Here is a 55,460-nt window from a genome sequence, read left to right as displayed (position 1 = left end):
TCACCACATCATTGGTGAAACGGCGGCCCAGTTCGGTCGGGCGGACCTGGCCATCGGCCGTCTCCAGCCAGCCGCGCTGCACGGCCTCGGCCAGCGGTGCGTCGAGCACGCTGCGCGGCAGGCCGGTGCGCGATTCAAAATCACGCAGGCTGAAGCCCTCGTGCAGGCGCAGCAGGTTGAGCATGTACTCGAACGGAAGCCGCGCGGGCGTGATCACGTCATCGCCACCGAACGACGCCGGGGTGCCAGCGCTGTTCAGGTAGGCCTGCGGATGCTTGAGCTTCCAGCGCCGCAGCACGTGCTCTTCGGCGCCGGAACTGATCTTGCCGTGTGCACCGGCGCCGATGCCCAGGTAATCGCCGAAGCGCCAGTAGTTCAGATTGTGCGCGCTCTGCCGGCCGGGGCGCGCGTAGGCGCTGACCTCGTACTGGCCGAAGCCGGCCTGCGCCAGCAGCGCCTGGCAGTGTTCCTGCATGTCCCAGGCGTTGTCTTCATCGGGAATGCCCTGCGGCGGGCGCGCGAAGAACACCGTGTTCGGTTCCAGGGTCAGCTGGTAGTGCGAGATGTGCGCCGGCTGCAGTGCAAAGGCGCGCTCGAGGTCCGATTCAGCACCGGCCAGCGTCTGCTCGGGCAGTGCGTACATCAGGTCAATGTTGAAATTGTCGTACCCCGCATCCTGGGCCATCTTCACCGCACGCTCGGCTTCGCCACTGTCGTGGATGCGGCCCAGCCGCTTCAGCGCTTCGTCGTCGAAGCTCTGGATGCCGAAGCTCAGGCGGTTCACGCCAGCCGCGCGGTAGCGGTCGAAGCGGCCATGCTCGGCGGTGCCGGGATTGGTTTCCAGCGTGATCTCGGCGTTCGGCGCGAAGCGCAGGCGGGCGCTGGCCTGCTGCAGGAAGCGATCGATCGCCTCCGGCGGGAACAGGCTGGGCGTGCCACCACCGAAGAACACGCTGTGCACCACCCGGCCCCAGACCAGCGGCAGGTCCTGGTCCAGGTCGCGCAGCAGTGCATCGATGTAGGCCTCGAACGGCAGCTCGCCCTTGGCCTGGTGCGAGTTGAAATCGCAGTACGGGCATTTGCGCACGCACCACGGCAGGTGCACGTACAACGACAGCGGCGGTGGCACCAGTCGCGGTGGGCTGTCGTGGTCAGCGGAGCAGGCTTCGCCGGGCAGGTGGTTGCAGTGGTCGTGGGCGTGCGGCATGGGCTTCATCGGTAGTGCCGGCCGCTGGCCGGCTTCCCTGGTTCGATCGGATGGCTTCAGTACAGCGTCGCCAGCTGCTGCTTGAGCTGCTGCAGGGCAATGGCACGGTGGCTGATGGCGTTCTTCAGGGCCGGCTCCATTTCCGCAGCAGTCAGGCCGTGGGTGGTGTCCAGGAATACCGGGTTGTAGCCAAAACCGTTCGTGCCACGCAGTTCGCGGATGATCTGCCCTTCCCAGCGGCCCTCGCAGATCAGCGGCTGCGGGTCGGTGGCGTGGCGCAGGAGCACGATCACCGCATAGAAGCGGGCGCTGCGCTGGCCATCGGGGATGTCGGCCATCGCGTCCAGCAGCTTGGCGTTGTTGGCGGCGGCATTGGTCGGGTGGCCGGCATAGCGCGCGCTGTACAGGCCGGGTGCGCCGCCGAGCGCATCGACGATCAGCCCCGAATCATCCGCCAGCGCCGGCAGGCCGGTCGCTTCGCAGGCCGCGCGCGCCTTCAGCAGCGCGTTCTCGACGAAGGTCAGGCCGGTCTCGTCGACGTCGCCCAGGCCCAGTTCGGCGGCCGAGGTGATCTGCAGCGGCAGGTCGGCAAGGATCTCCTGCATCTCCACCAGCTTGCCGGCGTTGTGGCTGGCCAGTACCAGTTTCTTCATTGACGGGGCTCCAGCAGGTCCCAGGTGTTGCCATACAGATCGCGGAACACCGCGACCGTTGCATAGGGTTCTTCGCGCGGCGATTCCAGGAACTCCACCCCGGCGGCCAGCATCGCCGCATGGTCGCGGTGGAAGTCGTCGGTGTTGAGGAAGAACGCAACGCGCCCACCGGTCTGGTTGCCGATGCGGCTGCGCTGTTCCTCGTCACTGGCGCGCGCCAGCAGCAGGGCGGCGGCGCTGCCGTCGGTCGGTCCGACCACGACCCATCGCTTGTGGCCCTGGTCGATGTCCTCCAGCAGTGCGAAGCCGAGCTTGCCGGTATACCAGGCGATGGCCTCGTCATAGTCGGCCACCACCAGGGTGGTCAGGGCAAGGCGCCGGTTCATGCCGACAGCGCCGCCTGCTGTGCGGCCAGCAGTTCGTTCACGCCCTTTTCGGCCAGTCCCAGCAGCGCGTCCAGTTCATCGCGGCGGAAGGCATGGCCTTCGGCAGTGCCCTGCAGCTCGATGAAGCCACCGCCATCGTTCATCACCACGTTCATGTCGGTGTCGCAGTCGCTGTCTTCGGCGTAGTCCAGGTCCAGCACCGGAGTGCCGCGGTAAACGCCCACCGACACCGCTGCCACCGCACCCAGGATCGGGTTGCGCTTGATCTCGCCGCGCTTGATCAGCACGTTCACGGCGTCGACCAGGGCCACGTAGGCGCCGGTGATGGCCGCGGTGCGGGTGCCGCCGTCGGCCTGCAGCACGTCGCAGTCCAGGGTGATGGTGCGTTCGCCGAGGGCATTGCGGTCCACGCAGGCGCGCAGGCTGCGGCCGATCAGGCGCTGGATCTCCAGCGTGCGGCCGCCCTGCTTGCCACGCGCCGCTTCACGGTCGCTGCGGGTGTGGGTGGCGCGCGGCAGCATGCCGTACTCGGCGGTCACCCAGCCTTCGCCCTTGCCGCGCAGGAAGCCCGGAACCCGGTTCTCGACGCTGGCCGTGCACAGCACGCGGGTTTCACCGAAGCACACCAGTACCGAGCCTTCGGCGTGGCGGGTGAAGCCGCGTTGGATGACGACCGGGCGGAGCTGGTCGGGCTGGCGGCCACTGGGGCGGGAATCGGACATGATGCGGGTTCCGTAAGGGCGGGGAGTACGCCGCCATGCCCGCGACCTTCACGGGGCGGGCAGGAGGGCTCTGGTGAGAGCGCTAGGGTACCATTCCCCCTTTGCACGCACCGGACACATTCCATGATTCGAAGCATGACCGCCTACGCGGGTGGCGAGCGGGTCACCCCGTGGGGCACGCTGGGCTGCGAGCTGCGCTCGGTCAACCACCGCTTCCTGGAGGTCGGCACCCGCCTGCCTGAAGAACTGCGGGCATTGGAGCCGCAGCTGCGCGAGCGCATCGCCGCGCGCCTGAGCCGCGGCAAGCTGGATCTGGTGCTGCGACTGCGTGCGCCGGACGCGGCGGGGAATCTGCAGGTCGATGAGGCCCTGCTGGGCCAGCTCGGGCATCTGGCCCACCGCCTGACGTCGGATTTTCCCAACCTGCAGGTGAGCTTCACCGATCTGCTGCAGCTGCCGGGTGTGACCCGAGGCGAGGCCACCGATGCGGCGGCCCTGCAGGTCGAGGCGCTGGCCTTGCTGGATCAGGTGCTGGACGGATTCGTCGAGGCCCGCGAGCGCGAGGGCGGCAAGCTCGCCGCGGCCATTGCCGAGCGCGTGGATGGCATCGAGCGCATCGCGGGTGACGTCCGCACGCTGATTCCCGCCATCCGTGATGGCCAGCGTGCCAAGCTGGCTGCGCGCCTGGCCGATCTGCCGCATCCGGTCGATCCCGGCCGCGCTGAGCAGGAGCTGGTGCTGTGGCTGCAGAAGCTGGATGTGGATGAGGAGCTGGACCGCCTGTCGAGCCACATCGTCGAGATCCGCCGCGTGCTCACGCAGCGCGAGCCGGTCGGCCGCCGCCTGGACTTCCTGCTGCAGGAGTTCAATCGCGAAGCCAACACGCTGGGCTCGAAGTCGGTGGACAGCCGCACGTCCAATGCCGCGGTCGAGCTGAAGGTGCTGATCGACCAGATCCGCGAGCAGGTGCAGAACATCGAGTGATGCTGCGGGGCGCCTTCGGGCGCCCTCATCGTTTCAGCGCACGCTGACGCCGGCAGGCCCCGCCAGCAGGTGGCCGATCACCGCGGCTTGGGCAAACCCGGCGCCGGCAAAAACGGCTTTCACCGCATCCACGGCGTCCGCTGCGCAGGATACGAGCATGCCGCCGCTGGTCTGCGGGTCGGTCAGCAGTGGCTGCCAGTGGGCGGCCACGCCTTCGGCGAAATGCACCTGGCCGCCATACGAGGCCCAGTTGCGGTTGGATGCGCCGGTAACGCAGCCACGTTGCAGCAGATCCAGGGTCTGCGGCAGCAGAGGCACCTGTGCACTGTCCACTTCGGCGGCCACGCCACTGGCGCGGCACACTTCCAGCAGGTGGCCGAGCAGGCCGAAGCCGGTGACGTCGGTCATGGCATGCACGCCGTCCAGCGCGGCAAGGGGCAGGCCCACGCTGTTCAGGCGGGTGGTCGACTCGACCATCTGCCGGTAGCCCTCGGCATTCAGCACTTCTTTCTTCAGCGCCGACGAATACACGCCCACGCCCAATGGCTTGCCCAGCACCAGCACATCGCCGGCGCGGGCATCGGCATTGCGCTTGAGCCGCTGCGGATCCAGCACGCCGATCGCGGCCAGGCCATAGATCGGCTCCACCGAGTCGATGCTGTGGCCCCCGGCCACCACGATGCCGGCGTCGGCACAGGCACGTTCGCCGCCCTGCAGGATGCCGCGGATCGTGTCCTGTGGCAGCGTATTGATGGGCATGCCGACGATGGCCAGTGCGAACAGCGGCCGCGCGCCCATCGCATACAGGTCCGACAGCGCATTGGTGGCGGCGATGCGGCCGAAGTCGAACGGGTCATCGACGATCGGCATGAAAAAGTCGGTGGTGGCGACGATCGCCTGGCGATCATCAAGCCGGTAGACCGCGGCATCGTCACTGGTCTCGCGGCCGACCAGCAGTTCGGCCGGCGCAGGGAACGCCGGGGTGCCCCGCAGCAGTTCGGCCAGCACGCCGGGTGCGATCTTGCAGCCACAACCGCCGCCGTGGGCCAGCGACGTCAATCGCTGCGGAGCCTCGGCCGACGGGGGGAGTGGGGACTGCACATGCGAGGCCATGCCGGCATCTCCTGCAGGAACACGAATGGCGGAAGGCAGCAGGAGTCGAACCTACCAGGGAGCGATCGACGCCCCCTGCTGGGTTTGAAGCCCAGCCGCATGCCCGGATGCGCATGCCTTCCGAAGGTACGGCGGTACCGGTGCAGTCAACCGTGGGCGGTGTTCCATTGCAGGTCGCCGCGCGGCCGATGCTGGTCACCGACGCGTCGAGTGTAGCCAACGCGATTGAAGAACTCCAAGATCTGGATGCTGCGCTTGCGGCCCAGGCCGATGGCATCGCGGAATGCTGCAGCATCCACCATGCCGGTTGCCTGTGACAGCCGGGCGACCGTTGCCGCCAGCGCGTCGATGCGGGCCGGTGCGTAGAACAGGTCCGGCACCACCTGGAACAGCTCGCCGCGCGCTGCGGCGCGACGCAGGACCGCACGCATCTCCTCCTCGGCGAAGCCGAGATCGGCCGCAAGCGTGCGCACCCAGGGCGGATCGAAACCACCGGCATCCAGACGCGGGAGCACGCGTTCGAGAAGCGCGCGCTCGCGTTCCGGCGGCGCATGGTCGTGGCCTGGCAGCCGCCACCACGCGCCCACGCGCTGCAACGCGCCATCGTCGAACAGGTCCTGCAGCAGCGCGTTCCAGAGACTGGTCGAGAGCGCGGGCAGGGTGCTGCGCTGCAGGCGCCCGCTGTCGACACCGGGCTCGTCCGGCCGTCGCTCGTGCCAGTCATGCAGCGAGCGGATCACCTGTTCGCGCAGCGCCTGCCAGTGCGAGGCGAGGATGATCACCGTGTCCTCGCGGGTGGCGATGCGCCGGGCATCTGCAGGGAGATCGATCTGTGCGGCCTCACGCCGGCAGTAGCGTTGCAGTGCGGCCAGCGCGATGCCGGCCGGTGCCTGCTGCAGCAGCGGGCCGATTCCCGTGCCTGCGGCCAGTTGCTCCAGGGCTGCCAACCACGCCCGGCGTGCCGGGCTGCGCCGACGTCGTTGCGGTGGATCGGGATCGAGCACGGTGCCGCCGCCCAGCGTATGCGCTGCAGCCGAATCGCGGGCGATGAAGCGGTCGCCGCACATCGCGCAGACCGGGGCATCGAACACCAGCTGCACCAGCTGGCCGTTGCCACTGTCTTCATCCTCCAGCAGCACCACATGGGCCTGCCGGTGCATCGTGCCCCAGTGGATGTGCAGCGGTGTCCAGTCGCGCAGGGGCCGCACCTGTGCCGCAAGGCGAAGGCGTACGTCGACGCGGGTGGTGGCCTGCAGCGCGCGCGGATCGGCGATCCAGTCGCCGCGGGTGATGCCGTCGCGGGCGATGGCGGCCAGGTTCAGGGCACAGCGCTGTCCCGCGGCAGCCTGTCCACTGGCCTGGTTCTGCGCATGGATGCTGCGGATGCGCACGTCGATGGCGGTCGGCATCAACTGCAGATGCGCGCCGACCGCGGCCACGCCGCCCTGTACCGCGCCGGTGACCAGTGTGCCGTGACCGGCCAGCGAGAACACGCGATCCACCGGCATGCGGAACAGCTCGCTGCGGCGCTGGGCCGTCCGGCGGCTGTCGTTAGCGGCGGCCCACGCATGCAGGTGGGCGCGCAGCGCATGGATGCCGGCATCCGCGCTGTCGGTGCTGTTGCAGGCGAATACTGCAGACCCCTGCAGCGGTGTGCCGGCCAGCAGGGCAACGATCTCCGCTTCTGCCTCGGCAATGCGCGCCGCATCCACACGGTCGATCTTGGTCAATGCCACTGCAGCGCGGTCCACACCCAGCAGCTGCAGGATCGACAGATGCTCACGGGTCTGCGGCATCACGCCGTCATCGGCGGCGATCACCAGCAGCGCCACCTCGATGCCGGTGGCACCGGCCACCATCGTGTGCACGAAGCGCTCGTGACCTGGCACATCGACGAAGCCCAGCATCGCCGGAGGCCCCTCTCCGCGTGCGGCCTCCACCGGCACATAGGCATACCCCAGTTCTATGGAGATGCCGCGCGCGCGCTCTTCCTGCAGGCGATCGGTTTCGATGCCGGTCAGTGCCCGCACCAGGCTGGTCTTGCCATGGTCGATATGCCCGGCGGTACCGACGATCATGCCTGCAGCGCGCTCCACTGGGCGAGGAAAGCAGCCTCATCCCCGTACTCAAGCCCGCGCAGGTCAAGCCACAGCGCATCCTCGGCAATGCGCCCGAGCACCGGCCGTGGCAGGCCGCGCAGGCGCTTGGCCAGACGGTCCAACCCGGCAGCTGCAGCGACGCGGATGCGCAGGCCGGCGCTGGCCAGTTGCGCCTGTGGCTGCGCGCCACTGCCGACCTGGCTGTACATCGGCACCGCTTCAACCGCGTAATGCGCGGCCAGCGCCTGCTGCACGGAAGGCAGCAGGCGCTGTGCCTGCGCATGGATGTCTGCCTGTTCGCGGGACAGCGTGCGCAGGGTCGGCAGCCGCTGCGGCAGCAGTTCCGGTTCGCGGTACAGCGCCAGTACCGCTTCCAGCGCGGCCAGGCCCATCTTGTCCATACGCAGGGCGCGCTTGAGCGGATTGCGGTTGATGCGTGCGATGAGGTCGGCGCGGCCGGCAATGATCCCGGCCTGCGGTCCACCGAGCAGCTTGTCGCCGCTGAACGAGACGAGGTCGGCGCCCGCCGCCAGCGTCTCCTGCACTGTAGGTTCGCGCGGTAGACCGTGGGCAGACAGGTCGCACAGGCTGCCACTGCCAAGGTCCACCGCCAGTGGCAGCCCGTGCCCGTGCGCGATCGATGCCATCCGTGCAGTATCGACCTTGGCGGTGAAGCCGGTGATGGCGTAGTTGCTGGCGTGCACTTCCATCAGCAGCGCGGTGCGCGTGCCGATGGCGCTGTCGAAGTCGGCCGGATGGGTGCGGTTGGTGGTGCCCACTTCGCGCAGCCGCGCACCGGCGCTGCGCATTACATCGGGAATTCGGAAGGCGCCGCCGATTTCCACCAGTTCGCCCCGCGACACGATTACCTCGCGGCGATTGGCCAGGCTGTTGAGCAGCAACAGGACTGCTGCTGCGTTGTTGTTGACCACGGTCGCCGCTTCGGCGCCGGTCAGTTCGCAGACCAGTGCCCGCACGCGCGCATCGCGGTCCCCCCGACGGCCCAGGGCGATGTCGAATTCCAGATCCACCGGCGCCGTCATCGCGCGGGTCACTGCGCGTACCGCGGCGTCCGGCAACAGCGCGCGGCCGAGATTCGTATGCAGCACCGTGCCGGTGAGGTTGAATACCGGCCGCAGATCCAGGCGTGCATCGGCTGCCAGCGCCGACTGCAGGGCCGCGACCACGCCGGGTTCCGCGACGGCCCGCTGCAGCTGTTCCGGTGACAGCTGGCCGCAGCCGCTGCGCTCGCGCAACCCCTGCACGTGCTCGCGCAGCAGATGGGCGATGCGGCTGCGGCCGTGGTCCCTGATCAGCGTCGACAACGCCGGCAGGCGCAGCAGGCGGTCCAGCGAGGGCAGGGCGCTGGCCGGGGCGGTGGGGGCGTGCACGCGAGGCATCGGTTCAGTCGCCGTCGGACTGCCAGAGCAGCGGATTCTGGCTGGCGCGCATGTAGCCTTCCTCGCCCAGCAACAGATCCAGCGCCAGCGTGCCGAGGTCGTCGGCGACCGGCTCCAGCGCCGGATCCTTCTCCAGATACAGAATCTTGCGGTAGCTGTGGCAGTGATCGCAGGTCTCGGCGCGGATCGCGCCTTCACGCACCACCTCGCCTGCATCGCCGTCGACCTCGGCCAGCGCGCGATAGGCGATGTCCTTGCCGGCCGCGCCGCATTGGCTGCACTGCACGCGCACGTAGTGCCACTGGCAGGCGCACAGCGAGCACGACAGATAGCGGTAGGAGGCGTAGGGTGGGCGCGCCTGCACCACACTGGCCACCGGCAACGAGCCGCACAGCGGGCACAGCCCGGGTGCATCGGCAAGCGGTTTCAGGTCGGTGGGGCGGAAGCTGGCCGCGAGTACGGCCCAGTACACCTGCAGCGCGTTCATCACCAGCAGGGCAGCGACCGCGTCCAGCGACGGTGCGTCGTCGCGCTCCAGCACCGCATGCGCCTGTGCATCCAGCCAGGCGTCAGCGGCCGCGGCAACCCGTTGCAGTTCCTGTCGGGTCTCCGCAGGCAGCCCGGCTTCATCGGCGCAGTGCCGGCACAGCGCGCGCAACCAGTCGCGCCATCGGCCATCGAGCTGAAGTGTGTTGGCGGGCCGCAATGGCATGCCGGCGCTGGCCGCCGCGCTCGACTGCTGCGCGCGGGCCTGCGCCTGCAGCGCCTCGCGTTGCTGCGTCGTCAGTTCGTCCAGCAGCGCCTGTTGCGCATCGGCCAGTGCCGCCAGCAGCTGCAGGTAGCCACCGATGGCACTGCGTCCGGCCAGGCTGCGCAGCCGGTCCGCACGTCCGCCGAACAGCGAGGCGGCATCCGGCAGGATGATGCGCGGGACATCGCGCGAGGCCAGCGTCTCGATCTCACCGGGTTCAAGGATGCGTTGCGCCATGCGGGGCCAGCCGGAAGAACCAGCCTCCATCCTCGCCGTTGTCGACGCTGGCGTCCAGCGTGTTGCCGGCCACCTGAAAGGTCGGGGTCAGATCCGTTTTCCAAAGGAAAACGGATCTGATCCCATCGGTTGTTGCCGTGTTCATCGTGTCGACCAAGGTCGACACCCACCAACAGCAGCGGGACCCACCCCGCCATCCGGCGGCAACCTGCTTTTGACGTTGACGTTGACGTTGATCCGGCGGGTGCAGGGCCGCAGGCCCTGCCGTTACCCCTCTCCGCGCCGCCCGCGCAGGATGTCCCTGAACCACTGCCGATGGTGCTTGTAGGCCCACCCATAGGTCACCTTGCCCTGGGTCATCGCGCGCACCGAACCCTTGATCCAGATCGCGGCATAGATGTGCACCACGATGGCGCATACCAGTACCCAGCCAAACAGTGCGTGCACCAGCACCGAAAAACGGATCACGCCGATCGGGAACAGATGGCTGAAATACTGCCGCCAGATCACGAAGCCGGTCAGCAGCAACGCCGAAAGGCAGCCGATGATCGCCCAGAACAGCAGTTTCTGGCCGGCGTTGAAGCGGCCAACCGGTGGCAGTGTCTCATCCTCGTTGCGCAGCACTTCGCGCATGCCGCGCAGCCATGCGCGGTCGTCGGCGGTAGGCAGGTTGTCACGCCACATGCGCAAGGCAAGCAGGGCGAAGCCCACCACCATGGCCAGGCCGACGAAGGGATGCAGGATGCGTGTCCACGGCCCGCCACCGAACAGCGCCGTCAACGGGAACAGCGCAGGGTGGAACAGGGCCAGGCCGGACAGCGCGGTCAGCACGAAGCAGATCGCCACGATCCAGTGGTTGATGCGGGTCGGAGCGCGGTAGCGCACGATCTGGCGGGGGTGCGGGGCGTACTTCATGGCCGCTGCTCCTCTTCGATCTTCTTTGCTTCGTGCTCGGCCTGCTCTTCCTCCTCATCGTTGACCGTGTTGCGGCCGATGCCGATGTAGTGCAGGAAGCCCACGAAGGCTGTCGCGGCGATTGCCAGCACGCCCAGCGGCTTGGCCACCCCCTTCCAGACCTCGACCATGGGGCTGATGCGCGGGTCCTTTGGCAGGTCGGCGTACAGCTCGGGCTTGTCCACGTGCTGCAGCACGTACATCACGTGGGTGCCACCGACGCCCTGCGGGTCGTACAACCCGGCATTCTCGTAGCCGCGTGATTTCAGGTCCTCGACGCGGCCGGCGGCGTGCTCGGTCATCGCCTGCTTGCTGCCGAACGTGATCGCCCCGGTCGGGCAGGTTTTCACGCACGCCGGCTCCTGGCCCACGGCCACGCGGTCCGAGCACAGCGTGCACTTGTAGGCCTTGTGGTCCTTCTTGGAGATCCGCGGCACGTCGAACGGGCAGCCGGTCACGCAGTAGCCGCAGCCGATGCAGTTCTCCTCCTGGAAATCGACGATGCCGTTGGCGTACTGGATGATCGCGCCCGGCGACGGGCAGGCTTTCAGGCAGCCCGGGTCGCTGCAGTGCATGCAGCCCTCCTTGCGGATCAGCCACTCCAGCTTGCCCTTCTCGTCCTCGTACTCGCGGAACTTCATGACCGTCCACGACTGGTCGCTCAGGTCCGGCGGGTTGTCATAGCTGCCGACGCAGCTGCCGACCTCGTCGCGCAGGTCGTTCCACTCCATGCAGGCGACCTGGCAGGCCTTGCAGCCGATGCACTTGCTCACGTCGATCAGTTTGGCGACCTGTCCGGTGTGGGCACCGCGCGCCTGCGGCGAGGGCGTGGTGGTGGCCGAGCGGCGGATGATGTCCAGCGATTGCAGTGACATGGCGTGTCTCCTACACCTTCTCGACCTTGACCAAGATGCACTTCGATTCAGGCGTCTGCGAATTGCCGTCACCGATGGCGTTGGTCAGCGTATTGGCGATGTAACCGGGCTTGGCAGCACCCAGGAAGCCCCAGTGGATCGGCACGCCCACCTGGTGCACCGTCCTGCCATCGATCTGCAGTGCCTTGATGCGCTTGGTCACCATCGCCACGGCTTCGATGTGGCCACGCTTGGAGCTGACCCGCACGCGACTGCCGTTGCCGATGCCCAGCTCGTCGGCCAGGGCTGCGCCGATCTCTACGAACTGCTCCGGCTGGATGATGGCGTTGAGCTTGCCGTGCTTGGTCCAGAAGTGGAAATGCTCGGTCAGCCGGTAGGTGGTGGCCACGTGCGGGAACTCGTCCGGCGAGCCGATCTGCGCGCGGTCGCTGTCGAACACGCGCGCGGCCGGATTGTTCAGCGTCAGCGCCTGGCCCGGGCTCAGCGGGTTGCTGCGCAACGGCGTGTCGAAGGGCTCGTAGTGTTCCGGGAACGGGCCTTCGGCCATGCCGGCCTTGGCGAAGAAGCGGGCGATGCCCTCGGGGTTCATGATGAACGGGCCCATCCCGCCGGCCGGGTCTTCATCGGCCTTGAAGTCGGGCACGTCGATGTTGCCCCAGTTCCTGCCGTTCCAGGCGAGCAGGGTGCGTCGTGGATCGAACGGCTGCCCGGCGACGTCGCACGAGGCGCGGTTGTACATCACGCGGCGGTTGGCGGGCCACGCCCAGGCCCAGCCCAGCGTGTTGCCGATACCGGTGGGATCGCTGTTGTCGCGCCGTGCCATCATGTTGCCGGTCGGCCCCCACGCACCGATGTAGATCCAGCAGCCGGAAGACGTGCTGCCGTCGTCGCGCAGGTCGCCGAACGCGGCCAGCTGTTCGCCGGCCTTGCGCACCAGCCGGGTCGGGTCCTTCGGATCGAACACATCCACCAGGGCCTTGCCGTTGTACTCCATCGCCAGTTCTTCCGGCGTCGGCAGTTTCGGGTCGGCGTAATTCCAGGCGAGGTCGCGCACCGGCTCCCACCACGCGCCGCCGTCCTTCTCGTACAGCGCCTTGATGCGGTGGAACAGCTCGGACATGATCTCGATGTCGCTGCGCGCTTCGCCCGGTGCGTTGGCGCCCTTCCAGTGCCATTGCAGCCAGCGCGAGGAGTTCACCACCGCGCCGTTCTCCTCGGCGAACGAGGTGGTCGGCAGGCGGAACACTTCGGTCTGGATGGTGCTCGGGTCGACGTCGTTCAGTGCGCCATGGTTCTGCCAGAAGGCGATCGTTTCGGTTTCCAGCGGGTCCATGCTGACCATGAACTTCAGCTTGGAGAACGCGCTGATCAGCTTGCCCTTGTTCGGTGCCGAGGCCAGCGGGTTGAAGCCCTGGCAGATGTAGCCATGGATCCTGCCTTCGTTCATCAGCTCGTAGGCCTGCAGCATGTCGTAGGGCTTGTCGAGCTTGGGCAGGTGATCGAAGCACCAGTTGTTGTCGGCGGTGGCGGCATCGCCCCACCACGACTTCATCAGACTGACATGGAACTTCGGGTAGTTCTGCCAGAACGACATCTGGTTGGCGCGCAGCGGCTTCTGCGTGCGCTTGGCGATGTAGGCGTTGTAGTCCTGCTCGTCCTGCCTGGGCAGTGTCAGGTAGCCCGGCAGCAGGTCGGACATCAGGCCGATGTCGGTCAGGCCCTGGATGTTGGAATGCCCACGCAGGGCGTTCATGCCGCCGCCGGCCACGCCGATGTTGCCCAGCAGCAGCTGCACCATCGTGCCGGCGCGCACGTTCTGCGCACCGACGGAGTGCTGCGTCCAGCCCAGCGCGTACAGGATGGTCATCGCCTTGTCCTTGCCGGCGGTGGACGCGATCATGTCCCATATCTGGCGGATGCTGTCGGCGGGCGTACCGCAGATGCGTTCGACCATCTCCACGGTATAGCGTGCGTAGTGCTGCTTGAGCAGGTTGTAGACGCAGCGCGGGTCCTTCAGGGTCGGGTCGCTGCGTACGTAACCGTCGTCGCCATACAGGTAGTCCCAGCTGGAGCGGTCGTAGCTGCGCTTCTGCGGGTCATAGCCCGAGTACAGGCCGTCGGTGAAGGCGAATTCGTCCTTCACCAGGAACGACATGTCGGTGTAGTTCAGCACGTACTCGTGCTGGATGCGGTCCTCGGCCAGCAGGTAGTTGATCAGGCCACCCAGGAACACGATGTCGGTGCCGGTGCGGATCGGCGCGTAGACATCGGCCACCGCGGCCGAGCGGTTGAAGCGTGGATCGATGACGATCAGGCGGGCCTTGTTGTGTGCCTTGGCCTCGGTCACCCATTTGAACCCGCACGGGTGTGCCTCGGCGGCATTGCCACCCATGATCAGGATCAGGTCGGCATTCTTGATGTCGACCCAGTGATTCGTCATCGCACCTCGGCCTAGCGTCGGGGCAAGACCTGCCACCGTCGGGCCGTGTCAGACACGTGCCTGGTTGTCGAATGCGAGCATTCCAAGCGAGCGGACGACCTTGTGGGTCAACACCGCGGTTTCATTGCTGGTGGCCGAGGCCGCCAGCATGCCCGTGGTCAGCCAGCGGTTGACCGTCTGCCCCGCCTCGTTTTTCTGCACGAAGTTGGCGTCGCGGTCTTCCTTCATCAGCCGCGCGATGCGGTCCAGAGCGTCGTCCCAGCTCAGGCGCTTCCATTCGTTCGTACCCGGTGCACGGTATTCCGGGTAGAGCAGGCGCGATTTGCTGTGGATGATGTCGGCCAGGCCGGCGCCCTTCGGGCACAGCGTGCCGCGGTTGACCGGATGGTCCGGGTCGCCCTCGATGTGGAAGATGCTCGGCTCGGCGTTCTTGGCGCCATCGCCGAGGCTGTACATCAGGATGCCGCAGGCCACCGAACAGTACGTACAGGTGTTGCGGGTCTCGGTGGCGCGGGTCAGCTTGTACTGCCGCACCTCCGCGAGCGCGATGCCGGGCGCGAAGCCCATCAGGGCCAGGCTGGAGCCCACCAGGGTTGTCCCGGTGACCTTCAGGAACTGGCGGCGACTCATCGAGGGCATGCCGTTCTCCTTGGATGGCGGGGAGGCGTGCAGGCCTCCGGGCTGTCGGTGGGTACGGCCGTCGAAGGGGAGAACCGCCAGCATGCCGCGAGCGTCTTTCCGGGAACGACCGCAATGCCCCGGTTATAGCACAGCCCCCCGCATGCCCATGTGGCACAAGGCCGGCCCGGGTGTGGCCGGGCGCGGGGAGGGGCCGCTCTGGTAAAGTTGCGTGCCCGCACCCCGGGGAGCCGTCTGCCGGGCCTGGTTCCAGGATGTTCCGCGCAGTCCCTGCCGTCCTGGCGCGATCCTCCGCGTCATGTCTGGAACATCGAGGAAAAATTTTGCGAAATCAACCAGTTGGGTTCCGTGCATGAGCGCCCCGTCCACCCCGTCGGCCACCATCGCGCGCGGCACGCTGTACATCGTTGCCGCCCCTTCAGGCGCCGGCAAGAGCAGCATCGTCAACGCGACGCTGGCCCGCGACCCGCAGATCGCCCTGTCGATCTCCTTCACTTCGCGGGCCATGCGGCCGGGTGAAGTGAACGGTGAGCACTATCACTTCGTCACCGCAGAGAAGTTCGAGCAGATGATTGCTGCGGGCGACTTCTTCGAGCATGCATGGGTGCACGGAGACTGGAAGGGCACGGCGCGGCAGTCGGTGGAACCGCAGCTGGCGGCCGGCCAGGATGTGCTGCTGGAGATCGACTGGCAGGGCGCGCAGCAGGTCCGGCAGCTGGTACCGGGCACGGTCACCGTGTTCATCCTGCCGCCGTCCAAGCAGGCCCTGCAGGACCGCATGCGCAAGCGTGGGCAGGACAGCGAGGCGGTGATCGCCCAGCGCCTGGGCGCCGCCCGCGACGAGATGCTGCACTTCAATGAGTTCGACTACGTCATCGTCAACGAGGTGTTCGACACCGCCGTGGACGAGCTGTGCGCGATCTTCACCGCCAGCCGCCTGCGCCGCGAGGCCCAGAAGGTCCGCCACGCCGGGCTGATCCAGGCCCTGTTGACCCCTGATCCGGGCGCAACTGACTGATTCCAAAAGAATCGGGTGAGGGTTGGCTTGATTTTGTCCAGCCCCTGCCGGTACACTCCGTCCCCTTTCCCTCATTCGACTGAGCGGCCGACCGGTCGCCGGGAGCCCGTATGGCCCGCATCACCGTAGAAGATTGCCTGGAAGTCGTTAACAACCGTTTCGAGCTGGTCATGATGGCCTCCAAGCGTGCCCGCCAGCTCGCCAATGGCGTGCAGGCCACGCTGGACAACAGCGAGACCGAGGACAAGCCGACCGTGCTGGCGCTGCGCGAGATCGCTGCCCGCAAGATCGACAACGCGCTGATCGACGAAGTCGAGAAGGCCGAGCGTGAGCGCGCCGAGCGCGAAGCGCTGGAGTGGGCCGCCGCGGAAGTGGTCGCCGATGAAGACATGTCCAAGAACGACGATTGATCGCATCGATCAACGTCATCGCTGGACACGCCGAACAGCCCGCCCCGTGCGGGCTGTTTCGCATTCAGGATTTGCCGTAAACGTCGCGCTGGAATAGGCTTCGGGCATGAACCCAGGCCCCACTGCCAAGGTCGCCGCAGCCCCCACTGCCGCCGTACCCGACTACGTCCTCCAGCTTGAACGCGCCGCCCATTACCTGCCGCCGGAGCAGCTGCCGCTGCTGCGCCGTGCCTGGGAAGTCGGGGCCGCTGCGCACGCTGGGCAGACACGCAAGTCGGGCGAGCCCTATATCACCCATCCTGTGGCGGTTGCGCAGGTGCTGGCCGAGCTCGGCCTGGATGTCGAAGCGCTGATCGCCGCGATCCTGCACGACACCATCGAGGACACGCCGCTGACCCGCGAGGCGCTGGCCGCCGAGTTCGGCGAGCCGGTTGCCGAACTCGTCGATGGCGTGACCAAGCTGGACAAGCTGAAGTTCCGGGACCGCCAGGAAGCTGCCGCGGAGAGCTTCCGCAAGATGCTGCTGGCGATGTCGCGCGACCTGCGCGTGATCATGATCAAGCTGGCCGACCGCCTGCACAACATGCGTACGCTGGGCGCCCAGAGCCGCGAAGCGAGGAGCCGCATCGCCCGCGAGACGCTGGAGATCTACGCGCCGATCGCGCAGCGGCTGGGCATGAGCCTGGTCAAGAGCGAGCTGCAGAACCTGGGCTTCAAGGCGTTGTATCCGTGGCGCCACGCGATCCTGGAAAAGCACATCCGCAGCCAGCCGGTGGTGCGCCGAGAGGCGATGGCGCAGGTGGAAGTGCAGCTCTCGCAGCGACTGGCGAAGGAGGGCATCGAACACCGCCTGGTCAGCCGCATCAAGACGCCGTGGAGCATCTACAACAAGATGCGCGACGAGAACAAGAGCTTCGACCAGGTGATGGACGTGTTCGGGTTCCGCCTGGTCGTGCGCAGCGTGCCCACCTGCTATCACGCACTGGGCTCGGTGCATGCCACGTTCAAGCCGCTGGACGGTCGCTTCCGTGACTTCATCGCCATTCCCAAGGCCAACGGCTACCAGTCGCTGCACACCGTGCTCTTCGGACCGTACGGCTCGCCGATCGAGGTGCAGATCCGTACCGAGGAAATGGACCTGATTGCCGAGCGAGGCGTGGCCGCACACTGGACCTACAAGTTCGGTGGCGATTCTCCCAACAGCGCGCAGAGCCGTGCCCACGCGTGGATCGTCGAGTTGATCGATTCGCAGCGCGCGGCCGGCTCCTCGCTGGAATTCCTCGACAACGTGAAGGTCGACCTGTTCCCGGACGAGGTCTACCTGTTCACGCCGAAGGGCAAGATCCTGGCCCTGCCGCGCAATTCCACCGCGCTCGATTTCGCTTACGCCGTGCATACCGATGTCGGCAACATGGCGGTGGCCTCGCGCGTGGACAAGAAGCTGGTGCCGTTGCGCACCAAGCTGGTCTCCGGGCAGTCGGTGGAGATCATCACCGCGCGTTCGGCCACGCCCAAACCACAGTGGCTGGAGTTCGTGGTCACCAGCAAGGCGCGCACCGCGATCCGCCACCAGCTCAAGCAGCTGGAGCACGAGGACGCCGTGCAGCTGGGCCACCGCATGCTTGACCGTGCGCTGGAGGCGATGGATTCCTCGCTGGAGCGGCTGCCGAAGGGGCGCCTGGATGCATTCCTGGCCGAGCACCGTTTCCCGCGTCTGGAGGCCCTGCTGGCGGAAGTCGCGCTCGGCAACTGGATGCCGACCCAGGCCGCGCAGGCGCTGATGGCCTATGCGGAACTGCGTGGCGGCCCGCATTCGCGCCACCACTCGCAGGAGAAGATCCTGATCAATGGCAGCGAGCGCGGCGTGGTCACCTTCGCGGGCTGCTGCCAGCCGATTCCCGGCGACGACATCATGGGGTACCACACCGCCGGCAAGGGCATCGTGGTGCATCGCATGGACTGCCCGAACCTGGCCGAGCTGCGCAAGTCGCCCGAGCGCTGGGTGCTGATCGGCTGGGATACCACCGTTTCCGGTGACTACGACACCTCGCTGGTGGTGGAGGTGGAGAACGGTACCGGCGTGCTGGCCCAGCTTGCCGCCGCGATCGCGCAGAGCCAGTCCAACATCGAGCGCGTGGATTATCTGGATCGCGACTTCAACGCTGCCGTGCTGGCGTTCAACATCCAGGTGCGCGACCGCAACCACTTGGCCGAGGTCATGCGGCGCCTGCGCCGCCTGTCGGTCGTGCAGTCGGTGCGCCGCCAGTAAAGCCACGCCATGCGTGGATGGTTCTTGTGGAGCCGAGCCCACGCTCGGCTGCTCTTGCCTGAAGCAGCCGAGCATGGGCTCGGCTCTACGGATGGCGCATCGCAAGCCCGGATTGAAGTAGATCCACGCCATGCGTGGATGATATTCCGTGCACACGATGCGCGAGGTCGGATCACGCCGCCTGTTCGCGCCAATACGCATGCAGCGCCGGGATATCCCCAGCGGTCAGCAACGGCATCGCCGCCTTGATCTGCGCCAGCGGCCACTCCCACCACGCCATTTCCAGCAACCGCGCGATGTCCTCCGCTTCGAACCGGCTGCGCAGCACCTTGGCCGGGTTGCCGCCCACGATGGCGTAGGGCGCCACGTCGCGGGTCACCAGTGCCCGGCTACCGATCACGGCACCATCGCCAATGCGCACTCCCGGCAGGATCATCGCCTCGGCGCCGATCCACACGTCGTTGCCGATCACGGTGTCACCGGCCGGCCTGAAGGCGTCATTGGCCGCGGCAAAGGCCGACTCTTCCTGCATGTAGAAGAACGGAAACGTCGATGCCCAATCGTGCCGGTGGCCCTGGTTGCCAGCCATGATGAAGCTGACGCCGCTTCCTATCGAGCAGAAGCTGCCGATGATCAGCTTGTCCACGTCGTCGCGATCAGGCAGCAGGTAGCGCGCGCAGTCGTCGAAGCCGTGCCCGTGGTAATAGCCGGAGTAGTAGCTGTAGCGGCCGACGAGGATGTTGGGGTTGGTGACCATTTCGGTCAGCAGCTTGCCCTTGAAGGGGGAGTCGAACACGTTTGCCATGGCTTGGTCCCACAGGAATCAGCAGCCAGTCTACGGATGCGCCCGGCCCGGAGACCATGGGTGGATGGTGCACCGGTAGCGCCGGGCCATGCCCGGCGACGTTTGGTTCATGCTGCGTGGCGCGCTCGCCGGGCATGGCCCGGCGCTACCGGGTTGCTACAATCGCCGCTCTGTTTTCCAAATGCACCGGAGCGACCATGTCCCGCCAGATCATCAACACCGAAAAGGCGCCTGCCGCCATCGGCCCTTACTCGCAGGCCGTGCGCGCCGGCAACACCGTGTACTTCTCCGGCCAGATCCCGCTTGATCCGGCGACCGGCGACATCGTCGGTGCCGGTGATGTCGAAGCCCAGGCCCGCCGCGCGTTCGACAACCTCAAGGCCGTGGCCGAAGCTGCCGGCGGTTCGCTGGACCAGGTCGTGCGCCTTGGCCTGTACCTGACCGACCTGGGCGAGTTCGCCAAGGTCAACGCGGTCATGCAGGACTACTTCCAGGCTCCGTTCCCGGCCCGTTCCACCATCGAAGTCTCCGGCCTGCCGAAGGGCGCCAACTTCGAGGTCGACGCGGTGATGGTCATCGACTGACGCCCCCGTGGCACGCAAGGCGGCGGTCACTCCGGTCCTGTCACCGTCCGGCGAAGCATCCCTGGCGATGCTCGCCGGCGTGGGTCCGGCCGTGGCCGCCAAGCTGCAGGCGCGTGGCCTGGCCACCCTGCAGGATCTCTGGCTTCACCTGCCGCTGCGCTATGAGGACCGGACCCGGCTGACCCGCATCGAAGACCTGCGATCCGGCGTGCCGGCACAGGTGGAAGTGCGCGTCGTCGCGGTCGAGCGCGGCATGCGCTACCGGCCGATGCTGAAGGTGGCGGTCGAGGACGAGGGGCAGGGCACCCTGGTGCTGCGCTTCTTCCATTTCCGCCAGCAGCAGGTCGGCCAGTTCGCGGTCGGCAACCGCCTGCGCTGTTTCGGAACGCCCAAGCCGGGCCACCTTGGCCTGGAAATCGTTCATCCCAGCTACCAGGTGCTGGGGCGCAACGATGATCCTGAACTTGGCGACCGCCTCGATCCGGTGTATCCCACGGTGGAAGGTGTGGGCCCGATGACGATGCGCAGGCTGATCGGCCAGGCACTGGATCGCCTCCCCGAAGAAGCCGCGCTGGAACTGCTGCCCGTTGGCTGGCTCGATGGCCTCGGCCTGCCGTCGCTGCGCAGTGCGCTGTTGACGGTGCACCGGCCGCCACCGGATGCCGACCTGGCCGCGCTGGCCGCCGGCACCCATCCGGCGCAGCGCCGGCTGGCGATGGAAGAACTGCTGGCACACCATCTCAGCCTGCGTCGCCAACGCATCGCGCTGCAGGCGCATCATGCGCCGCCGCTGGCCGGCCCCGGTGCGCTGGCCAAGGCCCTGCTGAAGCAGCTGCCGTTCGCCCTCACCGGTGCGCAGGCGCGCGTGTTCAAGCAGATCCGCGAAGACCTCGCGCGACCCCGTCCCATGCTGCGGCTGGTGCAGGGCGACGTGGGTTCCGGCAAGACCGTGGTGGCCGCGCTGGCCGCCATGCTGGCGGTAGAGCAGGGCAAGCAGGTCGCGCTGGCTGCGCCCACCGAACTGCTGGCCGAACAGCATCTCAACAATCTGCGCGGTTGGCTGGAGCCGCTGGGCGTACGTATCGCCTGGCTGGCCGGCAAGGTCACCGGCAAGGCGCGCGCGAAGGTGATGGAACAGGTCGCCAATGGCGAAGCGCAGGTGGTGGTCGGTACCCACGCGCTGATGCAGGAGGCGGTGGTGTTCCAGGACCTCGCCCTGGCCATCGTCGACGAACAGCACCGCTTCGGCGTGCACCAGCGCCTGGCGCTGCGCGACAAGGGCGCCGGCGGCAACAGCGTGCCGCACCAGCTGGTGATGACCGCCACGCCGATTCCGCGCACGCTGGCGATGTCCGAGTACGCGGACCTGGACGTATCGGCCATCGACGAACTGCCACCGGGCCGTACGCCGGTGCAGACCGTGGCCCTGAACAACGACCGCCGTCCGGAGCTGATCGAACGTATCGCCCTGGCCTGCGCGGAAGGGCGGCAGGTGTACTGGGTGTGTACGCTGATCGAGGAAAGCGAAGAGCTGGATGCCACGCCCGCACAGGCCACCTTCGAATCGCTGCAGGCGCTGCTGCCGGGCGTGCGCGTGGGGTTGGTGCACGGGCGGATGAAAGCCGCCGAGAAGCAGGCGACGATGGTCGCGTTCAAGGCCGGTGACATCGACCTGCTGGTGGCGACCACGGTGATCGAAGTGGGTGTGGACGTGCCCAATGCCTCGCTGATGGTGATCGAGAACGCCGAGCGTCTGGGCCTGGCCCAGCTGCACCAGCTGCGCGGTCGCGTCGGCCGCGGTTCGGCGGTGTCGCGCTGCGTGCTGCTGTACCAGGCGCCGCTTTCGCAGATGGCGCGCGAGCGTCTGCAGACCATGCGTGACACCAACGATGGCTTCGTCATCGCCGAGAAGGACCTGGAACTGCGCGGGCCGGGCGAACTGCTTGGCACGCGGCAGACAGGCCTGGCCGGCTTCCGCATTGCCGATCTGGCACGCGACGCCGGCCTGCTGCCCGGCGTGCATGACCTGGCCGAGCGCTTGCTGTCCCAGCAGCCCGCACTGGCCGACCGCGTGGTCAACCGCTGGATCGGCACGGCCGTGCGCTACGCCTCGGCGTAAGCGGCCTCTGTGCGCTGCGCGCGGGAGTCGAGCATGGCTCGACTCCACAGACAGCGCCTTCGATCATTTCCATGTTCATCCACGCATTGCGTGGATGTGTCGACCACGGTCGACACCTGGCAGAGCAGAACGCCGTTCCGACAGACCGCGGGAAACTGTCGAAGGCGGGGTGGGTCCGGTTGCGGGGGCGTGAGCGCCATGGATGGCGCGACCGAGCTTACATGGACGTACTTGCAGCGTCCCCCGCAACCGGGCCCACCCCGCCATCCCACAGAAAACCAGCTTTCGCCGTTGCTCTGGCGTTTGCCGTTGATTCGGCGGGTGCAGGGCACAGCCCTGCCAGAACCCCCATACTTGCAACGGTCATCATCCCGGTCCACACTTCGTTGCCGATCTGAAGACGGCAACGATGACCCACAAGATCCCCCTGTTGATCGACACCGATCCCGGTGTGGACGACGCCCTGGCCCTGCTGATGGCCTTTGCCGATGAACGGCATGACGTGGTCGCCCTGACCATCGCCGCCGGCAATGTCGGCCTGCAGTACACCGTCCGTAACGCCCTCAAGCTCTGCGACATCGTCGGCCGTCCCGACGTGCCGGTGTTTGCCGGCAGCCCCGATCCGCTGCTGCATCCCTCCGTCGATGCCGCGCATGTGCACGGCCGTGATGGCTACGGCGATGTCGATCTGCCGCCGCCGGGCCGACAGGCCGAAGCCGAGCATGCCGCGCTGGCGATCCTGCGCCTGTCGCACAAGCATGCCGGCGAACTGATGCTGGTGATGCTCGGCCCGCTGACCAACCTGGCGCTGGCGCTGAAGCTGGACCCGACCCTGCCTCAGCGCATCAAGCGCATCGTGGTGATGGGCGGCGCGGTCACCTGCCACGGCAACATCACGCCGGCGGCGGAGTTCAACATCGCCTTCGATCCGGAAGCGGCGCACGTGGTGTTCACCGCATTCAAGCACCTGCTGGTGTCGGACTGGGAAGCCACCGTCGCCCACGGCCTGCCGCTGCAGGAGGCCGAGACGTGGCTGCAGGCCGATTCGGAGCGCGCCCGCTTCTATGAGCTGATCTCGCGCAAGACCCGTGGCCTGTCCGAAGACAGCAAGGGCGGACGCTGGTACACCGCCGATGCCCTGGCCATGGCCTGGGCGCTGAACCCGGAAGGGCAGCTGCGGGTGGAATCGCGGCCGCTGAACGTGGAACTGAACGGCACGTTCAGTCGCGGCGCGACCCTCGTCGACTGGAACCGCCAGACCGGCCAGCCGGACAACTGCGACCTGCTGATGGCCTACGACCAGGCCCGCTTCGAAAGCCTTGTGCGGCAGGCACTTGGCGCGGACTGAGCGCGGATCCACGCCACCGGTTGCTCCAAGGGGCGGCCGGTGCTTATAATGCCGCTCTTGACCACCAGCCCATTTACGGTGTGAGCCCATGAAGGCCGATATCCATCCGAACTACCGCGACGTCGTCTTCCATGACGTCACCTCCGATTTCAAGATCCTGACCCGCTCCACCATGGCGACGAAGGAAACCATCCAGTGGGAAGACGGCAACGAATACCCGCTGGTCAAGGTTGAAATTTCCTCGGCTTCGCATCCGTTCTACACGGGCAAGCACAAGGTCATCGACACCTCGGGCCGCATCGACAAGTTCCAGAAGCGCTACGCGCGCTGATCTGTCGATCCAGCTCCGAACCGACGGCCGCGCTCTGCGCGGCCGTTTGTTTTTCCCCGACGCCTGCCCAACAGGCGTTTGGATGGACAGAACACTGCGTTCGCGTGACAACGCTTTTGCCGATCCGGGCCACTCGCTGGCCGGGTTCCGGCCGCCTGCCGTCTACGACTTCCGTCTAGCACCGGGCAAATGCTGCTGTGCGATAATGGCGTGATCCACGACACAGGTCGTGGACGTCATTCACGTGCCTGACCAATGCGCTTGGGCAGGCGCCTTCCCATGAAGGAGCGCACACAGTGTCCGATCTTGATCAGGTCACGCTCAACGCCGGCGACACGTCGGTCGTTCTGCCCGTCATCAAACCCACCCTTGGCAACGACTGCGTCGACATCGCGAAGCTGACCAAGGAAACGGGGTTCTTCACCTACGATTCCGGCTTCACCGCGACGGCCAGCTGCAAGTCCGCCATCACCTACATCGACGGCGACAAGGGCGTGCTGCTGTACCGCGGCTACCCGATCGAACAGCTGTCGGAAAAGTCGAGCTACGTCGAAGTGGCCTACCTGCTGATCAACGGCGAGCGTCCGAGCGCCGAGCAGCTGAAGGCCTTCACCGATGAGCTGGCTGCCGAGGCCAACGTCCCCGATTCGATCAACACCCTGATCGGCAGCTTCGCCAAGGATGCCCATCCGATGGCCATCCTGGCTGCCGCGATCGCGCAGCTGTCGGCCGTCTACCACGACGCGCTGGACCTGTCCGACGCCGAACAGCGCCGTCAGGCCGCTGTGCGCCTGATCGCCAAGGTGCCGACCCTCTCGGCGCTGATCTACCGTCACGGCAAGGGCCTGCCGGCCAACACGCCCGACACCTCGCTGGATTACGTCAGCCGCTTCCTGAAGCAGACCTTCGAGTCGGCCGACGGCCAGTACGAACTGAATCCGGACGTGGTCAAGGCGCTGGACCTGCTGTTCATCCTGCACGCCGACCACGAGCAGAACGCGTCCACCTCGACGGTGCGCCTGGTCGGCTCGACCGGTGCCAATCCGTATGCGTCGGTTGCCGCAGGCGTCACCGCGCTGTGGGGTCCGGCCCATGGCGGTGCCAACGAAGCCGTGCTGAAGATGCTGGAAGAAATCGGTTCGGCCGACAACGTGGAATCGGCCGTGCTCAAGGCCAAGGACAAGACCTCCGGCTTCCGCCTGATGGGCTTCGGCCACCGCGTCTACAAGAACTTCGATCCGCGCGCCAAGGTCATCGGCGAGATGACCAGCAAGGTGCTCAAGCAGCTGGGCGTGCAGGACCCGCTGCTGGACGTGGCCGTGAAGCTGGAGCAGGCCGCGCTGCAGGATGACTACTTCGTCGCCCGCAAGCTGTACCCGAACGTCGATTTCTACAGCGGCATCATCTACAAGGCGCTGCAGATTCCGACCGAGATGTTCACCGTCATGTTCGCCCTGGGCCGTACCTCCGGCTGGGTGTCGCATTGGCTGGAACAGCAGGTCGATCCGGAAATGAAGATCGGCCGTCCGCGCCAGGTCTACACCGGCAGCGACGTGCGCGACTACCAGGGCTGATCGCCCCGCAATCGCAACGTGGAAGAACGCCCCCGCAAGGGGGCGTTTTTTTTTCCCATGCCGTGGTCGTGCCCTGGTCGGAGCAATGCCGAAAGCGTCGCATTCTGCTGGTCACGGCACGCGCGATGCGTGTGTGATGTCGCAGAAGTACGCGTAATCGGCAATCAAGAAACGTTGCATGTACACCGCAGGAGCCGATCAATACCTTGACCGCGCTGCTGGCAGGGCAGGTCCGTGCCGGCAGTGCTTCCATCCAGGAGGCAACCCAATCCATCAGAGAGAGAAACCATGTCGCACATGTTCAAGAAGGCCGCCCTGGCCGTGGCGCTCGCCGGCGCCTCGCTGACCGCGCAGGCCGCCGTGGAAACCAACATCACCGTGTGGGCGAACGTCGATCCGACCCTGTCCCTGCTCAAGGCCGACGGCACCGCGCTGCCGGACGCGGTGCAGCTGGTCTACCGCGCCGGCGGTGCCGGCCTGTCGTCGTGGACCGAAGATGTGCGCATCTTCACCAATGACACCGAGAAGGACGTCAGCGTGCGCCTGGCGGCCGACGCCGTGCTGCGTCCCGACCTGGCCGCACCGGGTGCCATCAACGTGCCGCTGACGGTCAGCCTCAACGGCCGCGCCCTGGAGACCACCCCGATCGACTTCGCTGCAGACGACCTGTTCGACAGCGCGATTCCGGGTGCGTCGATCGCCATGCCGCTGCGCGTGCAGCAGACCGTGTCCGGCGAGATCAACTTCGCGGGCCTGTACAGCGGCACCGTTGCGCTGGTCGTGTCGCAGAACACCGCCGCGCCGTAATCCCCACCGCGCCGGCCCGTGCGCGGGCCGGCCGGCCATCGGTTGTCTCCCCATGTTGATACCTGCACCTGCCCACAGCCGGCTGGCGGTCGCGCTCGCCCTGACGTTGGCCATTCCGGCCCTGCCGACTGTCCACGCACGGCCGGTACCGGCCGGTTTCGAAGACCTCGCCAGCGGCCAGACCGAGCGTGTCGAGGTACGCCTGTTCGGGCAGTCGGCCGGCCTGTGGTCCGCCTGGGTCACGCTGGATACGGTGCAGCTGGACCAGCCCGCGCAGGTACTGGAAGCCCTGGGTCTCAGCGCCGATGCGCGCGACGCGCTGCAGGCGGCACTGGCTGCACCGCTGCCGCGCAACAGTCATCTGGCCTGTCCCTACGGCCAACCGGATCCCGGCTGCGGCTGGATCGACAGTCCGGACGATCCTGCGCAGGTGCACGCCATCTTCGATGAAAGCGATGGCGTGCTGATGTTGTTTCCGGCACGCCGGTGGCTGCCACAGCAGAGCGCGCAGCGCTCGCCGTTCCACCAGGTGTCCGAGCAGGCACAGAACGCGCTGCTGCAGCAGCAGACCGTGAATTTCAGCGGGGGCGATGGCTATCAGGCGTTGAGCGTGCAGGGCAGCACGGTGCTTGGCGTGCTGCGCGATGGCCATGTCGCCAGCAGCTGGAACTACAGCCGCCAGGCGCGGCAGGGTTATCGCGCGCATGACCGCTTCCAGCTGGACGATCTCTACTATCGCCACGATCTTGCCCAGCGCCACTACGTGCAGCTGGGCCGCATGGACCGGCGCAATCTGTCCAGCCAGCAGGGCGGCACCTTCGGGTTCGGCATGCTGCCGCTGGATCGCTTCGAAGGGCTGCGCGTGGGTACCACGCAGGCCTACGTCGATACCGACGCGAACGTCACCTCCACCCCGTTGACCGTGCTGCTCGGCCGCGATGCACGCGTGGACGCCTTCGACGGTGATCGCCTGCTGCAGACCTTCTACCTGCAGGCCGGTGTCAACGATCTCGATACGCGCCGGTTTCCGCTCGGCAGCTACACCGTCACCCTGCGCATCTATGAGGATGGTCGCTTCGTGCGCAGCGAGGAGGCGCCCTTCAGCCGGGGCGGCGACTGGTCCGAGCGCAGCCTGCAGTGGTTCGTGCAGGGCGGGCGGCGTCGTGCGCATGCGACACGTGCAAGTGACATCGGCGATGCGTCCGACACGGCGGTACAGGCGGGGTTGCGCATCCCCCTTGCGCGCAACTACGGCATGACAGCGGGTATCGCCCGCGTCGCCGATACCGGTTACGGCGAACTGCGCCTGGAGGGACGCCAGCAGTTCGGGCGGCATGACCTGCAGGCGATGGTCGGCGTGCTGAACGGAGGCGACGGCAGCCACGGCCTGCAGCAGCAGCTGAGCTATCGCCACTACGCGTCCTGGAATGTCTATCGGCAACGCCTGCGCGGCGGTGCGTGCCAGAGCAGCACGCCGGTGCTGCATGACCGTTTCGGTTGTGTCGATGCGCTCAGTGCCTCGGTATCGGCGCCCCTGTTCGGCGGCAGCCTGTACCTGGGATACACGCGCCGGCGCAGCTTCACCCCGGAGTGGAGCCTGCCCGGCGAAGACGACGATGCCTGGACGGGCCTGCCGCCGGGCCTGCAGCCGCCGCATGTGCCGGCGCTGCGTCCTGCGCAGACCTCGCGCAGCCTGCAGGCCAGTTACAGCCGTACCCGGCAGTGGCGTGGACTGAGCATCGGCAGCCGGCTGGGGGTGTGGCAGCAGGACACCGATACCGGCAGCGGGCGCGGGCCTGCCCGTGATCGCGGCCTCTACCTGAACATTGCAGTCTCGCGGCTGCAGCGGATCGACGACGGCAGCGTGCAGCAGCGCGTGGCGCTGGACATGCGCCAGCCCCAGCACAGCCGCCCGGATGCCCGCCTGGGCCTGTCGCATTCGTTGCGGCAGGAGCGCGACGGCGACGCGCGCGATCTGGGCGTCGAGCTGAGCGCGTACAACGACGACCGCTACAGCGCGCTGGCCAGCGCCCGTATCGACAACCGCTTCGGGCAGAGCGGTGCATCGGTGTCGTACTACCAGCACCACGGTGGGGGTGAACTGGCCTACAGCGGCAACCACACGTCGGGGCTGTCGCTGTCCGCACGCGGGCTGCACTGGGGCGGCGCCCATGGCGCCGATGCCGGGGTAGTGGTCAGCGTGGACGATGCGCGCGATCTGGAGCTGAGTGGCGCGGCTGCCGACATCCGCGCCGGCAGCAACCGGCGCCGCATCCTCGGCTTCGGCGAGCGCCGGCTGCTGCCGCTGGGCGGCTACCAGCGCCACCGCGTGGACGTGCAGGACGCCAGTGCGCACGACAGCGACGCCGCAGTGCGTGTCGCCCGCCTGGGCGCGGCGCAGCACGCCTTCCTGCTGCCGGGAAAGGTGATCGCGCTTCCGATCACGCTGGACGTGACCTACACCTTCATCGGCAACGCACGCGACATCGCCGGTACCCCGCTGGAAGGCGCCCGCATCCTCAACGCGCCGGTGCCCTCGCTGGGCCGCGACGGCGGCTTCATCGCCGAGTTCCCGCAGCGCGAGCCGGTGCTCTACCTGCTGCGTGCAGGCGACCTGCTGCAGTGCCCGCTCACCGTGCGTGAGCGCCGCAGCGTGGTGCTGCTGGTCGGCCAGGTGCAGTGCGAACCGCTGGCGCTGGAGCAGTTGCCGGCACCGATCCGCCACCAGGCGCGGGTACAGCGCCTGTTGAACGAACTGGCCCCGGTGGCGGGGCGCAACGAACGCAACGTGATGAGTGGAGGTGCGCGATGAGGACCGCATGGAGGCTGCTGCTGGCCGCGGCCTGCCTGCTTGGCAGTGCACAGGCGCTGGCACAGCGCCCACCGGCAACGACGCCGGCCACCGGCGTGATCACCACCGACATCGTCCGCACCTTCGACCGCTCCGCGCCCGAAGCGCTGGAGCTGTGGGCGCCGCGGACGGTGCTCGGGTATGGGGAGGTGGAGCTGGGGTACGGGAGGATCCATCTGACGTGTGATGAAGACCCTGCGTATGGGCGTTGTCCGACGCGTGATACGCAGGAGGGGCCTATGTCCCACGCATCCTTCCCACTTCAGTTTCGCGAACTGAGAAGCGGTCAGGACATCGGAATCGACGTTGTAGGGTGGATAGAGCGGGCCGAGTGGCAGCGCACTTGCAGCGATGATTTCTGGGATAAGAACAGATATCCGCTCTGGAGTTCCACGACTCGCGATTGCCAGATACCTCCAGGTGGTACAGCTGCGCGGCTCATCATTCAGAGTGAAGACGTCGGGAACCTCGTTGCCGGCCGCTGGACTGCAGAACTCCGCCTCAACCTGCGCGTCGATCCTGACGGCCCGATCATCGCCACCCATGTGTTCCGGTTCGATCTGACCATCACCGATCGCGACCGCACCATGATCTACCTGCCCGAGTTCGGCATGGCCGAGCCGCTGGTGGGCCTGCAGCTGGACTACCGGCCGATTCCCTCGCCCGGCACGATCGGTGGCACCGCCGTGCTGGACATGTGCCTGTACGACGGTATGGGCTCGCAGAGCGAGTATCTGGCCATCACCGCGCGTGACATGGGCCCCGCCGCGCCGGGCCGTCCGCCATCGCAGTACTCGGTCTGGCACCGCGACGGTGGGCGCGAGGCGCAGGACCGCCTGGACTACCAGCTCAGCCTGGACCACAGCGGCCAGAAGATCGCCCTGCACAACAACGAGGAAGTGCTGCTGCGCGGCATCGATACCGCCGAGCTGCGGCTGGTGATGCTGCCCGACATGAACCAGTGGGTGTACTGCGTGCCTACGCCGCTGACCCTGGAAACCCCCCGTGTGCCGGCGTCCGAGAAACGCGAGGGCTACTACGACGGCCGCCTCAAGCTCGAAATGCGCCTGCCGACCGACCGCCTCTGACCTTCCCCTGGAACCCGATCCCATGAGCAAGATTCCCCTGGCCGGCGCGCTGCTGCTGGCCCTTCTGCCAGCGGCACCGGTGCTGGCCAATCTCAACGTCCATCCGATGCGCGTGCATGCCGAAGCCGGCAAGACCACGACCGTGCGCGTGCATTCGCAATCACCGCAGCCGCAGTACGTGCAGGCCACGGTGAAACGCATCCTGCACCCGGCCAGTGACCACGAGGAAGAAGTCGATGAGGCCGTCGGCACCGCCGCCGTCATGGCGGTCACGCCAGGACGCTTCGGTCTGGCAGGGGGCGGCACGCGCCTGATACGGATCATTCCGCTGCAGCCGGTCGAGCAGGAAACCGCGTTCCGCGTCTACTTCGAAGGCGTACGCGGTCCCGATGACAGCACGCCGGAGGTACCGGTGCAGGGCGCCAGCGCCACCCTCGGCGTCAGCCTGGTCTGGGGCGTGCTGGTCAATGTGCTGCCCGCCGAGGGGCGCGTCGAGATGGCCCTGGACGGTGATCGCCTGTTGAACCGCGGCACGCTGCGGCTCGGCGTCAACCAGGTGCAGGACTGCGACGCGGACGGCCGCTGCACCACGCACGAGATCAAACGCAGCCTTTACCCCGGCGCGGCGATGACGCTGCCGTTCGTGCCCCGCGCCGGTGGGCGCGTGGAGATCGACTACCGGCTCAGCCATGCCGGCTTCCGCGAGCACCGGCAGACGCTGCAGCCCTGACCGCCCATGACTGGCCTTGCGCCCCCAGGTTCCCGTTTCCCAACCACCGAGACATCGATGAATCGCATCTACCGTTTGATCTGGAATACCCGACTGCGTTGCTGGGCGGTTGCCAGCGAGCACACCCGTTCGCGCGGCAAGCCGGCTTCGGCGGCACGCCCGCTTGTCGCCGCCCTGTGCGTGATGCTGGCCGCTCCCGCGTTCGCGACCGAGGTTGCATCGGATCCGTTGATCGTGCCCGACGCCATTGCGGCGGAGGCTGACGCAGCACCGACAGAGTGGGACGCGTTGATGAGCGCGTTCATCGGCTCGCCTGCCACGTCGCGCAGTGTCGGCACTACCAGCTACCAGAACGTGCTGATCGGTGGAGGTTCCACGGTCAACAGCACCAAGGGCGTGGCCATCGGCGTGGGTTCGGTCACGGCGTTCGACGGCATCGGTATCGGCAACAATGCCCAGGGACTTGCCGGTGGCGTGGCCATCGGCATCAATGCGGGCACGGGAATCGGCGAAGGGGGGACTGCGATCGGCAAAAGCGCCACAGCGCTGGGAGTCGGGGCCGTCGCGATCGGCCTCAACAGTTACGTTGGGGCGCCTGGCAACAGTGCGGTCGCGGTCGGGCGCAATGCCCGGGCCGAGGGCAGCGATGCCACGGCGATGGGGCCGGGGGCACAGGCGTCGGGATCCAGATCGGTTGCGCTGGGCAACAACGCACAGGCACAGGCACAGGGTTCCATCGTCATCGGCGACGGCAGCAAGCTCGCCAATGGCAACGCACACCACGCCATCGTGATCGGCAGCGGTGCGCGCTCCGGCGGCTACGATGCGGGCATCGCCATCGGCCAGAACGCCGTGACCGACGGCCATGGCAAGGCCGTGGCGCTGGGTGCCAACGCCAATGCCGGGCAGAGCAATGCAGTGGCCCTGGGCGCCGGCTCGGTCACCAGTGCCAGCAACCAGGTCTCGGTGGGCAATGACACCCTGAAGCGCCGCATCGTCAATGTGGCCGATGGCACCCTGAGCACCACCAGCAGCGAGGTGGTGACCGGCAAGCAGCTGCACGCCACCAACCAGAGCATCGCCAGCGCAACGGGCACGGCGAACGCGGCGAAGACGGCCGCAGACCAGGCTGCGACGAAAGCCGGGCAGGCCTTGGCCAGGCTGGATGGGAGCCGTATCGCGATCGGTACCGGCGCCACTGCAACGGGCACCAACAGCACCGCCATCGGCAATGCTGCCGACGCGGCCGGTGGCTACAGCAACGCCCTGGGTTTCCAGGCGTCCAGTGCCGGCAGCAACGCCGTGGCGATGGGCACCCTGGCATCGGCGGACGGCAGCAGTGCAGTCGCGCTGGGCAATCGCGCGCGGACCGAGGGGGGCGACAACGGCGTGGCCATCGGCAATGCGGCGTTGGCCTACAACAATGACGGTCTTGCACTGGGCAACAATGCCCGCAGCGGCGTCAATGCGGCCGGTGAGCGCGTTGCCGCGTCCAACGGCGGCGTGGCGCTCGGCACCGGCTCGCGCAGCGGCAATGGCGGCGTGGCATCGGGCCTGCGTGCCTCGGCCACCGGCGACCGTGCCGTGGCCATCGGCAACGACGCCAAGGCCGACGTGATCCATGCCACCGCACTGGGCTATCAGGCGGCGGCCACCGCCAACCAGGCCACGGCGCTGGGCCGCGGCAGTGTGGCAAGCGCCCGCTTCGCTACATCCGTCGGCAATCTGTCCGAAGCGACGGCCGAGAGCAGTGCCGCCTTTGGCGACCGCGCGCTGGCCAACCACACCGGTTCGGTGGCGTTGGGCAGTTCCTCCACCACCTCCGGCAGCAACCAGGTCTCAGTCGGTAATGCCACGCTCAAGCGCCGCATCGTCAATGTGGCCGATGGCACGCTGAGCACCAGCAGTGCCGAAGCCGTGACAGGCAAGCAGCTGCATGCCACCAACCAGAATGTCACCGCAGTCACCCAGGCAGCTACTGCGGCCCAGGCCGATGCCACACGCGCGCTGACGGCCCTGGCCAGCACCACCACCGCCGTCGGCCAAGGGGCGTCGGCCGGCGGCAATGCCGTGGCGGTGGGCCATTCGGCGAAAGCGGAGGGCTCCCACAGCAATGCCTTCGGTTACCAGGCCAGCGCGGCCGGCGCCAACGCGGTGGGCGCGGGCACCCTGGCGGGCGCCGCGGCTGACTCCTCGGTGGCGCTGGGCAATCGTGCCGCCGTGGATGCCACCTCCAGCGGCGCCATCGCACTGGGCACCAACGCCAAGGTCAATGCGCAGGCGGGCAACAGCGTCGCCCTGGGCGCGGGCTCGGTGGCGACCGGCGCCAACCAGGTCTCGGTGGGCAGTGCCACGGTGAAGCGGAACATCGTCAATGTGGCTGACGGAACGCTGAGCACCACCAGCGCCGAGGCGGTGACCGGCAAGCAGCTGCATGCCACCAACCAGAACCTCGCCACGGTGAATGCGCTGGCCAACACCGCGCACAGCATCGCCAACGATGCGCAGACCAAGGCCAACGCGCTGGGGGGCCTGCTCAGCCAGAGTGCCGGCAACAGCGACGTCCGCGTCGGTGCCAGCAATACAGGTGGCGCGGTGGACATGCGCAACCAGTCCAGCGCCAACCGTCGCGTCACGGGCGTGGCCGACGCGGGACTCAGCAGCACCAGTGCCGATGCGGTCAGTGGCCGGCAGCTGCATGCCACCAACCAGAACGTCACGCAGGTCACCGCCACCGCCGCCACGCTCAGTGGCCTGGTCGGGCAGGTAGCAGCCGGCGGCGACCTGCGGTTGGGCGCGCAGAACAGCGGCACCCTCCTCGACGTCCGCAACCAGGGCAATGCCAACCGTCGCATCAGTGGTGTTGCCGATGGTGTGCTGAGTGCAGCCAGTACCGACGCGGTGAGTGGTCGCCAGCTCAACACCACCAACCAGAACGTGACCACGGCCACCACCCTGGCCAATACGGCGCACAGCGTGGCCAACGCCGCCCAGTCCACCGCCAACGATGCACAGGGCAAGGCCAACGTGCTCGGTGGCCTGCTCAGCCAGACCTCGTCCACCGGCGACGTACGACTGGGAGCCGCCAACAGCGGCGGCGTGCTGGATGTGCGCAACCAGGGCAACCAGGCGCGTCGTGTGCAGGGCGTTGCCGCCGGTCAACTGTCGGCCACCAGCGACGATGCAGTCAGCGGCCGCCAGCTGTTCGACAGCAACGCGCAGATCGCCCGCAACCGTACGGACATCGACCGCCTGCGCGAGGACTTCGAGGGCTTCGATCCGGACCTGTCCGATGTGGTGCGTTTCGACGCAGGCGGCAATGTCGACCTGGAGGGTGGGCGCCTGCTCGCCGTAGGCGACGGGCAACTCAGTGCCGACAGCCGCGAGGCAGTCAATGGCGCACAGCTGTTCGCCACCGATACGAAGGTGGCCGAGCAGGGCGCGCAGATCGCATCCGCCCGGGACGACCTGGACGCGTTGCGCGTGGACTTCGGCAACTACACGCCTGACCTGGGCAGCGTCGTGCAGTTCGGCGAGGACGGCACCGTGGACCTGAAGGATGCGCGTCTGGTCGCTCTGGCTGATGGCGAGATTGCGGCAGGCAGCCGCGAGGCGGTCACGGGCGGGCAGCTGTTCGTGACCCATGAGCGGGTGTCGGTGCTGGAGGAGGCGCAGAAGTATGCAGTCGTTGGTGCCGATGGAGAGAGCCTCGCGGCGCGCGCCGGCCATCTGGCTACCTCGATGGGCAGTGATACAAAGGCTCTCGGCTCCGGATCTACCGCAATTGGCAGCTTCGCTGATGCGCAGGCAACCAATTCAGTTGCGCTGGGACGTGCGGCTCAGGTCTTGGCGGGTGCCGATGACGGATTCGCACTGGGTGCACGCTCACGTGTCAGTGCCGAGAACGGGTTGGCGATCGGTGGCTCTACCCAAATTTGGGAGGGAGCAACCAACAGTGTTGCGCTAGGCTACGGATCTGTCGCTACTGAGGCGGGTGTGGTATCGCTAGGTGGCCAAGGTCTCAGGAGGCGAGTTACTAATGCGATGAATGGTGTTCACGCCTATGACGTAACCACTGTCGAGCAGCTCTCCGGCGTGGTGAACGCTCTCGGCGGCGGCGCGGGCTTTGCCGTGGACGGCAGCGTGATTGCTCCTTCCTATGGTGTGCAGGGCGCTGTACACGGCACCGTAGGCGATGCACTGGCTGCGCTGGATGCAGGCGTGGACAGCAATCGTGGCGGACTGGATGCGATGGACGCGCGCCTGGATACGCTGGATCAGGCCCGGGCGATGGCGGATGCCAGTGCCGTGCGCTTCGGCGCCGACCGTTCCGCCGTCGATTTCGGTGGCGCGCGCCTCGTCAACGTCGGCGAGGGTGATATCAGCCATGCCGGCAGCCGGGAGGTGGTCACGGGCGGGCAGTTGTTCGCAACCAATGAGCAGATGGCGAGGCTGAAAGAGGCACAGCGCTATTTGGCAGTTGGCTACGATGACCTCAGCTCTGCAGCTGAAGTCGGGCTTCTTGCCGTTGCAGTTGGCAGTGATACCAAGGCGCTTGCTGAAGGTGCTACTGCTGTCGGCAGTTTTGCGGCTGCTCGATCCAAGAACTCTGTGGCACTTGGTAGAGCAGCACATGTTGATATCAACGCGGATGACGGCTTTGCACTGGGCGCGACCTCGCAGGTTTATGAGCATAGGGGCGTAGCTTTGGGCGGAGGCGCGCAGGTACTTCATGGGTCGTCGAACGCAGTGGCGCTTGGCTATGGCTCCATTGCGGATGGCTCAAACCAAGTTTCAATCGGTAATGACACTCTCAAGCGCCGCGTAACCAACGCGGCTAAAGGCATCAACCCCAATGACCTCACCACCGTCTCTCAGCTCCGCAGCGCCTTCGCGGCCTTCGGCGGCGACATGCGCATGGATGCCGACGGCAACATCGTCGCGCCGGAGTTCCATGTGCAGGGCCAGCGGCAGGCCACGGTCGGTGATGCGCTGAAGTCGCTCGACGGTGCGGTGGTCGACACGCGCCGGGATCTGGCCAGCATCGATGCGCGTTTCGAACGCCTGTTCGACGATGGCGGCGCCCGCAATGACGGTACCGGCCAGCTGCGGCTGGCCGGGGAACACGGCAGGGTGCTGGGCAACGTGGCCAACGGCATGATCGCGCCGGGCAGCCGCGATGCGGTCAATGGTGGTCAGCTGCACGCCGTGCAGCAGCAGCTCAACGGCCGCATCGACGGACTGCAGTCGCAGATCGACGGGTCGGCGACGGCGAGCCGCCAGGCAGCGGTGGACGACGTCGCTGGCGAGTCGCCGGCGGACAGCCAGACCCCGGCTCCGCCGGTCAAGGATGCGCCGTCGGTGGCCTCCACCGACACGCCGAAGCCGAAGCCGGAAGCCGACGATCCGTTGCCGCAGGTGGACTCGCGTGCCGTGGATCAGGCGGTGAACCAGGCGCAGGCCTACACCGACCAGGCGATGGCCAGCGTGGACCGCCGGCTGGACCGGATGGACAAGCGCCTGAACCGCATGGCGGCAATGGGCAGTGCGCAGGCGGCGATGGCGATGAACACCGCCGGCCTGCAGACCTACAACCGCCTCGGCGCGGGTGTAGGCCATGCCGAAGGCGAGTCGGCGCTGGCGGTGGGTTACCAGCGCGTGCTCAACGAGCGCGGCTCGGCCACCTTCAGCCTCAATGGTGCCTTCACCAACAGCGGTGAGCGCACCGTGGGCGTGGGCTTCGGCGTGGGCTGGTAACCGGCAGGGCGACGCGGTCCGGTCGCCCTGATGCATGACGACGCCCCACGCGGTCCGCCGCGTGGGGCGTCTGCGTTGTGGGGCTCAGATGCTGCCGAGATAGCTTTCGATCTGCTCCTGGCTGAGCAGTTCGCGCAGCTGGGCCTGCGAGGCGCGCCGCATCGGCTTCTCGTCGACCGGTGACAGCGGTGCCTGGCGCAGGGCGTCATACGGCAGCACGGCCAGGTCGAACGTCAGTTCCTCCGCACTGAACACCCAGACCGGCACGTCCAGGCTGCGCTCGCGGTCCAGGCGCAGCCGGCGCACGCGCGACTCGGCCGGAATGCCCTGTTCGTCCAGGAAGCGATGCACGGCTTCGGGGTCGTCGCTGTGCAGATGCACCTGCACGGGGCTGTTGGCATCGGCGGTGCCGTCCAGCACCGGGCCGACCAGGCGCGGGGCGAAGGCATGCAGGAATTCCAGTGCGCGCAGCGCAGCTTCCCGACGGCGCTGCAGCTCGTTGCCGTGCTGGGGGCCAGCGAACAGGCGCTGGTACTCGCGCAGCGCATCCTCGATCTCGACATTGCGGGGCAACGAGGCATCGTCATGGATGCCGAGCCGGCTGGCCGCCTTCAGTTTGGCCTGGTGGAAGTCGCGGATGCCGCCTTCGGCCATCAGGCGGGCGGCTTCGTGGGCGAGGCGGTGACGACGCTCACGGGTCTGGGTGGTGGCATGCTGGCGGGCGCGATGCATGCGGGAACTCCTGTTGCGACCTGGCTACAGACTAGCGCAACGGTGTGACATCTGCGTGGGCAATGGAGAAGGGATGCGGGGCAGGGCCCACGCTCGGCTGTCCGGGCCGCCGAGCCGGGCATGCGCCGGCTCGACGGTGACGCCCGCGGCACGCGTCAGAAGATATCGAACGCAGCCGCGTCGGCCTGCGGGGTATTGAGGTTGAGGTCGTAGTCCGTCAGGCGATCCATGTCCTCCACCTTGACCCATTCGGTCGCGCCGTTGAGCGTGGTCTGCACCATGCCGCTGGGCGGATCGTTCTGCGCGATCGGCGTGTCCTTCAGCGCGGTGCGCATGTACTCGATCCAGATCGGCAGCGCGGCCTTGCCGCCGTATTCGCGGTAACCCAGCGAACGGAAGTCATCGCGGCCCACCCACACGGTGGTCACGTACGGGCCGCCGAAGCCGGAGAACCAGGCATCGCGGTGGTCGTTGGTGGAGCCGGTCTTGCCGCCCACGTCCTCGCGGCCGAGCACCTTGGCCTGCGTGCCGGTACCGCGCTGGACCACATCGCGCATCATCGACACCAGCTGGTAGGCGGTGCGTGCATCGATCGCGCGCGGCGCGGTGCGCGCATCCGGGTTGACCGGTGCGGCAGCGGTTTCGGTGGTGGCCTGCGCCTTGGCGGCGGCCGGGTCCGGCGTGGGGGCCGGGGCACCGAAGTTGAAGCCGTCCACGACCTGGCTGACCGGCTGGTCGCTGCTGCCGGCACAGTCGCGGCAGGCCAGCGCCGGGTTCTCCTTGAACACCAGGTTGCCGTCGCGGTCGTTCACCTGGTCGATCAGCCAGGTGTCCACGCGCGAGCCGCCGTTGGCGAACACGGCATAGCCACGGGCCACCGACAGCGGGGTCAGCGAGGCGGTGCCGAGCGACATCGACAGGTTCGGCGGCAGCTCCGATTCGGCGAAGCCGAACTCGCTGATGTACTTGCGGGCGTAGTCCACGCCCATGCCGTCGAGCAGGCGCACCGAGACCAGGTTGCGTGACTGCACCAGGGCTTCGCGCAGGCGCATCGGGCCGCGGAAGCCACCGCCATCGTTCTGCGGTGCCCAGGTCTTGCCGCGGCGGTCGCGGAACACGACCGGGGCATCAAGCACGATCGAAGCCGGGTTGTAACCCTTGTCGAACGCTGCGGCATAGACGAACGGCTTGAAGCTCGAACCGGGCTGGCGACGGGCCTGGGTGGCGCGGTTGAACTTGTTGCCGGAGAAGCTGAAACCGCCGACCAGCGCCTTCAGCGCACCGCTGTGGGCATCCAGCGAGACCAGCGCGGACTGACCGCGCGGGATCTGGTCCAGCAGCCACTCGCCCTCCTTGTCGCCGGCGCGCACACGCACGATGTCGCCGCGCTGCACCAGCTTGCCGGGGGTCTTGTTGGTCCACCGGGCGGCACCGGCCGGCAGCACGATCTCGCTGCGGTTGGCCAGCACCACCGTGGCGCTGCCATCGGCACCGGCGCTGGCAACGATCGCCGGCAGCAGGCCTGCCTGCGCCGGGATGCCGCGCAGATGTTCGGCCAGGGCTGCGGCATCGTCGCCGGCCCCCAGCTGCACCTGCTTCTCCACGCCGTGCCAGCCGTGGCGGTGGTCATACAGCAGCAGGCCGTCACGCACCGACAGGTTGGCCGCGGTCTGCAGGGTCGAATCGATGGTGGTGGTGACGTGGTATCCCTTGTTGACCACGTCGCCGCCGAAGCGCGCGATCATCTCCTGGCGCACCAGTTCGGCCACGTAGGGCGCCTCGACCTGCACCGGCGGCTCATGCGCGGTGGCATGCATCGGCACGGCCTTGGCCGCATCGGCCTCGGCCTGGCTGACGAACTTCAGATCGGCCATGCGCTGCAGCACATAGTTGTCGCGGCGCTGGCGGGCGCGTTCCGGGTTGGAGATCGGGTTGCCGGAGGAGGGGAACTTCGGGATGCCGGCCAGCGAGGCCATCTCATCCAGGTCCAGCTCGGCCAGCTTCTTGCCGTAGTAGAACTCCGCTGCCGCGGCCACACCGTAGGCACGGTTGCCGAAGAAGCTCTTGTTCAGGTACAGCTCGAAGATCTCGTCCTTGCTCAGCTCGGACTCGATCTTGCGGGCCAGCAGGATCTCGGCCAGCTTGCGGGTGTAGCTGTACTCGGAACTGAGGAAGAACTGGCGGGCCACCTGCTGGGTGATGGTGGACCCGCCGGGCACGCGCTTGTCGTTGGTGGTGGCCAGCAGCCACACCGCGCGGGCGATGCCCTTGTAGTCCACGCCGCCATGTTCATAGAAGCGGGCGTCCTCGGTGGCCAGGAAAGCCTGCTTGAGCTTCTCCGGCACCTCCTTCATGGTGACCGGGGTGCGCCGGGTCTCGCCGAACACCGCCATCAGCTTGCCGTCGGCGGCATAGACGTACATCGGCTCCTGCATCTCCACGTCGCGCAGGGTCTGCACGTCGGGGAGCTTGGAGGACACAGCGTAGTAGAGACCGCCCACAGCGGCCGCACCGATCAGCGCCAGGACCAGGACAATCAGGAAGATCCAGCGCAGCCAGCGGCGGAGTCGAGTCATCGGGTTCAGATTCCGATTGCGAATTTCATGGTCGCAGAGTATAGATTACGCAAGGTGGCGGCTGGGGTCGGCACCGGGGAGCGCAAGGGGAAACGCCAGGGGCTGCATCGTGAACCTGTGAGGGAATTCACAGCAGGGCGGTTGCCATTTGCTAAGAATACGTTATTAATGCGCGGTCGCAGTTCTTGCGTCCAAGTGCCCGTCGGCAGGGGAGAAACCGTGGGGCTCATCCCAAAAAGTCAGTCGCCGCTTATTGGCGTCGACATCAGTTCGACTGCGGTAAAGCTGTTGCAGCTTTCCCGCAGTGGCAATCGTTTCCGTGTGGAACATTACGCCGTGGAACCACTGCCGCCGAATGCGGTCGTGGAGAAGAACATCGTCGAGGTGGAGGCCGTGGGTGAGGCCATCCGCCGGGCGTTGAACCGTTCCGGCAGCAAGGCGAAGCAGGCCGCCGCCGCCGTGGCCGGCTCGGCCGTGATCACCAAGGTGATCCCGATGCCGGCCGAGCTCGACGAGAACGACATGGAAGCGCAGATCGAGCTGGAAGCGGTCAACTACATTCCCTATCCGATCGAGGAAGTGAACCTGGACTTCGAGGTGATCGGGGTGATCCCGAACAACCCGGAGATGGTCCAGGTGCTGCTGGCCGCGTCGCGGTCCGAGAATGTGGAACTGCGCCAGTCGGCGCTGGAACTCGGCGGCCTCCAGGCCAAGGTGATGGACGTGGAGGCCTTCGCGGTCGAGAACGCCTTCGCCCTGGTTGCCAGTGAGCTGCCGGTGTCCACCGACGGCGTGGTCGCGCTGGTCGACATCGGCGCCACGATGACCACCCTGAACGTCCTGCGCGGCGGGCGCAGCCTGTACAGCCGCGAACAGGTGTTCGGCGGCAAGCAGCTGACCGACGAGATCATGCGCCGCTACGGCCTGAGCTACGAGGAAGCCGGCCTGGCCAAGCGCCAGGGCGGGCTGCCGGAAAGCTACGAGATGGAAGTGCTGGAGCCGTTCAAGGAAGCCACGGTCCAGCAGATCAGCCGCCTGTTGCAGTTCTTCTACGCCGGCAGCGAATTCAATCGTGTCGATCATATCGTGCTGGCCGGAGGCTGCGCGGTTCTTGGGGGCCTGCCGGAAATGGTCGAGGAGCAGCTGGGTGTGCCGACCGTGGTCGCCAATCCGCTGGCGCAGATGACGCTGGGACCGAAGGTGAACGCGCATGCGCTGGCCCAGGATGCTCCCGCGCTGATGATCGCGACCGGTCTGGCGCTGAGGAGCTTCGACTGATGGCACGCATCAACCTGTTGCCCTGGCGCGCCGAACGGCGCAAGCAACGCCAGCGCGAGTTCTACGCAATGCTGGGCATGGCCGCCGTGGGTGGCCTGCTGCTGTCGCTGATGATCTGGTTCTACTACGACCGCCAGGTCAGCGGCCAGATGGACCGCAATGCCTACCTGCAGGCCGAGATCGACAAGGTCAAGGAGCAGAACAAGGAGATCGACCGCCTCGACGCGCAGAAGGAGCGGCTGCTGGCGCGCAAGAAGGTGATCGAGGAACTGCAGGCCAAGCGCTCGCAGATGGTCCACCTGTTCGACGCGCTGGTGCGCACCATTCCCGATGGCGTCGTGCTGACCGCCCTGAAGCAGGAAGGGGACACCCTTACCCTGGAAGGCCGTACCCAGTCCAACGCCCGCGTTTCGGCGTACATGCGCAACCTGGAGACGTCCGGCTGGATGGCCAGCCCGGAGCTGTCGATCATCGAGGCGCGTGAGCCGGACAAGGACAAGGACGGTCGCCCGGGCCCGGTATCGGACATCAAGGCGCTGCCGTATGTGTTCGTGGTCAAGGTGAAGCTGCCGGCGCAGAGCGAGGAGGCCACCGCGCCGCCGGGCCTGAATGCCGATGGCACCGTGGCACCGGCCGCAGCCGCCGAACCGGTCGCACCGCTGTCGGCCGCACCCGAGGCGGCCACACCCGCCGCACCGGCCGCACCCGCCACCGCACCCGCCACCACGCCGCCCCCGGCAACGGCCCCGCCGGCCGCCGCGCCGGCCAAGCCGGAGGGCAGCCGCCTGGCGCAGCCGCCGCAGGCCTTCCACGCCCCGTTGCAGGGGGACCGCGCATGAGCCAGAAGATCGATCTCAAGAACCTGGATTTCAACGACATCGGCAACTGGCCGCAGAAGGCCAAGATCGTCTTCTGCGCGCTGCTGGCGCTGGTCATCATGTTCGTGGCGTGGATGCTGCTGATCAGTGGCAAGCGCGAGGAACTGGAGGGCCTCGAGCGGCAGGAGACCGAGCTGCGCACCGAGTTCACCAAGCAGCAGGAACGTGCGGTGAACCTGGCGCCGCTGAAGCAGCAGCTGGCACAGATGGAGCAGGTGCTGCAGCAGATGCTGCGGCAGCTGCCGAGCAAGACCGAAATGCCGGACCTGATCATCGACATCTCGCAGACCGCGTTGTCCAGCGGCCTGTCCAACGAGCTGTTCGAACCCGAGTCCGAGCAGATCAAGGAGTTCTACGCCGAGAAGCCGATCAAGCTGCGGATGGTGGGCAGCTACCACCAGTTCGGTGCGTTCGTCAGCGGTGTGGCCTCGTTGCCGCGGGTGGTCATCCTGACCATGCACGACATCAACCTCAAGCCCAAGGACAAGACCAGCGGCAACGTCCGCGCAGGTGCGCTGGAGCTGTCCGGCACGGTCAAGACCTACCGGTATCTGGACGAAGCCGAAGTGCAGGCGCAGCAGAGCGCTGACGCCGGCAAGGAGGGCGGGAAGTGATGCGCGCACAGATCGTACGCGGGTCGATGGTGCTGGCGGTCCTGCTGCTGGCGGGCTGTGGCCGCGGCGTGACCAGCACGCCGGGCGATGCACCGAACCTGGAGAAGTGGGTGGAGGGCGAGCGTGCGCGACCGGCGCAGCCGCTGGAGCCGCTGCCGGTGATGCAGCAGTTCGAGACCTTCGAATACTCCGCGCAGGGCATGCGCGATCCGTTCACCGATGCCTGGACCAATCCGCAGCAGGGGAACGGCGGATTGCGACCGGACCCGAACCGGCGCAAGGAGCCCCTGGAGGGCTTCCCGCTGGACGCACTGGACATGGTCGGCACCATCGGCACCGGCGGCAGCACCGTCGCGCTGGTGATGGGGCCGGACAAGGTCACCTACCGGGTCCGCCCGGGCGGCTACCTGGGGCAGAGCGACGGGCGGGTCACCGCGGTCTTCGAGGACCGCGTTGAACTGATCGAACTGGTGCCGGATGGCGCGGGTGGTTGGCTGGAACGGCCAGCGACGCTCGCGCTGGAAGATCAATGATCGTTTACTGGGGATAGCACGATGACCTTTCACCAAGCCAAGGGGCTGCGTCCCATCCGGCGCTCTACCTTGAACCGTGTCAGCGCGCTGGGAGTCGCGCTGATGCTGGCCTGCGCTCCGGCGCTGGCCGCCGCACCGGCGGAGAAACCGGCCAGCACCGCGGTGGCCCCTTCGGCCCCGGCGACAACTGGCCTGTCGGTGTCCAAGATCGATTTCAAGCGCGGCGATGATGGCGTCGGCCGCCTGATCCTGCAGTTCGACGGCCAGGGCGCGATTCCCGACCTGCGCACGCAGGGCAGCAACGTCGTGGTCGACGTGGGCAACGCGCGCCTGCCGGCCAACCTGCAGAAGCCGATGAACGTGGTCGACTTTGCCACGCCCGTGCAGCGCATCGATGCCAAGCCATCGGGCGCCGGGACCCAGCTGGTGCTGAGCACGGCGGGTACGGTGGAGTCGCTGGCCTACCAGAGCGGCAACGAATACGTGGTCGAGATCAGTCCGCGACAGGCGCCCGCCGCCGTCGGTGCGGTCAACGCCGGTACGGTCACCCAGGCGGCGAAGGCCGTCGGCCAGCGTGGCTACTCGGGCAAGCCGGTCACCTTCAACTTCCAGGACGTGCCGGTGCGCACGGTGCTGCAGTTGATCGCCGAAGAATCCAACCTCAATGTCGTGGCGTCCGATTCGGTGCAGGGCAACGTGACCCTGCGCCTGGTCAACGTTCCGTGGGACCAGGCGCTGGACATCGTGCTGCGCGCGAAGGGCCTGGACAAGCGTCGCGATGGCAGCGTGATCTGGGTCGCGCCGCAGGCCGAGCTGGCCAAGTTCGAGCAGGAGAAGGAAGACGCCCGCATCGCCATCGAGAACCGCGAAGACCTGGTGACCGATTACGTGCAGATCAACTACCACAGCGCGACGCAGATCTTCAAAGCGCTGACCGAGGCCAAGGGCATCGGCGGCGGTGGCGGTGGTGGAAGTGGCGGTTCCTCGTCGCAGGAGGAAAGCGGGTTCCTGTCCACGCGCGGCCGCATCGTTGCCGACGAGCGCACCAACACGCTGATGATCAGCGACATCCCCAAGAAGATCGCACGCATGCGCGAACTGATCGGGGTGATCGATCGTCCAGTGGACCAGGTGCTGATCGAAAGCCGCATCGTGATCGCCACCGACACCTTCGCCCGCGAACTGGGTGCGAAGTTCGGCATCAGCGGCAGCCGCGACAATGTCTACTTCAGCGGCAGCCTCGACGCCAACGCCAAGACCCGCAAATCGCAGGTCGATACCGCGCTGGAGAACGCCAAGGCCGTGCGTGAGTGGCAGGCCGGTGGCAGTGTCGGTCCGGCACCCGTGCCGACCGGCTCGACCATCGAGCGTGGCCTGAACTGGAACCTGCCGGTGGCCCTGGCCAACAACCCGGGTTCGCTGGCGCTGTCGATCCTCAACGCGGGCTACCTGCTGGATGTCGAGTTGTCGGCCATGCAGGAGGAATCGCGTGGCGAAGTGATCTCCAATCCGCGCGTGGTCACCACCAACCAGCGCGAGGCGATGATCAAGCAGGGCAAGGAGATCGGCTACGTCACCATCAGCGGTACCGGTGCCGCCGGGGGCGCGGGTTCGACGCCGAACGTGCAGTTCAAGGAAGTCGTGCTGGAGCTGCGGGTGACCCCGACGATCACCAATGACAACCGCGTGTTCCTGAACATGCAGGTCAAGAAGGATGAAGTCGATCGCCTGATCGAACTGCAGGGCTACGGTACGGTGCCGTCGATCAACCGCCGCGAAGTCAATACCGCGGTGCTGGTCGAGGACGGCCAGACCGTGGTGATCGGCGGTGTGTACGAGTTCACCGATCGCAACAGCATCAGCAAGGTGCCGTTCCTGGGCGATGTGCCGTTCCTGGGCAATCTGTTCAAGAAGCGCGGTCGCAACAAGGACAAGGCCGAGCTGCTGGTGTTCGTGACGCCGAAGGTGCTGCGCGTGGCCAAGCAGAACTGAGCCACCGCCTGCAGCAGGTGCGAAACGGGGCCGCCATGTGCGGCCCCGTCTGCGTTGCGGCCATGCATCCACGCAGGGCGTGGACGCTGTTCAGCGTCTCTTGATGCCATCGCCGGGGCACCCTGCGATGATGTCGGGAACCCGTGCCGTCCTGTGCCGGTCAAAGGCCCTCATGAACCTGCCCCCGCCGATGCCCGAATCTGCAATGCCGGCTGCCACGCCGGCCACGTCCCACCTGCACGCGGCGTTCAACACGTTGCGCGAGGCGCTGTCGGCCGAGATCGTCGGCCAGGCCGCCCTGGTCGAGCGCCTGCTGATCGCGCTGCTGGCTGATGGCCATCTGCTCGTGGAGGGCGCGCCCGGGTTGGCCAAGACCACCGCCATCCGCGCCCTGGCAGCGCGCCTGGAGGCCGATTTCGCGCGCGTGCAGTTCACCCCGGACCTGTTGCCTGCCGATCTGACCGGTACCGAGATCTGGCGCCCGCAGGAAGGCCGTTTCGAATTCGTGCCGGGCCCGATCTTCCATCCGATCCTGCTGGCCGATGAAATCAATCGTGCACCGGCCAAGGTGCAGTCGGCGCTGCTGGAAGCGATGGGCGAGCGCCAGGTCACCGTGGGTCGCCACACCTATGCGTTGCCCTCGTTGTTCCTGGTGATGGCCACGCAGAACCCGATCGAGCAGGAGGGCACGTTCCCGTTGCCCGAAGCGCAGCTGGACCGCTTCCTGATGCATGTGCGCATCGGTTATCCGGACCAGACGGCCGAGGCGGAAATCCTGCGGCTGGCGCGCGAACGTGCGCGCGGCGCGCTGGGTGAAGCCCCGGCGGCGCCGGAGAAAATGCCGATGCAGGATGTCTTCCAGGCGCGTCGCCAGGTACTGGACCTGCACATGGCACCGGCCCTGGAACGCTACCTGGTGGAGCTGGTGCTGGCCTCCCGTGATCCGGCCCGCTACGACCCCGCGCTGGGCCGTCGCATCGCGTGGGGCGCAAGCCCGCGCGGTTCGATCGCGCTGGAGCGTTGCGCGCGTGCGCGCGCATGGTTGGCCGGCCGTGACTTCGTCACCCCTGATGATGTGCGTGCGGTGGCTGCGGACGTGCTGCGCCATCGCGTGCTGCCGAGCTACGAGGCGACCGCCGAAGGGTGGGATGGCGAACGGCTGGTGCAGGAACTGCTGGCCCGGGTGCCGGCACCCTGAGCCTGCGCATGACCGATACATCCCAGGAGCATGGAGTGTCCGCCAGCGAAGGCGATGGACTGCGCCCGCAGCTGGCCGAGCTGGTGGCGCTGCGCCGTCTGGCCCAGCGTCCGCCGCCGCCCCGTCGCGGCCGCGCCGGCAATGCGGGGCAGGCACCATCGCCGCTGCGCGGGCGCGGCATGGAGTACGCCGAATCGCGCGAGTACGTCGCCGGTGACGATGCCCGTCATATCGACTGGCGCGTGACCGCGCGCACCGGTCGTGCCCATACCAAGCTGTTCCAGGCCGAACGCGAACGGGTCAGTCTGATCGTGGCCGATACCTCACCCGCGCTGTACTTCGGCACCCGCGTGCGCTTCAAGTCGGTGCAGGCTGCGCGTGCCGGTGCAGTCGCCGCCTGGTCGGCGCAGCGCCGCGGCGACCGCATCGGTGCGCTGCGCGGTAGTGACCGCGAAGCGCCGGTAGCGCCAGCCGGCGGACCACGTGGCGTGCTGCGCGTGCTCGACGCGCTGACGCGCTGGTATGCGCAACCTCCGGCCGATGACCTGGGTCTGGAGCGCGCGCTGGACCACGCGGCGCGCGTACTGCGTCCGGGTGCACGGCTGCTGGTGCTGGCCGACCCGCAGCAGGCCATCCGCATTGCGCCGGCGCGATGGGGAGCGCTGGCCCAGCATCACAACCTCAGCCTGGTGCTGCTGGTCGATCCGCTGGAGCTGCAGCCGCCGTCGGCGCCCCTGCAGTTCCTTGCCGCCCAGCAGCGCATCGGACTGGACCTGCGCCGCAGCGACGTGCAGGCGCAGTGGCATGCGCATTTCGTTGAACCGCTGCAGGAACTGCAGCGCCAGCTGGGGGCACGCCGCATCGATGTGCAGGTACTGAGCAGTGACGCGGCCAGCGATGCCTGGCTGGCGCCGGCGCCTACCGAGGTACCCGCATGAGCGCAGCGCTGCCCCTGCGCGATGTGCAGCTGCCACCGGCACCGTCGTGGTGGCCACCGGCCCCCGGCTATCTGATGATCGGGGCGGTTCTGCTGCTGGCGCTGCTGATCCTCGCCCTGCTGTGGTGGCGTCGCCGTCGGCGTCAGCAGCGCTGGTTGCAGGCGTTTGATCGCGAGCTGGCGGGCGCGACCGATGCCGCCGCTGAGGTGGCGGCCATTGCGGGCCTGCTGCGCCGTGCCGCGCGTCAGGCACGGCCGGGCAGCGAAGCGTTGCATGACCACGCCTGGTGGCAGCGGGTGGATCCGCAGGCGACGTTGCCGGCGGCGCAGCGCGATCTGCTTGCCGAGGGCGCGTACCGGCCGCAGGTGGATGCGGCCGATGTCGCAGTGCTGCGCCGCTGGGCACGCGGACGTCACTTGGCGATGCTGCAGGAGCGGCGCCGATGAGTGCGCTGGCGAGTTACTGGCCCTGGCCGGACCTGCAGCTGGCCTGGCCATTGGCGCTGTTGGCGGTGCCGTTGCCGTTGCTGATGCTGGCCTGGAAGCGCCGTGCCGCCCCCGGCGCTGCGCTGCGCGTGCCCTATGCCGCGACCGAACTGGAGGCCCTGGCCGGAGCGGGTCGTATCGATGCGCACAGGTGGCGTGCGCTGCTGCTGTGGCTGGGCTGGATCGCGCTGTGCGTGGCGCTGGCGCGGCCGCAGCAGTTGGGCGAGGCGATCACACCGCCGCAGCAGGGGCGCCAGATGATGCTGGCGATGGACGTGTCCGGCAGCATGGGCGAGGCCGACATGGTGCTCGGCGGTCAGGCCGTCGATCGGCTGACCGCCGCCAAGGCCGTGCTGGCCGACTTTCTTGACCGTCGTGCAGGCGATCGCATCGGCCTGCTGATCTTTGGTGATCGGGCCTATACGCTGACCCCGCTCACTGCCGACCTGGCCAGCGTCCGCGACCAGCTGCGCGACAGCGTGGTCGGCCTGGCCGGGCGCGAGACCGCCATCGGCGATGCCATCGGCCTTGCAGTCAAGCGCCTGCGCAGCCAGCCCGAGGGCCAGCGTGTGCTGATCCTGCTCACCGATGGCGTCAGCAATGCAGGCGTGCTGGAACCGCTGCGTGCGGCGGAGGTAGCGCGTGCCGAGGGCGTGCGCATCCACACCGTCGCCTTTGGCGGCGATGGCAGCATGCGCTTTCTCGGAATTCCGATTTCCGCCGACCAGGACCCGGTGGACGAGGCGACGCTCAGGCAGATCGCCCGGATGACCGGCGGCCAGTTCTTCCGCGCCCGCGACACTGCCGAGCTTGCAGGCATCTATGCCGAGCTGGACCGGCTGGAGCCCATCGCGGAGAAGGGGCCGGCCCTGCGCCCGCGCGATGAGCGTTATCCCTGGCCGCTGGGCGTGGCGCTGCTGCTCGGTGCGCTTGCGTGGGCATGGCCGGAGCGTCGTCGATGATCGCCCTGGCATCCCATCTGCCGGACTGGAACGCGCTGCATTTCCTGCGGCCTGACTGGCTGTGGGCGTTGGCCGCGCTGCCGTTGATCGTGGCCGTAGCGGTGTATCGACAGCGCCGCAGCGATGCATGGCGGCAGGCGGTCGATGCCCATCTGCTGCCCCATCTGCTGGCGTCGGGGCCGCGCCGTCGCATGCGCCTGCCGTGGGCGCAGCTGCTGGGCTGGACGCTGGCGTGCCTGGCCCTGGCCGGGCCCAGCTGGCGACAGCAGGCGCAGCCGATGTTCCAGGCCAGCGCACCGTTGCTGGTGGTGCTGGACCTGTCCAGCCGGATCACCGCCACCGACCTGCCGCCGTCGCGCCTGCTGCAGGCGCGGGCCAAGATCGGCACCTTGCTGCGCGCCCGCGAGGGCGGCCAGGTTGGGCTGATCGTCTATGCGGACGATGCCTATACCGTCGCTCCGTTGACCGAGGATGCCGGCAATGTCGCGCTCTATCTGGACGCGCTGTCGCCGGATGTCATGCCGCGCGACGGCCAGCGTGCCGATCGTGGCATCGACTGGGCGACACGGCTGATGCGGCAGACCGGCGCGCCCCAAGGGCAGATCCTGGTGGTCACCGACCAGGCTGACGATGAGGCCGAACTCGCTGCTTCGCAGGCCCGCAGCCTGGGGCTGCAGGTGTCGGTGCTGGGTCTGGGAACTCCGGGCGGTGCCGCGTACCGCGACAGCAGCGGCCAGATCCGCCAGGCCGCGCTGGACGAAGGCCGCCTGCGCGCCGTGGCGACGGCCGGCGGCGGCCGCTATGTGCGGATCGCCGCCGATGATCGCGACCTGCGCGCGCTGGGTGTGCTCGATGCCCGTGAAGGCACAGCGCTGCAGCGGCCGGGTACCGGTCACCAATGGCGCGACGAAGGCTTCTGGTTGCTGCCGCCGTTGATGCTGCTTGCGCTGCTGGCGTTCCGACGGCGTGCGCTGCTGGCTGCCGTGCTGGCGGTCGGCCTGTTGCCGTGGACGGACGGCGCGCAGGCGCAGGCACAGACGCGGCCGGTGCAGGGCACGCTGTGGAAGCGGGCGGACCAGGTGCAGCATCAGCGTCTGGCCGAAGGCGTACAGGCCTACCGCCAGGGTGACTTCGCACGTGCCCGGCAGCAGTTCGAAGGGCTCGACACCGCGGCCGGCTGGTACAACCTCGGCAATGTGCTGGCCCGCCAGGGCCAGTACGACGATGCCATAGCCGCCTACGATCGCGCACTGGCCCTGCAGCCGGGGATGGCCGACGCGGTGGCCAACCGGGCTGTTGTCGATGCTGCACGCAAGCGCAAGCCGCCGGGTGGCCAGCGGCAGAACCCGGGACAGCAGAATCCGCCCCGGAAGCCGTCCTCGACGCCGCAGGATCAGCAGGGCCAGCCACAGCAGGGCCAGCCGTCGGGGCAGGGACAGCCGTCGGGGCAGGGACAGCCGCAGGCGCCCTCGCAGCGCCCCCCGCCCTCAGACGCCGGCGCCCAGCCGCAACCGCGGCCCGGTGAGCGTGGTGATCTGGGACCGCCGTCACCGCCCCAGGCCGAGGACGCCCATGCGCAGGCCGAGGCCGACGCGCAGCAGCGACAGCGCATGCAGCAGGCCATCGAACAGGGGCGCGAGGGCCGGGAGAAGAATGATCCGACCGTGGCGGGCGATGACGGCCGCACGCCGCGCCAGCGCGAGGAACAACAGGCGGTGGACGCCTGGATGCGGCGCGTGCCGGATGATCCGGGCGCGTTGCTGCGTGCCAAGTTCCAGCTGGAAAACGAACGCAGGAAGAGGGAAGGGCGATGAACATGCACGGCCTACGCCGGTGTGCGGCAATGCTGCTGCTGTGGCTGCCATTGATGGCCTGGGCAGAGCCGCGGGCATGGCTGGACCGCGATCGCATCGCGATGGGGGATACGGTCACCCTCAACGTGCAGAGTGATGCCGGTGCGCCGGACTTCACGCCGCTGCGCGGTGACTTCGATCTCAGTGGGCAGACCAGCAGCCGCCAGGTGGAGTGGAGCAACGGCAGCATGCAGCAACGCAGTCTGTATGGCGTGGCGCTGACACCGCGACGCAGTGGCGCGCTGACGATCCCGGCCCTGCAGGTGGGTACTGCGCAGACCGCACCGCTGACGTTGCAGGTAGACGCCGCCGCCCCGGTCACCGCTGCCAACGGTGCGGCCATGGCGTTCATACAGACCGATGTCGACGATGACACGCCCTACGTGCAGCAGAGCGTTGGCGTGGTCGTGCGCCTGTTCTTCGCCTCGCAGCTGGCCTCCGGCGAGCTCATCGTGGATACGCCCGCCGGTGCCTCGCTGCAGCGGGTGGGCGACGACCGCACCGACGTGAGGCAGGTCAATGGACGCCGCTACAACGTGGTCGAGCGCCGCTTCCTGCTGATTCCCGAGCGCAGCGGGACACTGCGCCTGGCCGGCGCGCGCTTCAACGGCCGCAGCGCGGGCGGCTTCTTCGATGACTTCTTCGGAGGGGGCGATGGCCGCATGAACGCCACCGGCGCCGACCGCACGCTGCAGGTGCAGGCACAGCCGGTGCAGGCGCCGCAGCCGTGGCTGCCGTTGCAGGGCCTGCAGTTGCGCTATACCAGCGCGCCGAGTACTGCGCGTACCGGCGAGGCCGCCACCATCGTGGTCGAAGCGATCGCCGAAGGTGCCACCCGTGCCCAGTTCACCGACCTTCCGGTTCCGGACCTCGGCACGGCGGCGCAGGTGTTCGCCGAACCGGCGCAGTACGAAGAGACCTTCACTGGCAGCACCCCGCGGTTGAAGATCACCCGTCGTTACTCCGTCGTGCCCCGCCAGCCGGGTCCGCTGCAGGTGCCGGGGCCGAGGGTGTCATGGTGGAACGTGCGCGACGGCAGCGCGCAGCAGGCACGACTGCCGGACCTGGCACTGACGGTCAGCGCCGGTACGGGCACTGCCGCGCCCGCCCCGCCGCCGCCGATCGACACCGATGCAGCGCTGCCCGACGACGACACGCGCATTGCGGCCACCGATCCGATCGCCTCGGGGACGCCGAGCCAGCCCTGGCCCTGGATTGCCGCGGTGATCGGCCTGGCGCTGCTGTGGCTGCTGACCCTGCTGTGGGGCTGGCAGCGCGGACGCGGCGGGCCGTCCATGCGCGGTGCCACTCGCCCGCCGGGGCCGCCGTCCGGGCCGGAAGCCAGCGAAGGACGCGGCAGCGTCGCCGAACTGCGCCGGGTGCTGGACGGCGAGGGCTTTGACCAGGTCGAAGCGCAGCTGTGCGCGATGGCAGGTGTACCGCGGTTGGAGCAGGTCATCGCCAGGCTGGGTGATCCGAACCAGCGCCAGGTGCTGCAGGAGCTCCAGCAGGTGCGATGGGGCGGGCAGGGAGAGCCGGCACCACTGCGTGTGCGGTTGCGCGAGGCCTTCCGTGACGGACCACACTGGTCGGGGACCGCCCGCGGCACCGACACTGGGCTGGCGCCGCTGTATCCGCAGCGCCGAACCTGAACCGGCGCCGCTTGCGCGCTTTGTTAGAGTGCATTCATTTTTCGAGGAAACCTGCGTATGACAGCAGCTGCCGCCGGCAAGAAGACGTTGCCCCTGCACTGGAAGATGGGCATCGGCTTCGCCATCGGCCTGATCCTGGGACTGACCGTGCACGCCCTGGGTGGCAGCGTCGATGGTCTGCAGACCGGTGCCAAGTGGGTCATGGACTACATCACCACGCCTGCATCGGGGCTGTTCCTCAACCTGATCTTCATGCTGATCGTGCCGTTGATCTTCTCGGCGCTGATCATGGGCGTGTCGGAGATGGGCGACATCCGCGCCCTCGGCCGCATCGGCTGGAAGACGCTGGCCTATACCGTGCTGCTGTCCGGCATCGCCGTGGCCATCGGCCTGGTGCTGGTCAACCTGCTCAAGCCCGGCGTCGGCGTCGATCCGCAGACCGCCGCGCTGATGCTCTCGGAGAACGCCGAACGCAGCAAGGAGATCGTCGCCGGCATCCATGGCACGCCGAAGGGCATGGACATGCTGCTGTCGATCGTGCCGAGCAACGTGCTGCAGGCGGCCTCCGACAACGGCGCGATCCTCTCGCTGATGTTCTTCGCGCTGATGTTCGGCATCGGCATGGTGCTGACCGATGACGAGAAGGTCGCCCCGCTGCGCCGCGCCATCGAAGGCGTGTTCGAAATCTCGATGACCCTGATCAATCTGGTCATCCGCCTGGCACCGTATGCGGTGGCCTGCTTCATGTTCAACCTGGCCGCGCTGTTCGGTTTCGAGCTGATCATCCGCCTGGGCGCCTACGTGGGCGTGGTGGTGCTGGCACTGGGCCTGCACATGGTGGTGACCTACGGCGCCGCCGTGTGGCTGTCGGGCCGTTCGCCGCTGTCGTTCTTCCGCGATACCCAGGAAGCGACGGTGATGGCCTTCTCCACCGCCTCCAGCAACGCCACCCTGCCGACCGCGCTGCGCGTGGCCGACCAGATGGGCCTGCCGCAGCGCGTGTCCCGCTTCGTGCTGACCGTGGGCGCCACCGCCAACCAGAACGGCACGGCGCTGTTCGAGGGCGTGACGGTGATCTTCCTGGCCCAGTTCTTCGGCGTGGACCTGAGCATCGGCCAGCAGATCATGGTGATGGCGGTGTGCATCCTGGGGGGCATCGGTACCGCGGGCGTGCCGTCGGGTTCGCTGCCGGTGGTAGCGATGATCTGCGCCATGGTGGGGGTCAACCCGCTGGGGATCGGCCTGATCCTGGGCGTGAACCATTTCCTGGACATGTGCCGCACGGCGCTGAACGTGACCGGCGATCTGGCGCTGACCACCCTGGTGGCCAAGGGCGAGGGCCACGACGGCCCGGCGCTGGTTCCCGACCGCGACTGAGTCCTGGCGACCTGATCGGGGTCGGATTCCTTTCCGCACGGAAAGGGCTCCGACCCCTTTTCACATGCGGAATCCGGCGGAGATCACGACGTTGCCGGCCAGCGCCCGCACGACCGGGCAAGTGGAACTGACCCCCACCCGGTGACTATGGGACAATAGGTCGCCCGCACGTCCGCGGCCGCCTCCCGATTCCGACAGAACCATGACGCAGCCTACCCGTCGCCAGTTGGCCAACGCCATCCGCTTCCTTGCCGCCGATGCGGTTGAAACCGCAAAGTCCGGCCACCCCGGCATGCCCATGGGCATGGCCGACATCGCCGAAGTGCTCTGGAACGACTACCTTCGCCACAACCCGAGCAATCCGCACTGGTTCAACCGCGACCGTTTCGTGCTGTCCAACGGCCACGGCTCGATGCTGCAGTACGCGCTGCTGCACCTGAGCGGTTACGACCTGCCGATCGAGCAGCTCAAGCTGTTCCGCCAGCTTGGCAGCCACACCGCCGGTCACCCGGAGCGCCATGAAACCCCCGGCGTGGAAACCACCACCGGCCCGCTGGGCCAGGGTTTCGCCAATGCCGTGGGCTTCGCCCTGGCCGAGAAGCTGCTGGCGCAGCGCTTCAACCGTCCGGAACTGGAAGTGGTCGACCATCGCACCTGGGTGTTCATGGGCGATGGCTGCCTGATGGAAGGCGTCTCGCATGAAGCCGCTTCGCTGGCCGGCACCTGGGGCCTGCACAAGCTGGTCTGCTTCTGGGACAACAACCACATCTCCATCGATGGCAACGTCGAAGGCTGGTTCACCGACAACACGCCGGAGCGTTTCGAGGCCTATGGCTGGAACGTGGTCCGCGATGTCGATGGTCACGACCCGGAGAGCATCAAGGCCGGCATCGAGGCCGCGCTGTCGCAGAGCGACAAGCCGACCCTGATCTGCTGCCGCACCACGATCGGCTTTGGTTCGCCGAACAAGGCCGGCAAGGAATCCAGCCACGGTGCTCCGCTGGGCAAGGACGAGCTGGAAGCCACCCGCAAGCAGCTGGGCTGGGAGTACGGCCCGTTTGAAATCCCGCAGGCCATCTACGATGGCTGGCGCGCCAACGGTGCCGGCACCCTGCGCCAGGCCGAATGGGAACAGCTGTTCGACAAGTATGCGGCCCAGTATCCGGCCGAAGCCGCTGAACTGACCCGTCGTTCGCACGGCGAACTGCCGGCCGACTTCGTTGCCCAGGCCGACGCGTACATCGCCAAGGTCGCGGCTGAAGGCCCGACGATCGCCTCGCGCAAGGCCTCGCAGCTGGCCATCGAGGCCTTCGCGCCGCTGCTGCCGGAAATCGTCGGCGGCTCGGCCGACCTGGCGCACTCCAACCTGACCCTGTGGAAGGGCAGCACCTCGGTCGCCAGCGACGACGCCAACGCCAACTACGTGTACTACGGCGTGCGCGAGTTCGGCATGACCGCGATCGCCAACGGCCTGGCGCTGCATGGCGGCTTCATTCCGTTCGATGCCACCTTCCTGGTGTTCAGCGATTACGCCCGCAACGGCGTTCGCATGAGCGCGCTGATCCCGGCCCATGCCATCCACGTCTACACCCACGATTCGATCGGTCTGGGCGAAGACGGTCCGACCCACCAGCCGGTGGAGCATCTGGCCTCGCTGCGCTACATCCCGAACAACGACGTGTGGCGCCCTTGCGATGCCGTCGAGTCGGCGGTGAGCTGGAAGGCGGCGATCACCCGCCAGGACGGCCCGAGCTGCCTGGTGTTCAGCCGTCAGAACCTGCCGCACCAGCCACGGAGCGCCGAGCAGATCGCGCAGATCGAGCGTGGCGGCTACGTGCTGGCCGACGCCGCCGGTACCCCGGACGTGATCCTGATCGCCACCGGTTCGGAAGTCTCGCTGGCCACGGAAGCGAAAGCCCAGCTGGACGCGGCCGGCCTCAAGACCCGCGTGGTCTCGATGCCGTCCACCGATGTGTTCCTGCGCCAGGATGCGGCATATCGTGAATCGGTGCTGCCGAACGCCGTGCGCAAGCGCGTGGCGGTGGAAGCCGGCGTCACTGGTTTCTGGCGCCAGTTCGTCGGCCTGGACGGTGCGGTGATCGGTATCGACACCTTCGGTGCCTCGGCCCCGGCCGATCAGCTGTACAAGCACTTCGGCATCACCGCCGCGCACGTGGTGGACGCCGCCAAGGCGCTGTAAGCAGTATCGCGATGTGATGCAGGAAAGGCCGGCGCAAGCCG

Annotated in this window: 42 protein-coding genes and 1 tRNA gene; 27 read left to right on the top strand and 16 right to left on the bottom strand. The window is 67.6% G+C overall.

The window, feature by feature from the left end; genetic code table 11:
- The 4 genes from hemW to rph form a co-directional block, all read right to left on the bottom strand.
- Positions 1-1,207: radical SAM family heme chaperone HemW (gene hemW / locus N5J29_RS15985; RefSeq protein WP_279924477.1), on the bottom strand; the 1,207-nt coding region annotated here is incomplete at its 3' end.
- 56 nt (positions 1,208-1,263) lie between these two features.
- On the bottom strand, positions 1,264-1,860 hold the full coding sequence (gene rdgB, locus N5J29_RS15980; RefSeq protein WP_053519467.1) for an RdgB/HAM1 family non-canonical purine NTP pyrophosphatase: 597 nt from the start codon (positions 1,858-1,860) through the stop codon (positions 1,264-1,266).
- Entirely contained in the window at positions 1,857-2,246 is a 390-nt protein-coding gene (locus N5J29_RS15975) for a VOC family protein (RefSeq protein ID WP_074899697.1), read from the bottom strand. The genes rdgB and N5J29_RS15975 overlap by 4 nt, the downstream gene beginning before the upstream one ends.
- On the bottom strand, positions 2,243-2,968 hold the full coding sequence (gene rph, locus N5J29_RS15970; protein ID WP_053519465.1) for a ribonuclease PH: 726 nt from the start codon (positions 2,966-2,968) through the stop codon (positions 2,243-2,245). The genes N5J29_RS15975 and rph overlap by 4 nt, the downstream gene beginning before the upstream one ends.
- 123 nt (positions 2,969-3,091) lie before the next feature.
- Between rph and N5J29_RS15965 the strand changes: the two genes are divergently transcribed.
- Positions 3,092-3,952: a YicC/YloC family endoribonuclease gene (locus N5J29_RS15965; RefSeq protein WP_053519464.1), complete on the top strand. Its 861-nt coding sequence runs from the start codon at positions 3,092-3,094 to the stop codon at positions 3,950-3,952.
- Between the two features lie 33 nt (positions 3,953-3,985).
- Here the strand turns inward: N5J29_RS15965 and selD are convergent, their stop codons facing one another.
- The 9 genes from selD to fdnG all read right to left on the bottom strand — a co-directional run bounded on the left by selD (position 3,986) and on the right by fdnG (position 14,460).
- Positions 3,986-5,065, bottom strand: a complete 1,080-nt coding sequence (gene selD / locus N5J29_RS15960; RefSeq protein ID WP_164150887.1) for a selenide, water dikinase SelD — start codon at positions 5,063-5,065, stop codon at positions 3,986-3,988.
- 26 nt (positions 5,066-5,091) lie between these two features.
- A tRNA-Sec gene (locus N5J29_RS15955) sits at positions 5,092-5,187 on the bottom strand.
- 24 nt (positions 5,188-5,211) lie between these two features.
- Positions 5,212-7,143 (bottom strand): selenocysteine-specific translation elongation factor, encoded by a 1,932-nt coding sequence (gene selB / locus N5J29_RS15950; protein WP_164150889.1) that lies wholly within the window; start codon positions 7,141-7,143, stop codon positions 5,212-5,214.
- Positions 7,140-8,555, bottom strand: coding sequence for an L-seryl-tRNA(Sec) selenium transferase (gene selA / locus N5J29_RS15945; RefSeq protein ID WP_239519756.1), 1,416 nt, complete (start codon positions 8,553-8,555; stop codon positions 7,140-7,142). Before selA ends, selB begins: the two co-directional genes overlap by 4 nt.
- 13 nt (positions 8,556-8,568) lie before the next feature.
- Positions 8,569-9,552 carry a formate dehydrogenase accessory protein FdhE gene (gene fdhE / locus N5J29_RS15940; RefSeq protein WP_164150893.1) on the bottom strand — a complete coding sequence of 328 codons (984 nt, stop codon included), beginning with the start codon at positions 9,550-9,552 and terminating at the stop codon, positions 8,569-8,571.
- On the bottom strand, positions 9,533-9,718 hold the full coding sequence (locus N5J29_RS15935; RefSeq protein WP_197625285.1) for a hypothetical protein: 186 nt from the start codon (positions 9,716-9,718) through the stop codon (positions 9,533-9,535). The genes fdhE and N5J29_RS15935 overlap by 20 nt, the downstream gene beginning before the upstream one ends.
- A gap of 101 nt (positions 9,719-9,819) precedes the next feature.
- Positions 9,820-10,467 (bottom strand): formate dehydrogenase subunit gamma, encoded by a 648-nt coding sequence (locus N5J29_RS15930; protein WP_164150895.1) that lies wholly within the window; start codon positions 10,465-10,467, stop codon positions 9,820-9,822.
- Positions 10,464-11,381, bottom strand: a complete 918-nt coding sequence (fdxH, locus tag N5J29_RS15925) for a formate dehydrogenase subunit beta (RefSeq protein ID WP_065181684.1) — start codon at positions 11,379-11,381, stop codon at positions 10,464-10,466. The genes N5J29_RS15930 and fdxH overlap by 4 nt, the downstream gene beginning before the upstream one ends.
- Positions 11,382-11,391: 10 nt before the next feature.
- Entirely contained in the window at positions 11,392-14,460 is a 3,069-nt protein-coding gene (gene fdnG / locus N5J29_RS15920) for a formate dehydrogenase-N subunit alpha (protein WP_146256248.1), read from the bottom strand.
- A 352-nt stretch (positions 14,461-14,812) separates the two neighbouring features.
- Between fdnG and gmk the strand changes: the two genes are divergently transcribed.
- The 3 genes from gmk to N5J29_RS15905 all read left to right on the top strand — a co-directional run bounded on the left by gmk (position 14,813) and on the right by N5J29_RS15905 (position 18,157).
- Positions 14,813-15,478, top strand: a complete 666-nt coding sequence (gene gmk, locus N5J29_RS15915; protein WP_053519456.1) for a guanylate kinase — start codon at positions 14,813-14,815, stop codon at positions 15,476-15,478.
- Positions 15,479-15,588: 110 nt separating this feature from the next.
- Entirely contained in the window at positions 15,589-15,888 is a 300-nt protein-coding gene (gene rpoZ, locus N5J29_RS15910; protein ID WP_005410877.1) for a DNA-directed RNA polymerase subunit omega, read from the top strand.
- 106 nt (positions 15,889-15,994) lie between these two features.
- Positions 15,995-18,157 (top strand): bifunctional (p)ppGpp synthetase/guanosine-3',5'-bis(diphosphate) 3'-pyrophosphohydrolase, encoded by a 2,163-nt coding sequence (locus N5J29_RS15905; RefSeq protein WP_053519455.1) that lies wholly within the window; start codon positions 15,995-15,997, stop codon positions 18,155-18,157.
- Positions 18,158-18,329: 172 nt separating this feature from the next.
- Here the strand turns inward: N5J29_RS15905 and catB are convergent, their stop codons facing one another.
- Positions 18,330-18,962 carry a type B chloramphenicol O-acetyltransferase gene (gene catB, locus N5J29_RS15900; RefSeq protein WP_111186780.1) on the bottom strand — a complete coding sequence of 211 codons (633 nt, stop codon included), beginning with the start codon at positions 18,960-18,962 and terminating at the stop codon, positions 18,330-18,332.
- A gap of 197 nt (positions 18,963-19,159) precedes the next feature.
- Between catB and N5J29_RS15895 the strand changes: the two genes are divergently transcribed.
- From N5J29_RS15895 to N5J29_RS15850, 10 genes are all read left to right on the top strand, one after another.
- Complete coding sequence (locus N5J29_RS15895) at positions 19,160-19,546, top strand: RidA family protein (RefSeq protein WP_053519454.1); 387 nt, start codon at positions 19,160-19,162, stop codon at positions 19,544-19,546.
- Between the two features lie 7 nt (positions 19,547-19,553).
- Positions 19,554-21,665, top strand: coding sequence for an ATP-dependent DNA helicase RecG (gene recG / locus N5J29_RS15890; protein ID WP_164150897.1), 2,112 nt, complete (start codon positions 19,554-19,556; stop codon positions 21,663-21,665).
- A 409-nt stretch (positions 21,666-22,074) separates the two neighbouring features.
- On the top strand, positions 22,075-23,013 hold the full coding sequence (locus tag N5J29_RS15885; RefSeq protein WP_053520044.1) for a nucleoside hydrolase: 939 nt from the start codon (positions 22,075-22,077) through the stop codon (positions 23,011-23,013).
- 88 nt (positions 23,014-23,101) lie between these two features.
- Positions 23,102-23,344, top strand: a complete 243-nt coding sequence (locus N5J29_RS15880; protein ID WP_005410871.1) for a type B 50S ribosomal protein L31 — start codon at positions 23,102-23,104, stop codon at positions 23,342-23,344.
- A 296-nt stretch (positions 23,345-23,640) separates the two neighbouring features.
- Positions 23,641-24,918, top strand: coding sequence for a citrate synthase (locus tag N5J29_RS15875; protein WP_164150898.1), 1,278 nt, complete (start codon positions 23,641-23,643; stop codon positions 24,916-24,918).
- Between the two features lie 288 nt (positions 24,919-25,206).
- Positions 25,207-25,725: a CS1 type fimbrial major subunit gene (locus N5J29_RS15870; protein ID WP_053520042.1), complete on the top strand. Its 519-nt coding sequence runs from the start codon at positions 25,207-25,209 to the stop codon at positions 25,723-25,725.
- 52 nt (positions 25,726-25,777) lie between these two features.
- The gene (locus N5J29_RS15865; protein WP_164150900.1) at positions 25,778-28,537 is read left to right on the top strand and encodes a TcfC E-set like domain-containing protein; all 2,760 of its coding nucleotides are present in this window, start codon (positions 25,778-25,780) and stop codon (positions 28,535-28,537) included.
- The gene (locus N5J29_RS19275; RefSeq protein WP_164150902.1) at positions 28,534-29,664 is read left to right on the top strand and encodes a CfaE/CblD family pilus tip adhesin; all 1,131 of its coding nucleotides are present in this window, start codon (positions 28,534-28,536) and stop codon (positions 29,662-29,664) included. The genes N5J29_RS15865 and N5J29_RS19275 overlap by 4 nt, the downstream gene beginning before the upstream one ends.
- A 22-nt stretch (positions 29,665-29,686) precedes the next feature.
- Positions 29,687-30,394 carry a pilus assembly protein gene (locus N5J29_RS15855; protein ID WP_111186776.1) on the top strand — a complete coding sequence of 236 codons (708 nt, stop codon included), beginning with the start codon at positions 29,687-29,689 and terminating at the stop codon, positions 30,392-30,394.
- A 57-nt stretch (positions 30,395-30,451) separates the two neighbouring features.
- Positions 30,452-36,151, top strand: coding sequence for an ESPR-type extended signal peptide-containing protein (locus N5J29_RS15850; RefSeq protein WP_164150904.1), 5,700 nt, complete (start codon positions 30,452-30,454; stop codon positions 36,149-36,151).
- 84 nt (positions 36,152-36,235) lie between these two features.
- On the opposite strand, the gene N5J29_RS15845 is transcribed toward N5J29_RS15850, so the two are convergent.
- A complete protein-coding gene (locus tag N5J29_RS15845; protein WP_065175739.1) occupies positions 36,236-36,883 on the bottom strand; it encodes a hypothetical protein in 648 nt (215 codons plus the stop codon).
- A gap of 155 nt (positions 36,884-37,038) precedes the next feature.
- Entirely contained in the window at positions 37,039-39,459 is a 2,421-nt protein-coding gene (locus N5J29_RS15840; RefSeq protein WP_053518448.1) for a penicillin-binding protein 1A, read from the bottom strand.
- A 219-nt stretch (positions 39,460-39,678) separates the two neighbouring features.
- Here N5J29_RS15840 and N5J29_RS15835 point away from each other — a divergent pair, with 219 nt between their 5' ends.
- From N5J29_RS15835 to tkt, 13 genes are all read left to right on the top strand, one after another.
- The gene (locus N5J29_RS15835) at positions 39,679-40,737 is read left to right on the top strand and encodes a pilus assembly protein PilM (protein ID WP_053518451.1); all 1,059 of its coding nucleotides are present in this window, start codon (positions 39,679-39,681) and stop codon (positions 40,735-40,737) included.
- Positions 40,737-41,576, top strand: a complete 840-nt coding sequence (locus N5J29_RS15830; RefSeq protein ID WP_065175741.1) for a PilN domain-containing protein — start codon at positions 40,737-40,739, stop codon at positions 41,574-41,576. Before N5J29_RS15835 ends, N5J29_RS15830 begins: the two co-directional genes overlap by 1 nt.
- Positions 41,573-42,229 (top strand): type 4a pilus biogenesis protein PilO, encoded by a 657-nt coding sequence (pilO, locus tag N5J29_RS15825; protein WP_053518455.1) that lies wholly within the window; start codon positions 41,573-41,575, stop codon positions 42,227-42,229. Before N5J29_RS15830 ends, pilO begins: the two co-directional genes overlap by 4 nt.
- Positions 42,229-42,762: a pilus assembly protein PilP gene (locus N5J29_RS15820; RefSeq protein WP_053518457.1), complete on the top strand. Its 534-nt coding sequence runs from the start codon at positions 42,229-42,231 to the stop codon at positions 42,760-42,762. Before pilO ends, N5J29_RS15820 begins: the two co-directional genes overlap by 1 nt.
- Positions 42,763-42,783: 21 nt before the next feature.
- Complete coding sequence (locus N5J29_RS15815) at positions 42,784-44,754, top strand: type IV pilus secretin PilQ family protein (protein WP_053518459.1); 1,971 nt, start codon at positions 42,784-42,786, stop codon at positions 44,752-44,754.
- A gap of 172 nt (positions 44,755-44,926) precedes the next feature.
- Positions 44,927-45,952 carry a MoxR family ATPase gene (locus tag N5J29_RS15810; RefSeq protein ID WP_065175742.1) on the top strand — a complete coding sequence of 342 codons (1,026 nt, stop codon included), beginning with the start codon at positions 44,927-44,929 and terminating at the stop codon, positions 45,950-45,952.
- 8 nt (positions 45,953-45,960) lie between these two features.
- A complete protein-coding gene (locus tag N5J29_RS15805; RefSeq protein ID WP_279924475.1) occupies positions 45,961-46,890 on the top strand; it encodes a DUF58 domain-containing protein in 930 nt (309 codons plus the stop codon).
- On the top strand, positions 46,887-47,336 hold the full coding sequence (locus N5J29_RS15800) for a DUF4381 family protein (protein WP_164150907.1): 450 nt from the start codon (positions 46,887-46,889) through the stop codon (positions 47,334-47,336). The genes N5J29_RS15805 and N5J29_RS15800 overlap by 4 nt, the downstream gene beginning before the upstream one ends.
- Complete coding sequence (locus N5J29_RS15795; RefSeq protein WP_111186771.1) at positions 47,333-48,337, top strand: VWA domain-containing protein; 1,005 nt, start codon at positions 47,333-47,335, stop codon at positions 48,335-48,337. Before N5J29_RS15800 ends, N5J29_RS15795 begins: the two co-directional genes overlap by 4 nt.
- On the top strand, positions 48,334-50,151 hold the full coding sequence (locus N5J29_RS15790; RefSeq protein WP_164150909.1) for a tetratricopeptide repeat protein: 1,818 nt from the start codon (positions 48,334-48,336) through the stop codon (positions 50,149-50,151). The genes N5J29_RS15795 and N5J29_RS15790 overlap by 4 nt, the downstream gene beginning before the upstream one ends.
- Complete coding sequence (locus N5J29_RS15785) at positions 50,148-51,842, top strand: BatD family protein (protein WP_164150911.1); 1,695 nt, start codon at positions 50,148-50,150, stop codon at positions 51,840-51,842. Before N5J29_RS15790 ends, N5J29_RS15785 begins: the two co-directional genes overlap by 4 nt.
- A 57-nt stretch (positions 51,843-51,899) precedes the next feature.
- Entirely contained in the window at positions 51,900-53,219 is a 1,320-nt protein-coding gene (locus tag N5J29_RS15780; protein ID WP_053518469.1) for a dicarboxylate/amino acid:cation symporter, read from the top strand.
- Positions 53,220-53,421: 202 nt separating this feature from the next.
- Positions 53,422-55,419: a transketolase gene (gene tkt, locus N5J29_RS15775; protein ID WP_053518470.1), complete on the top strand. Its 1,998-nt coding sequence runs from the start codon at positions 53,422-53,424 to the stop codon at positions 55,417-55,419.
- The last annotated feature ends 41 nt before the right edge of the window (positions 55,420-55,460 follow it).

The sequence above is a fragment of the Stenotrophomonas sp. GD03680 genome, assembly GCF_029844625.1.
Classification (GTDB): domain Bacteria; phylum Pseudomonadota; class Gammaproteobacteria; order Xanthomonadales; family Xanthomonadaceae; genus Stenotrophomonas; species Stenotrophomonas maltophilia_P.
Note: the sequence above shows the minus strand (reverse complement) of the source record. Positions and strands in the feature narration are given on the sequence as shown.

Bases quoted from the DNA above. Each gene is read 5' to 3' on its own strand.
- rdgB (WP_053519467.1), bottom strand. From the start codon at position 1,860: ATGAAGAAACTGGTACTGGCCAGCCACAACGCCGGCAAGCTGGTGGAG.
- N5J29_RS15975 (WP_074899697.1), bottom strand. From the start codon at position 2,246: ATGAACCGGCGCCTTGCCCTGACCACCCTGGTGGTGGCCGACTATGAC.
- rph (WP_053519465.1), bottom strand. From the start codon at position 2,968: ATGTCCGATTCCCGCCCCAGTGGCCGCCAGCCCGACCAGCTCCGCCCG.
- N5J29_RS15965 (WP_053519464.1), top strand. From the start codon at position 3,092: ATGATTCGAAGCATGACCGCCTACGCGGGTGGCGAGCGGGTCACCCCG.
- selD (WP_164150887.1), bottom strand. From the start codon at position 5,065: ATGGCCTCGCATGTGCAGTCCCCACTCCCCCCGTCGGCCGAGGCTCCG.
- selB (WP_164150889.1), bottom strand. From the start codon at position 7,143: ATGATCGTCGGTACCGCCGGGCATATCGACCATGGCAAGACCAGCCTG.
- fdhE (WP_164150893.1), bottom strand. From the start codon at position 9,552: ATGGCGCAACGCATCCTTGAACCCGGTGAGATCGAGACGCTGGCCTCG.
- N5J29_RS15930 (WP_164150895.1), bottom strand. From the start codon at position 10,467: ATGAAGTACGCCCCGCACCCCCGCCAGATCGTGCGCTACCGCGCTCCG.
- fdxH (WP_065181684.1), bottom strand. From the start codon at position 11,381: ATGTCACTGCAATCGCTGGACATCATCCGCCGCTCGGCCACCACCACG.
- gmk (WP_053519456.1), top strand. From the start codon at position 14,813: ATGAGCGCCCCGTCCACCCCGTCGGCCACCATCGCGCGCGGCACGCTG.
- rpoZ (WP_005410877.1), top strand. From the start codon at position 15,589: ATGGCCCGCATCACCGTAGAAGATTGCCTGGAAGTCGTTAACAACCGT.
- N5J29_RS15905 (WP_053519455.1), top strand. From the start codon at position 15,995: ATGAACCCAGGCCCCACTGCCAAGGTCGCCGCAGCCCCCACTGCCGCC.
- catB (WP_111186780.1), bottom strand. From the start codon at position 18,962: ATGGCAAACGTGTTCGACTCCCCCTTCAAGGGCAAGCTGCTGACCGAA.
- N5J29_RS15895 (WP_053519454.1), top strand. From the start codon at position 19,160: ATGTCCCGCCAGATCATCAACACCGAAAAGGCGCCTGCCGCCATCGGC.
- N5J29_RS15885 (WP_053520044.1), top strand. From the start codon at position 22,075: ATGACCCACAAGATCCCCCTGTTGATCGACACCGATCCCGGTGTGGAC.
- N5J29_RS15880 (WP_005410871.1), top strand. From the start codon at position 23,102: ATGAAGGCCGATATCCATCCGAACTACCGCGACGTCGTCTTCCATGAC.
- N5J29_RS15870 (WP_053520042.1), top strand. From the start codon at position 25,207: ATGTCGCACATGTTCAAGAAGGCCGCCCTGGCCGTGGCGCTCGCCGGC.
- N5J29_RS15865 (WP_164150900.1), top strand. From the start codon at position 25,778: ATGTTGATACCTGCACCTGCCCACAGCCGGCTGGCGGTCGCGCTCGCC.
- N5J29_RS19275 (WP_164150902.1), top strand. From the start codon at position 28,534: ATGAGGACCGCATGGAGGCTGCTGCTGGCCGCGGCCTGCCTGCTTGGC.
- N5J29_RS15855 (WP_111186776.1), top strand. From the start codon at position 29,687: ATGAGCAAGATTCCCCTGGCCGGCGCGCTGCTGCTGGCCCTTCTGCCA.
- N5J29_RS15850 (WP_164150904.1), top strand. From the start codon at position 30,452: ATGAATCGCATCTACCGTTTGATCTGGAATACCCGACTGCGTTGCTGG.
- N5J29_RS15845 (WP_065175739.1), bottom strand. From the start codon at position 36,883: ATGCATCGCGCCCGCCAGCATGCCACCACCCAGACCCGTGAGCGTCGT.
- N5J29_RS15840 (WP_053518448.1), bottom strand. From the start codon at position 39,459: ATGACTCGACTCCGCCGCTGGCTGCGCTGGATCTTCCTGATTGTCCTG.
- N5J29_RS15830 (WP_065175741.1), top strand. From the start codon at position 40,737: ATGGCACGCATCAACCTGTTGCCCTGGCGCGCCGAACGGCGCAAGCAA.
- pilO (WP_053518455.1), top strand. From the start codon at position 41,573: ATGAGCCAGAAGATCGATCTCAAGAACCTGGATTTCAACGACATCGGC.
- N5J29_RS15820 (WP_053518457.1), top strand. From the start codon at position 42,229: ATGCGCGCACAGATCGTACGCGGGTCGATGGTGCTGGCGGTCCTGCTG.
- N5J29_RS15815 (WP_053518459.1), top strand. From the start codon at position 42,784: ATGACCTTTCACCAAGCCAAGGGGCTGCGTCCCATCCGGCGCTCTACC.
- N5J29_RS15810 (WP_065175742.1), top strand. From the start codon at position 44,927: ATGAACCTGCCCCCGCCGATGCCCGAATCTGCAATGCCGGCTGCCACG.
- N5J29_RS15805 (WP_279924475.1), top strand. From the start codon at position 45,961: ATGACCGATACATCCCAGGAGCATGGAGTGTCCGCCAGCGAAGGCGAT.
- N5J29_RS15800 (WP_164150907.1), top strand. From the start codon at position 46,887: ATGAGCGCAGCGCTGCCCCTGCGCGATGTGCAGCTGCCACCGGCACCG.
- N5J29_RS15795 (WP_111186771.1), top strand. From the start codon at position 47,333: ATGAGTGCGCTGGCGAGTTACTGGCCCTGGCCGGACCTGCAGCTGGCC.
- N5J29_RS15790 (WP_164150909.1), top strand. From the start codon at position 48,334: ATGATCGCCCTGGCATCCCATCTGCCGGACTGGAACGCGCTGCATTTC.
- N5J29_RS15785 (WP_164150911.1), top strand. From the start codon at position 50,148: ATGAACATGCACGGCCTACGCCGGTGTGCGGCAATGCTGCTGCTGTGG.
- N5J29_RS15780 (WP_053518469.1), top strand. From the start codon at position 51,900: ATGACAGCAGCTGCCGCCGGCAAGAAGACGTTGCCCCTGCACTGGAAG.
- tkt (WP_053518470.1), top strand. From the start codon at position 53,422: ATGACGCAGCCTACCCGTCGCCAGTTGGCCAACGCCATCCGCTTCCTT.